The organism is Draconibacterium sp. IB214405 (assembly GCF_033963885.1).
GTDB lineage: Bacteria > Bacteroidota > Bacteroidia > Bacteroidales > Prolixibacteraceae > Draconibacterium.
This window is the reverse complement of sequence record NZ_JAXBMA010000004.1, coordinates 576,713-634,383: the sequence shown is the minus strand read 5'-3', so window position 1 is coordinate 634,383 and position 57,671 is coordinate 576,713. Positions and strand designations below refer to the sequence as shown.

Annotated in this window: 47 protein-coding genes and 2 tRNA genes (1 of these 49 cut by a window edge); 21 read left to right on the top strand and 28 right to left on the bottom strand. The window is 39.9% G+C overall.

The genetic code is table 11. The features are described 5' to 3' along the window. Positions 1-809, top strand: partial view of a glycosyltransferase family 2 protein gene (locus SLH46_RS15145; RefSeq protein WP_320282050.1) — the 3' portion only. Its footprint begins 382 nt before the window's first position; 809 of the gene's 1,191 nt are visible here — the last part of the coding sequence; its start codon lies beyond the left edge, outside the window; the stop codon is at positions 807-809. 250 nt (positions 810-1,059) lie between these two features. Here SLH46_RS15145 and SLH46_RS15140 read toward each other — a convergent pair whose 3' ends face one another. After that, on the bottom strand, positions 1,060-1,740 hold the full coding sequence (locus SLH46_RS15140; RefSeq protein WP_320282049.1) for a TrmH family RNA methyltransferase: 681 nt from the start codon (positions 1,738-1,740) through the stop codon (positions 1,060-1,062). A gap of 81 nt (positions 1,741-1,821) precedes the next feature. Further along, on the bottom strand, positions 1,822-2,094 hold the full coding sequence (locus SLH46_RS15135) for an HU family DNA-binding protein (RefSeq protein ID WP_038554490.1): 273 nt from the start codon (positions 2,092-2,094) through the stop codon (positions 1,822-1,824). 284 nt (positions 2,095-2,378) lie between these two features. Here SLH46_RS15135 and SLH46_RS15130 point away from each other — a divergent pair. The 3 genes from SLH46_RS15130 to SLH46_RS15120 all read left to right on the top strand — a co-directional run bounded on the left by SLH46_RS15130 (position 2,379) and on the right by SLH46_RS15120 (position 3,732). Then, positions 2,379-2,463: transfer RNA gene (locus SLH46_RS15130), tRNA-Ser, on the top strand. 361 nt (positions 2,464-2,824) lie between these two features. Further along, positions 2,825-2,897: transfer RNA gene (locus tag SLH46_RS15125), tRNA-Trp, on the top strand. A gap of 112 nt (positions 2,898-3,009) precedes the next feature. Beyond that, complete coding sequence (locus SLH46_RS15120) at positions 3,010-3,732, top strand: (Fe-S)-binding protein (protein WP_320282048.1); 723 nt, start codon at positions 3,010-3,012, stop codon at positions 3,730-3,732. A 258-nt stretch (positions 3,733-3,990) separates the two neighbouring features. Here SLH46_RS15120 and SLH46_RS15115 read toward each other — a convergent pair whose 3' ends face one another. Together SLH46_RS15115 and purB are read right to left on the bottom strand one after the other, a co-directional pair. Further along, positions 3,991-5,793 carry an ABC transporter ATP-binding protein gene (locus SLH46_RS15115; protein ID WP_320282047.1) on the bottom strand — a complete coding sequence of 601 codons (1,803 nt, stop codon included), beginning with the start codon at positions 5,791-5,793 and terminating at the stop codon, positions 3,991-3,993. A gap of 85 nt (positions 5,794-5,878) precedes the next feature. Further along, complete coding sequence (purB, locus tag SLH46_RS15110; RefSeq protein WP_320282046.1) at positions 5,879-7,231, bottom strand: adenylosuccinate lyase; 1,353 nt, start codon at positions 7,229-7,231, stop codon at positions 5,879-5,881. A 192-nt stretch (positions 7,232-7,423) separates the two neighbouring features. Between purB and SLH46_RS15105 the strand changes: the two genes are divergently transcribed. Then, positions 7,424-8,824 (top strand): NfeD family protein, encoded by a 1,401-nt coding sequence (locus SLH46_RS15105; RefSeq protein WP_320282045.1) that lies wholly within the window; start codon positions 7,424-7,426, stop codon positions 8,822-8,824. A gap of 99 nt (positions 8,825-8,923) precedes the next feature. On the opposite strand, the gene SLH46_RS15100 is transcribed toward SLH46_RS15105, so the two are convergent. Both SLH46_RS15100 and SLH46_RS15095 read right to left on the bottom strand, forming a co-directional pair. Continuing rightward, complete coding sequence (locus SLH46_RS15100) at positions 8,924-9,460, bottom strand: GNAT family N-acetyltransferase (protein WP_320282044.1); 537 nt, start codon at positions 9,458-9,460, stop codon at positions 8,924-8,926. A gap of 60 nt (positions 9,461-9,520) precedes the next feature. After that, positions 9,521-10,408 carry a dienelactone hydrolase family protein gene (locus tag SLH46_RS15095; protein WP_320282043.1) on the bottom strand — a complete coding sequence of 296 codons (888 nt, stop codon included), beginning with the start codon at positions 10,406-10,408 and terminating at the stop codon, positions 9,521-9,523. Between the two features lie 188 nt (positions 10,409-10,596). Between SLH46_RS15095 and purT the strand changes: the two genes are divergently transcribed. After that, entirely contained in the window at positions 10,597-11,787 is a 1,191-nt protein-coding gene (purT, locus tag SLH46_RS15090; RefSeq protein WP_320282042.1) for a formate-dependent phosphoribosylglycinamide formyltransferase, read from the top strand. Between the two features lie 82 nt (positions 11,788-11,869). Here the strand turns inward: purT and SLH46_RS15085 are convergent, their stop codons facing one another. Together SLH46_RS15085 and mltG are read right to left on the bottom strand one after the other, a co-directional pair. Further along, on the bottom strand, positions 11,870-15,190 hold the full coding sequence (locus SLH46_RS15085; RefSeq protein WP_320282041.1) for a glycoside hydrolase family 2 TIM barrel-domain containing protein: 3,321 nt from the start codon (positions 15,188-15,190) through the stop codon (positions 11,870-11,872). 101 nt (positions 15,191-15,291) lie between these two features. Beyond that, complete coding sequence (gene mltG / locus SLH46_RS15080; RefSeq protein WP_320282040.1) at positions 15,292-16,353, bottom strand: endolytic transglycosylase MltG; 1,062 nt, start codon at positions 16,351-16,353, stop codon at positions 15,292-15,294. A gap of 462 nt (positions 16,354-16,815) precedes the next feature. Between mltG and SLH46_RS15075 the strand changes: the two genes are divergently transcribed. Together SLH46_RS15075 and SLH46_RS15070 are read left to right on the top strand one after the other, a co-directional pair. After that, entirely contained in the window at positions 16,816-18,024 is a 1,209-nt protein-coding gene (locus SLH46_RS15075; protein WP_320282039.1) for an FprA family A-type flavoprotein, read from the top strand. 152 nt (positions 18,025-18,176) lie between these two features. Further along, the gene (locus SLH46_RS15070; protein WP_320282038.1) at positions 18,177-18,809 is read left to right on the top strand and encodes a histidine phosphatase family protein; all 633 of its coding nucleotides are present in this window, start codon (positions 18,177-18,179) and stop codon (positions 18,807-18,809) included. Between the two features lie 13 nt (positions 18,810-18,822). On the opposite strand, the gene SLH46_RS15065 is transcribed toward SLH46_RS15070, so the two are convergent. From SLH46_RS15065 to SLH46_RS15020, 10 genes are all read right to left on the bottom strand, one after another. Further along, positions 18,823-19,359, bottom strand: a complete 537-nt coding sequence (locus SLH46_RS15065) for a DUF2284 domain-containing protein (RefSeq protein ID WP_320282037.1) — start codon at positions 19,357-19,359, stop codon at positions 18,823-18,825. Positions 19,360-19,403: 44 nt separating this feature from the next. Next, positions 19,404-19,766, bottom strand: coding sequence for a DUF2200 domain-containing protein (locus SLH46_RS15060; protein ID WP_320282036.1), 363 nt, complete (start codon positions 19,764-19,766; stop codon positions 19,404-19,406). Between the two features lie 37 nt (positions 19,767-19,803). Further along, entirely contained in the window at positions 19,804-20,613 is an 810-nt protein-coding gene (locus tag SLH46_RS15055; RefSeq protein WP_320282035.1) for a ZIP family metal transporter, read from the bottom strand. 89 nt (positions 20,614-20,702) lie between these two features. Further along, on the bottom strand, positions 20,703-21,758 hold the full coding sequence (locus SLH46_RS15050) for an AMP-binding protein (protein WP_320282034.1): 1,056 nt from the start codon (positions 21,756-21,758) through the stop codon (positions 20,703-20,705). Continuing rightward, on the bottom strand, positions 21,758-22,786 hold the full coding sequence (gene menC / locus SLH46_RS15045; RefSeq protein WP_320282033.1) for an o-succinylbenzoate synthase: 1,029 nt from the start codon (positions 22,784-22,786) through the stop codon (positions 21,758-21,760). Before menC ends, SLH46_RS15050 begins: the two co-directional genes overlap by 1 nt. Then, positions 22,783-23,688: a 1,4-dihydroxy-2-naphthoate polyprenyltransferase gene (locus SLH46_RS15040; RefSeq protein ID WP_320282032.1), complete on the bottom strand. Its 906-nt coding sequence runs from the start codon at positions 23,686-23,688 to the stop codon at positions 22,783-22,785. The genes menC and SLH46_RS15040 overlap by 4 nt, the downstream gene beginning before the upstream one ends. A 132-nt stretch (positions 23,689-23,820) precedes the next feature. Beyond that, positions 23,821-24,645, bottom strand: coding sequence for a 1,4-dihydroxy-2-naphthoyl-CoA synthase (gene menB / locus SLH46_RS15035; RefSeq protein WP_320282031.1), 825 nt, complete (start codon positions 24,643-24,645; stop codon positions 23,821-23,823). A gap of 12 nt (positions 24,646-24,657) precedes the next feature. Beyond that, positions 24,658-26,340, bottom strand: a complete 1,683-nt coding sequence (gene menD, locus SLH46_RS15030; RefSeq protein WP_320282030.1) for a 2-succinyl-5-enolpyruvyl-6-hydroxy-3-cyclohexene-1-carboxylic-acid synthase — start codon at positions 26,338-26,340, stop codon at positions 24,658-24,660. Next, positions 26,327-27,451 carry a chorismate-binding protein gene (locus tag SLH46_RS15025; RefSeq protein ID WP_320282029.1) on the bottom strand — a complete coding sequence of 375 codons (1,125 nt, stop codon included), beginning with the start codon at positions 27,449-27,451 and terminating at the stop codon, positions 26,327-26,329. Before SLH46_RS15025 ends, menD begins: the two co-directional genes overlap by 14 nt. Then, on the bottom strand, positions 27,441-27,878 hold the full coding sequence (locus tag SLH46_RS15020) for a PaaI family thioesterase (protein WP_320282028.1): 438 nt from the start codon (positions 27,876-27,878) through the stop codon (positions 27,441-27,443). The genes SLH46_RS15025 and SLH46_RS15020 overlap by 11 nt, the downstream gene beginning before the upstream one ends. A gap of 185 nt (positions 27,879-28,063) precedes the next feature. Between SLH46_RS15020 and SLH46_RS15015 the strand changes: the two genes are divergently transcribed. After that, positions 28,064-28,822, top strand: coding sequence for a GDSL-type esterase/lipase family protein (locus SLH46_RS15015; protein WP_320282027.1), 759 nt, complete (start codon positions 28,064-28,066; stop codon positions 28,820-28,822). A 100-nt stretch (positions 28,823-28,922) separates the two neighbouring features. Here the strand turns inward: SLH46_RS15015 and SLH46_RS15010 are convergent, their stop codons facing one another. Continuing rightward, positions 28,923-30,233 (bottom strand): MATE family efflux transporter, encoded by a 1,311-nt coding sequence (locus SLH46_RS15010; protein WP_320282026.1) that lies wholly within the window; start codon positions 30,231-30,233, stop codon positions 28,923-28,925. A 273-nt stretch (positions 30,234-30,506) separates the two neighbouring features. Between SLH46_RS15010 and SLH46_RS15005 the strand changes: the two genes are divergently transcribed. Further along, positions 30,507-31,106, top strand: a complete 600-nt coding sequence (locus SLH46_RS15005) for a superoxide dismutase (RefSeq protein ID WP_320282025.1) — start codon at positions 30,507-30,509, stop codon at positions 31,104-31,106. Positions 31,107-31,189: 83 nt separating this feature from the next. Here the strand turns inward: SLH46_RS15005 and SLH46_RS15000 are convergent, their stop codons facing one another. Continuing rightward, positions 31,190-34,018, bottom strand: a complete 2,829-nt coding sequence (locus SLH46_RS15000) for a tetratricopeptide repeat protein (protein WP_320282024.1) — start codon at positions 34,016-34,018, stop codon at positions 31,190-31,192. 462 nt (positions 34,019-34,480) lie between these two features. Here SLH46_RS15000 and SLH46_RS14995 point away from each other — a divergent pair, with 462 nt between their 5' ends. The 3 genes from SLH46_RS14995 (at position 34,481) to SLH46_RS14985 (ending at position 36,382) form a co-directional block, all read left to right on the top strand. Further along, positions 34,481-35,425: a glycosyltransferase family 2 protein gene (locus tag SLH46_RS14995; protein WP_320282023.1), complete on the top strand. Its 945-nt coding sequence runs from the start codon at positions 34,481-34,483 to the stop codon at positions 35,423-35,425. A 186-nt stretch (positions 35,426-35,611) separates the two neighbouring features. After that, positions 35,612-36,193, top strand: a complete 582-nt coding sequence (locus SLH46_RS14990; protein WP_320282022.1) for a superoxide dismutase — start codon at positions 35,612-35,614, stop codon at positions 36,191-36,193. Positions 36,194-36,208: 15 nt separating this feature from the next. Next, on the top strand, positions 36,209-36,382 hold the full coding sequence (locus tag SLH46_RS14985) for a hypothetical protein (protein ID WP_320282021.1): 174 nt from the start codon (positions 36,209-36,211) through the stop codon (positions 36,380-36,382). A 100-nt stretch (positions 36,383-36,482) separates the two neighbouring features. On the opposite strand, the gene xylE is transcribed toward SLH46_RS14985, so the two are convergent. The 4 genes from xylE to SLH46_RS14965 all read right to left on the bottom strand — a co-directional run bounded on the left by xylE (position 36,483) and on the right by SLH46_RS14965 (position 42,036). Further along, complete coding sequence (gene xylE, locus SLH46_RS14980; protein ID WP_320282020.1) at positions 36,483-37,859, bottom strand: D-xylose transporter XylE; 1,377 nt, start codon at positions 37,857-37,859, stop codon at positions 36,483-36,485. Between the two features lie 212 nt (positions 37,860-38,071). Then, complete coding sequence (gene xylA, locus SLH46_RS14975; RefSeq protein ID WP_320282019.1) at positions 38,072-39,388, bottom strand: xylose isomerase; 1,317 nt, start codon at positions 39,386-39,388, stop codon at positions 38,072-38,074. Positions 39,389-39,447: 59 nt separating this feature from the next. Next, positions 39,448-40,929: a xylulokinase gene (locus SLH46_RS14970; RefSeq protein WP_320282018.1), complete on the bottom strand. Its 1,482-nt coding sequence runs from the start codon at positions 40,927-40,929 to the stop codon at positions 39,448-39,450. 114 nt (positions 40,930-41,043) lie between these two features. Next, on the bottom strand, positions 41,044-42,036 hold the full coding sequence (locus SLH46_RS14965; protein ID WP_320282017.1) for a GntR family transcriptional regulator: 993 nt from the start codon (positions 42,034-42,036) through the stop codon (positions 41,044-41,046). 282 nt (positions 42,037-42,318) lie between these two features. On the opposite strand from SLH46_RS14965, the gene SLH46_RS14960 reads away from it, so the two are divergent. After that, positions 42,319-42,891, top strand: coding sequence for a nitroreductase family protein (locus SLH46_RS14960; protein WP_320282016.1), 573 nt, complete (start codon positions 42,319-42,321; stop codon positions 42,889-42,891). A gap of 50 nt (positions 42,892-42,941) precedes the next feature. Here SLH46_RS14960 and SLH46_RS14955 read toward each other — a convergent pair whose 3' ends face one another. Further along, entirely contained in the window at positions 42,942-43,817 is an 876-nt protein-coding gene (locus tag SLH46_RS14955) for a proline dehydrogenase family protein (RefSeq protein WP_320282015.1), read from the bottom strand. 318 nt (positions 43,818-44,135) lie between these two features. Here SLH46_RS14955 and SLH46_RS14950 point away from each other — a divergent pair, with 318 nt between their 5' ends. From SLH46_RS14950 to SLH46_RS14940, 3 genes are all read left to right on the top strand, one after another. Next, the gene (locus SLH46_RS14950; protein WP_320282014.1) at positions 44,136-44,735 is read left to right on the top strand and encodes an OmpH family outer membrane protein; all 600 of its coding nucleotides are present in this window, start codon (positions 44,136-44,138) and stop codon (positions 44,733-44,735) included. Positions 44,736-44,808: 73 nt separating this feature from the next. Then, the gene (locus tag SLH46_RS14945) at positions 44,809-45,990 is read left to right on the top strand and encodes a glycosyltransferase (RefSeq protein ID WP_320282013.1); all 1,182 of its coding nucleotides are present in this window, start codon (positions 44,809-44,811) and stop codon (positions 45,988-45,990) included. Between the two features lie 225 nt (positions 45,991-46,215). Next, positions 46,216-46,386, top strand: a complete 171-nt coding sequence (locus SLH46_RS14940; protein ID WP_320282012.1) for a DUF362 domain-containing protein — start codon at positions 46,216-46,218, stop codon at positions 46,384-46,386. A 96-nt stretch (positions 46,387-46,482) separates the two neighbouring features. Here SLH46_RS14940 and SLH46_RS14935 read toward each other — a convergent pair whose 3' ends face one another. Next, on the bottom strand, positions 46,483-48,078 hold the full coding sequence (locus SLH46_RS14935; protein ID WP_320282011.1) for a YfcC family protein: 1,596 nt from the start codon (positions 48,076-48,078) through the stop codon (positions 46,483-46,485). A gap of 280 nt (positions 48,079-48,358) precedes the next feature. Here SLH46_RS14935 and SLH46_RS14930 point away from each other — a divergent pair, with 280 nt between their 5' ends. Then, positions 48,359-49,435, top strand: coding sequence for a BamA/TamA family outer membrane protein (locus tag SLH46_RS14930; RefSeq protein WP_320282010.1), 1,077 nt, complete (start codon positions 48,359-48,361; stop codon positions 49,433-49,435). A gap of 193 nt (positions 49,436-49,628) precedes the next feature. Further along, a complete protein-coding gene (locus tag SLH46_RS14925; protein ID WP_320282009.1) occupies positions 49,629-51,821 on the top strand; it encodes a DUF748 domain-containing protein in 2,193 nt (730 codons plus the stop codon). 95 nt (positions 51,822-51,916) lie between these two features. On the opposite strand, the gene SLH46_RS14920 is transcribed toward SLH46_RS14925, so the two are convergent. Next, a complete protein-coding gene (locus SLH46_RS14920) occupies positions 51,917-52,690 on the bottom strand; it encodes a class I SAM-dependent methyltransferase (RefSeq protein ID WP_320282008.1) in 774 nt (257 codons plus the stop codon). Between the two features lie 330 nt (positions 52,691-53,020). After that, complete coding sequence (locus tag SLH46_RS14915; RefSeq protein WP_320282007.1) at positions 53,021-54,259, bottom strand: alpha/beta hydrolase family protein; 1,239 nt, start codon at positions 54,257-54,259, stop codon at positions 53,021-53,023. A gap of 143 nt (positions 54,260-54,402) precedes the next feature. Between SLH46_RS14915 and SLH46_RS14910 the strand changes: the two genes are divergently transcribed. Then, on the top strand, positions 54,403-55,113 hold the full coding sequence (locus SLH46_RS14910) for a ThuA domain-containing protein (RefSeq protein ID WP_320282006.1): 711 nt from the start codon (positions 54,403-54,405) through the stop codon (positions 55,111-55,113). A 192-nt stretch (positions 55,114-55,305) separates the two neighbouring features. Beyond that, a complete protein-coding gene (gene bglX / locus SLH46_RS14905) occupies positions 55,306-57,591 on the top strand; it encodes a beta-glucosidase BglX (RefSeq protein WP_320282005.1) in 2,286 nt (761 codons plus the stop codon). Positions 57,592-57,671: the final 80 nt, after the last annotated feature.

Here is a 57,671-nt window from a genome sequence, read left to right as displayed (position 1 = left end):
CTCCGATCGTAATTTTCTCCGATTCAAATACTATTCTCGGCAAAAATTCAATTCGCGAAATAGTCGACTGTTTTAAAGATCCCACAGTGGGGTGTGTGGCCGGCGAGAAAAGAATTATTCAACATGATGAGGAAGCAGCTGCAGGTGCCGGAGAAGGTTTGTACTGGAAGTTTGAGTCGTGGGTGAAAAGAAAGGATTGGGAATTAAATTCGGCAGTTGGGGCAGTTGGCGAGTTGTTTGCCGTACGAACAGAACTTTTTGAGGATGTAGAAACCGACACTTTGCTTGATGATTTTATAATATCGTTGCGAATCGCTCAACGCGGCTATAAAATTGCGTACGCTCCAAATGCCTATGCCGAGGAAACTGCTTCGTTGAATGTAAAGGAAGAATTAAAGCGAAAAGTGAGAATTGCTGCCGGAGGAATTCAAACTATTCTTCGCTTAAAAGGATTGCTTAATCCGTTCAAAAACGGAATATTAACCTGGCAGTATTTTTCGCATAAGGTTTTACGCTGGGCATTTGCGCCACCGGCGTTAATCTTTTTATTTATTGTAAACCTTTTAATTGTGCAGACCAATAATAGTTGGGGCGATACTGGTTTCTATACTATAATGTTGTACCTGCAACTAATATGTTACCTGGCAGCTGCTTTTGGCTGGTATTTCGAAAATAGAAAGGTACGGTTGAAAGTATTATTTGTACCGTACTATTTTGTAATGATCAATTACGCTTCTATTTTGGGGATGGTCCGATATGTAAAAGGTCGTCAGTCGGTAAACTGGGAAAAATCAAAAAGGGCAGGGTAGGTTTTAAGTTAAATGTTTACGATTCTACAATCAAAGTCTCGAAATAATTTCAGCAGCATTAGTTTTAATAGATTCTGAATTCAGAATGATGATTAACGAATGCTGAATGAAGAAGTGAATCACAATCTATCTGTGTTTTCCTGGAAATCGTCAATCAACATTAGCTAATCGAAATTCATTATTCTCTGGCGGCTTTTCGTTCGTAAAACGAAGATGATATAAAATCATTGCTAATTCAGAGATTGGAGGTTTATTTCCGTTTATTCTCCTCCCAAAAACGCTTTTCAATCAGCTCGCTTCTTTTAATGGTTTTTCTGATCCACTCGAATTTCAGCTCATCTTTTTCGGTGTCGCTTAATTGCCAGTTTAAATCTTTGCTGTTTCTCATTTTCAGCGTGAGATGATGTAAAATGATAGCTGCCGAAACCGATATGTTAAAACTTTCGGTAAAGCCATACATCGGAATTTTCAGAAATTCATCGGCTTCCTGCATTATTGTATCCGTAATTCCCGGAAGTTCCGATCCAAAAACAAGGGCAGTTTTTCCGGCAGTAATGTCAAAATCCTGCAATTCCTGATCGTTGTTGTGAGGTGTGGTAGCTACAATACGATAACCTTGTTTTTTTAGTGTTTGTATAGCATCAAGGGCGTTATTCTCTTTACTATTGTATTTATGTAACGATAACCACTTCGAGGATCCCATTGCAATTTCGCGATTTACCTGAAATTCGTTGCGGTCTTCAATAATATGTACATCCTGAATACCAAAACAATCGCAGGTACGCAAAACAGCACTTGCATTTTGTTTCTGGAAAATATCCTCCAAAACAACAGTAATGTGCCTGGTGCGGCTATCTATTACTTTATCAAAAAGTTCGAGTCGCTGGGGCGTAAGATAGCCGGAAAGGTATTCAAGAAGTTTTTTGTCCATAATAGTAAAGTTTGATTCGATTAAATGAAAAAGGGAAGCGTTTTGCTTCCCTCTAATCATTTCTTTTACCTACTCGTATAGTTACGATACGGCGTCAGCTAATTCAGCACCAGCTTTAAATTTTACAACTTTTTTAGCTGGAATAGTAATTTCTTTTCCTGTTTGAGGATTTCTACCAGTTCTGGCACCACGTTCAGAAACAGAGAAAGAACCGAATCCAATAAGGGCAACACGGTCTCCAGCTTTAAGAGCATCAGTAGTAGCACCTACAAATGCGTCAAGAGCTTTTTTAGCATCAGCTTTACTAAGGCCTGCTTTTTCGGCCATCGCATCAAGTAATTGAGCTTTGTTCATAAGGCAAAATTTTAAATAATTAATTAAGTGATTGAAAATAAATAACTTAGTTCTAAGTACTTTATATTGAATATTTTGAATTTTTCTATTTTATATAGGGTTTAAAGTCTTCAAACATTCAGTAAAATCAAGCGTTTCAGAGAACTTTTTTAAGTTTTAGCTAAATTCATAAATATGTTTCAAAAAACCAAACCCTAGCAATCTTTTTTTTTAAGTAATTTCTATAATTTTTGTCGAAAAGTGTTTTGTACTTTAAAAAATTAATCTACTTTTGCACCGCATCTGGAGAGATGGCAGAGTGGTCGAATGCGGCGGTCTTGAAAACCGTTGTACCGCGAGGTACCGGGGGTTCGAATCCCTCTCTCTCCGCAAAATCCATCAGAGTTTTCTGATGGATTTTTTTTTGCTCCAATCTGTTGATAACTTTTTGCTCCAAAACGGTTTTAAGTGGCTCTAATTTAGGAGTGTATAGAAAATTTGAAGGCCTTTTTCAAAACATGTCACAAAATTATGTTTCGGAAACCTGTTTTCGCTTAGACGAAACACCATAAAAACATCAGGATTTTACTGCATTTTTATAGTTATGTTTATCCTAATTCGTTAGTAATAAGGAGTGAAAAAATAGGAGCGATTATTCCTTTTTCGATGAATGAATGTATTTGAAATTATTTCTTTCGCGGGCTTAGGTAATTTGAATTGAATTACTATATTTGCACACGCAAAATGAAACACGGGTGTAGCTCAGTTGGTAGAGCACTGGTCTCCAAAACCAGGTGTCGGGAGTTCGAGTCTCTCCTCCCGTGCTAAAGCAGAAAGGTCTTACTTTAGTAAGGCCTTTTTTATTTGAAATAATTTCCTTCTGAAAATTTTATATCTTCAGCTATTTAGTGTTATTTTCACCACAAATTCAAGTCAATGCAAATCGACGTTTTTATTCCTTGTTTTATCGATCAGTTTTATCCTGACACTGCAGGAAGTTTTGTGAGTCTGCTGGAAAAGGTGGGTTGCGATGTAAAATACAATCCGAAACAAACCTGCTGTGGTCAGCCAGCTTTTAACAGCGGGTACTGGAAAGAGGCCAAAACCGTGGCTACAAAATTTCTCGATGATTTTGAGCTGGCAAATATGGTTGTGGCGCCATCAGCTTCCTGTACAGGCTTTATTCGAAACTATTACCATAAATTGTTTGAGGAAGACGAGGAATTGCTGAGAAAGACTAATATGATTCGGAAAAAGGTGTTTGAGTTTACCGACTTTTTGGTGAATCATTTAAAAGTTACCGATGTAGGAGCATCTTTTAATCATAAAGTTACTTTTCACGATTCGTGTGCCGGTTTGCGCGAATATGGCATAAAAGAGGAACCACGAAAATTGCTTAGCGAGGTGCGTGGTCTCGAATTGATTGAAATGGAGGATTTGAATACCTGTTGTGGGTTTGGTGGAACTTTTGCAGCAAAATTCCACAATATTTCAACCGCCATGACCGAACAAAAGGTTGAACACGCACTAAAAACAGGTGCCGAATATATCGTATCAACAGAAGCTTCGTGTCTGATGAATATGGAGGCCTACATTAAAAAGCAGAAACTACCAATTAAAACCATTCATTTGGTTGATGTTCTTGCATCTCGCGGCTAATAACTAGATACTGGTTACCGGATACTCGATGCTGGATTTTTCGTGCATCTCTTTGACTTCTCAGTGAAAGTCTGTGGTTTAATAAATTGCAAAACTGCTAAAATGAAAAATTGTAGCTGGTAGCTAGCGTCAACTTAACTGATACTAAATACTTGTTATTAGCTAATTATATACGCAATCGAATTCAGTAACAAGTAACCGGCATTAACAACCAAAAGCTGGTAGCTCGAGGCTCGTAGCTAGCAACTCGCAGCTACTTTAAAACATCTGCATTCCATGTAATTTCTTGTAACGTCCGTCAAGCTCCATTAACTCCTCGTGGGTGCCTTGCTCCACAATTTTACCTTCGTGTAACACACAGATCAGATTTGCATGTTTAATGGTAGATAAACGGTGCGCAATTACCAGTGATGTACGGTTTTTCATCAGGTTTTCCAAAGCTTCCTGTACCAGTTTTTCCGATTCAGTGTCTAAAGCCGATGTAGCTTCATCCAGAATTAAAATCGGCGGATTCCTCAAAATTGCACGAGCAATCGATAAACGCTGCTTTTGTCCGCCCGATAGTTTATCGCCACGGTCGCCAATAACCGTGTCGTAACCTTTTTCGGTGGCTAAAATAAAATCGTGCGCATTGGCAATTTTAGCCGCTTGTATGATTGCTTCTTCGCTGGCATTTTCAATGCCAAAAGCAATGTTATTTCTGATGGAGTCGTTAAATAAAATTGGTTCCTGGTTTACATTTCCAATCAGGTTTCGTAACGATTTCAGTTTCAGGTCACGAATATCGGTTCCGTCAACTTCAATACTTCCCGAAGTAATGTCCCAGAATCGTGGTAACAGATCAACCATGGTAGTTTTTCCGCTACCCGATGAGCCAACCAATGCAACGGTTGTTCCCTTAGGAATATCGAGGTTTACATTCGAAAGCACTTCTGCTTTTTCGTATGCAAAACTTACATTCTTGTAAACAATATTTTTCTCGAACGATTCGATGTCTTTAGCATCTTTTTTATCCACGATTGTAATCTCCGCGGCAAGTACATGATCGATACGTTGCATCGAAGCCAGCCCTTTTTCAACGCTATATAGGGCTGTAGAGAATGCTTTGGCCGGGTTGATGATTCCATAGAAAAATACCATGTATCCAATAAATTCAGATGCAGTGAGCGATGAATTATTGTCTCCCAGAATAATTCGTCCTCCGTACCATAAAACAATCACAATCACAATTGTTCCCAGAAACTCACTGGCAGGGTGGGCCAAATGACGGCGCCACATCAGGCGGTTCATTATTAAGCGGTAATTCTGGTTTTCGTTTTGAAAACGTCCTATGGCTTTTTCTTCGGCATTAAACGATTTGATGATACGTAATCCCGAAAGATCTTCTTCAATAATCGACAGAATCTCGCCCAGCTTATTTTGCCCTTTTGTTGAAACACGTTTCAGGCTGCGTCCAATTCTGCCGATAATCAAACCGGTAATTGGTAGCATAACAAACACAAACAAGGTAAGGGACCAGCTCATGTAAATCATAACTCCCAAAAACACGATAATCAGAATCGGGTTCTTAATCATCATTCCCAACGAGTTGGCGACGGAGTTTTCCACTTCCTGCACATCGCTGGTTATTCGGGCCATAATATCGCCTTTTCGTTCTTCCGAAAAATAGCCCAAAGGCAAGCCAATTATCTTCTTGTAAATTAGCGAACGGATATCGTACACAACGCCGTTGCGCAAGGCAATAAGTACAAAATCGGCCAGGTAGGTAAAACCAACTTTAAAAAGCGTGGCAATCACCAGAATTAAACCAATAAGCAGTAATGCATCCTGTTCGCCGTGTTGAAGTATAAACGAACTAATGTAGTAGTTTACGTTATTGGTTACAGCGTCAGCGCTTAATGCCCATTCCACTTTTTCAGTTACCAGTTCTTTTGTTTTGAACAAAATATCGAGTGCCGGAATTAGCATGGCAAACGAAAATGTTCCGAAAAGTGCACCTAAAATATTGTAAATAATGTTCATGACGACTTTCCACCGATAGGGTGGAACAAATCGTTTCATGAGTTTTAAGAAGTCTTTCATATGTAGAAGACGGAAGTTTGAAGACGGAAGACCGAAGTTGTCATGCCGTCTTCATTATATTTTATTAAAAAATTCCAGTGTAATTCTGAGGTGTAATCGCTTTTAGCTCCTCTTTTACAGCATCACTAACGTCTAAACCGTCAACAAAATTGTGTATCGCCGCTTTGTTGATCACCTCGTTTTTACGGGTCAGATCTTTTAACGCTTCGTATGGATTTGGGAAAAACTCGCGGCGCAAAATGGTCTGAATTGCTTCGGCAACCACTGCCCAGTTGTCTTCCAAATCTTTCTCAATTGCAGCGGTGTTGATCAATAATTTGTTCAATCCCTTCAACGTCGATTTAATCGCGATAACGGTATGACCAAACGGAACACCAATAAAACGGGTAACAGTTGAGTCGGTAAGGTCGCGCTGCAAACGCGAAACCGGAAGCTTTTGTGCCAACTGCTCAAAACCTGCATTCGCAATTCCGATGTTACCTTCCGAGTTCTCAAAATCGATCGGATTAACTTTATGTGGCATCGTTGAAGAACCTACTTCACCTTTTTTAATTTTCTGCTTGAAGTAATTCATCGAGATGTACGTCCAAATGTCGCGGTCCAAATCCAGAATAATATTGTTGATACGCTTCAATCCATCAAAAATGGCACTGTGGTTATCGTAGTGCGAAATCTGTGTGGTAAACTGCGAGCGGTTCAATTCCAGTTTTTCTTTCAGGAATTTGTTAGCGAATTCTTCCCAGTTAATATCAGGATAAGCTACATAGTGTGCATTGAAATTACCGGTAGCTCCGCCAAATTTAGCGTCGATGGCAATTGATTTTAGCTGAACCAACTGCACCATAATACGTTCGATAAACACCTTAATCTCTTTCCCCACTTTTGTTGGAGAAGCCGGTTGTCCGTGTGTTTTTGCCAACATCGGAATGTCTTTGTATTCGCTGGCCATTGTCAGCAACTTTTCGATCAGTTCCTGCAACAACGGGTAATATTCCTCTTCCAAAGCATCTTGAATCGATTTTGGAATGGCGGTATTATTGGCATCCTGCGAGGTAAGCGCAAAGTGAATAAACTCTTTGTATTTGCCTAAATCCAGTTTGTCAAATTCTTCTTTAATAAAATACTCAACAGCTTTAACGTCGTGGTTTGTAACGCTTTCAATGTCTTTTATTCGTTGTGCATCTTCTAGCGAAAAGTTTTTATGAAGCTCACGAAGTTTGTCCAGTTTTTCTACAGGAATATCTGCAAGTTGTGGCAAAGGAATTTCGCATAGGGCGATAAAATATTCGATCTCGGTAAGTAAGCGGTATTTAATCAGGGCAAATTCACTAAAATATTTTCCCAATCCTTCTACTTTGTTACTGTACCTGCCGTCAACCGGCGAAATTGCTGTTAATGTATTAAGTTCCATTGTCATTACTTAGAATTAAGCTGCAAATTTATAAAATTAAGCGGACTAACTCTTTGGCAGCCGAACGAATTTAGAATTCTTTAACTGCGCGAGGATTTTGCCTGTTTGTGGCGGTGATTCTGATTTAATTGCTTTTCAAAGTAGGGCATAAATTGTAATTTGTTTTTTGTAATTTGGAACTTGAAAAAAATCAATGCCATGAAGCTAAAGAATTTCTGGATTTTGTTATTTGTACTTGCCACTCTTGGTGCTTTTGCTCAGGAGGCGAACAAGAAAAAAGTGTTTCTTCTGAATATCAAATCCGAAATTACCCCGGCCACTCGCCGTCAGGTGAGCCAGGCTTTTGCAGAGGCCGATTCGGTAAAAGCCGATGTATTTCTGATTCACATGAATACGTATGGCGGAACTGTGGTTGATGCGGATTCTATTCGCACCCGTATTCTGCAAAGCAAAATTCCGGTTTATGTGTTTGTCGACAACAATGCGGCTTCGGCAGGAGCGTTGATCTCAATTGCCTGCGACGGAATTTACATGCGTCCGGGAGGCAGTATTGGTGCGGCAACGGTGGTAAATCAAACCGGCGCGGCCATGCCCGATAAATACCAGAGTTATATGCGATCGACCATGCGGGCCACTGCCGAAGCGCATGGAAAAGATACTACAATTACAGCCAGTGGTGATACTATAATTGAATGGTTTCGCGATCCGAAAATTGCAGAAGCTATGGTCGATGAACGCATTTTTGTTGAAGGCGTTTCTGATACCGGACAAGTGCTGACTTTCACGCCTTCGGAGGCGATGGAACATGGTTATTGCGAAGGAACAGCCGAAACTGTAAAAGAGGTACTTCACCAGGTTGGCGTTGACGATTATGAACTATTTGAATATGAGCCAACCGTAATTGAGAAAATCATTGGCTTACTTGTTCATCCAATGGTGTCCGGATTGTTGATTATGGCTATTATCGGGGGTATTTATTTCGAGATGCAATCGCCTGGTATAGGTTTCCCGTTGGGAATTGCAATTTTAGCTGCTTTGCTATATTTCATGCCGCTTTATCTCGAAGGTTTGGCAGAACATTGGGAAATCGCTCTTTTTATTGTCGGGCTGATTCTTATTGCGGTGGAGATATTTGTCATTCCGGGCTTCGGAGTTGCCGGAGCGCTGGGAGTAACTTTTGTCTTTGTGGGTCTGGTGTTGAGTTTGATCGATAATGTACATTTTGATTTTGAAGGTGTTGAAATGCGAGGTGTTGGAACAGCAATTGCCACTGTCGTCATCGGTATTTTCGGTGGATTTATTCTCGCTCTTTATCTTGGGAAACGAATGTTTACGGCTGAGCACGGCATGTTTAAAAACTTTGCCTTGAATACGGTTCAGCATGTTGATGAAGGTTTTGTTAGCGTTGAAACCAAACTTTTCGACTTAAAAGGGAAAAAGGGAATTGCGCAAACCGTTTTACGTCCCGGAGGAAAAATAAACATTGATGGCGAAGTGTACGATGCAGTTGCTGTTACCGGTTTTATCGATAAAGACGAAAAAATAGTGGTTACCAAAGTTGAGGCTACGCAGCTTTATGTAGAATTGGATGAAGAGTAAAAAACAAGGCAAAAGGCAAAAGTTCAAATGCAAAAGTTGCGAGATTGACACTTCTAGCTTTGTGCGTCAATCTTCTATCAATCTTAAAATCAATCTGCATCAATCCTTCAATTGATAAAACATAATTTCTTCAGTTTCGTTTGGCAGTGTTACATGTTTTGTAAAACGCAATCCAAGTCTTTCTAATAATCGCTGCGAACGTAGATTAAATTTCGCGGTTATTGCAGTTATATTCTCAATTTCGAAATCTTCGAGACCAGCTTTTTTTATTCTTTCAGCAGCTTCAAACGCATACCCCAGACCTTCAAACTCCGGAAGAAAAGCAAATCCAATATCGATACCTTCCAGCCCTTCACGATCATAAAGTCCGCAGGTGCCCATCCTTGCATCGTCCGCTTTTCGAATAACCATGTAGTTTCCGTAGCCAAGTTTCTTCAACTGTGGATATATCTTCTCCCGAATGTAAACACGCGCTTCTTCTTCGGAATGTACATCTCGTTCGCCAATATATTTCAGCCAATTTTCGGAGCGGAACAGACGATAGATAAAATTCGCATCCATTTCCTGAACCGGGCGAAGAATTAAACGAGGAGTTTCAAAGGTTTTATAGCTTGCGCCATCAATTGTAACCGACATAATTTGTGTTTTTGTAAAGAAACAAAATTATGTCGGAATCAGTAGGGGGGAGCTAAAATCTTAAACCAGTTTTTCTTTGAAAAAGTCGACGGTACGACTCCATGCTAGTTTGGCCGCAGCTTCGTCATAACGTGGTGTGGTATCATTATGGAAGCCATGATTCACTCCCGGATACATGTGTGTGGTGTATTCTTTGTTGTATTTTTTCAGAGCCGCTTCATAGTCCGGCCATCCTGCGTTTACGCGTGTGTCCAGTTCTGCATAATGCAGCAGAAGTGGTGCTTCAATCTGCTTTGTTTGTTCTTCTGAAGGCTGACCGCCATAAAATGGCACAGCAGCTTTTAAATCAGAAACTTCAACCGCCATCATATTCGATATCCAGCCACCAAAACAAAAACCAACCACACCAATGTTGCCATCGCATTCAGGATGTGATTTCAGCGTTTCGAAAGCAGCAATAAAGTCTTGCAGCATTTCGTCCCGGTCGCGTTCACGTTGCATGGTTCGGCCGTCATCATCATTCCCCGGATAACCTCCCAGCGGGCTCAGCGCATCGGGCGAAATGGAAATAAATCCCGCCAAAGCTGCACGTCGGCCAACATCGGCAATGTGAGGATTTAAACCACGGTTTTCGTGTACCACAACAATTCCGGGTAGTTTTTTTGTATTCCCCGCCGGCCTTGATAATTGGGCACTAATTTTTCCTCCACCTTTGGGCGATTGGTATTCGATTGTTTCTGTTTTCAGCCGTCCATCATCTGCTTTAATCTGAATTTTATCCTGATAGTTGGGCATTATAAAACTCATAAGCGACGAAACGGTTAATCCCCCCACAGCGTAGGCTGAAAGGCGTTCAACGAATTTCCTGCGATCGATTCGGCTATGAGCGTAATCATCGTACAGGTCGAAAACTTCCTGGCTAATTTGTTCTTTTTTTATTGAGTTCATAGTGAGTGATTTATACAGGGATAACTATTGGGGAATTTACTTTGTTCATCCCGCAAAATAAATTCTCGTAAACGGTTTATTGTTCAGTTTCAACAAAATGTTAGCAAAACAGTATCAGGCGCCTGTATTAAAATGTACAGTCGTAAATAAATTTACTTTTGTCGTTTCAAAAAAAAGAAAAAACAGGAATGAGCACAAAGGTAGTTTTGGGAACAAAATTTTCGCCAACGGCAACAAAGGTTATATTGCTGGGATCGGGTGAATTAGGAAAAGAAGTGGTAATCGAATTTCAGCGTTACGGCGTGGAAGTTATAGCGGTTGATAGTTACGAAAATGCGCCGGCCATGCAGGTTGCCGATCGTTATTATGTGGCGTCAATGCTTGACGGCGATCGGTTGGCAGAAATTATCCGGACTGAAAAACCTGATTACATCATCCCGGAAGTGGAAGCCATTGCTACCGATAAATTGCTGGAGTTGGAGAAGGAAGGTTTTCATGTGATTCCAACAGCAAATGCAACGCGATTGACTATGAATCGAGAGGGAATCAGAACTTTAGCGGCCGAAGAATTGGAGCTTTCTACCTCGCCATATAAATTTGCCGGAACAAAAGAAGAGTTTATAGCCGCGATTGAGGAAATTGGATTTCCTTGTGTGGTGAAACCGATCATGAGCTCGTCGGGTAAAGGACAAAGTGTGGTGAAAAGTGCTGGCGATATTGATTACGCCTGGAATTACGCACTGGAAGGTGCCCGTGGAAATAGCGACCGTGTGATTGTAGAAGGTTTTGTTGATTTTGATTATGAAATTACTTTGCTAACGATCAGTCATGTTGGGGGAGTGTCATTCTGCGAACCAATTGGTCATCGTCAGGAAGGTGGCGACTACCAGGAATCGTGGCAACCACAAGCCATGTCGGAAAAGGCTCTAGCAGAAGCACAACACATTGCAAAAACAGTTGTTGAAGCGCTTGGCGGCCGCGGTTTATTCGGAGTTGAATTTTTTGTGAAAAACGATACTGTATATTTTAGCGAGCTTTCGCCTCGCCCGCACGATACCGGAATGGTAACAATGATCTCTCAGGATTTGAGTGAATTTGCTTTGCATGTTAGAGCGATTCTAGGTTTGCCTATTCCAAACATCAAATTTCACGGGCCATCGGCAAGTAGTGTGATTATGGTAAAAGGAGAATCAAAACAAGTGGCTTTCTCTAACCTTACAGAAGTTTTGAGTGATCCGGATACGCAAATGCGTTTATTTGGTAAACCCGAAGTAAAAGGCGAACGACGTATGGGAGTTTGTCTGGCAAGAGCTAACTCGGTGGAAGAAGCCCGGGAAAAAGCAAATAGAGCAAGTCGCTCAGTTGTTGCTGAGTTATAAAACGAACACTGATAAAAAAATAAAAACCGGCTTAGAGGAACAAAGCCGGTTTTTTAATGGTTTAGATTAAAGTCTGCCTTTTCTATTTTGTATAGCGATAAATTTCTTGCAAGTCTTTAGCCTTCGACAGTGGCACCAGCTTAAATTCATAACTGTATTCTTTTTCCAATAGTCGGTATTTTTCTATTGGTCGTGCATTGATCGACCACGTATCGTTACCACCAACACCGGCCATTTTATGGCTGATATTGACCGTTAAAACATCTGCTTTTTCCAGTTCTGTCGGGTGTTGTGCTTCATGAATATTCTCGGCAGTATACGGCCAAACTGAAGTTTGCAGTGGTGTTTCACCAAGCACCATCAGTCCTGAGTTATTATTGGTAAGCGCCAGCCAACGCACACAGGTGTGGTTGCTACTTTCCTGTGGTTTGGTGTAGTCGTAGTAAAAGTCATCAACAATTCCGTTGTAAATAGCTACTTCAGCCCCGCCATTTCTGTCGGAGTAATTTTCAAATGGACCTTTACCATAAAAGCTCATTTGTTGCAGGTCGGTTGAAACGCCCATGCTCATTCCTACACGAATTGGCTCCGGCATTTCTTCCGGAATCTCCAGGTCAAATTTAACGTCTATTGTTCCATCGTTGGTAAATGTATAAACCAGTTTTAAGCTCAGTCCTTCGTAGTTCAGATCTGCTGAAATAATTGATGTGGAGGCATCAGCCTTTAATTTATTTACAGTTAGTTTTTCCGGCAGGTCTTTCCAGAAAGGAATAAGTTGTTGCGCTCTCCATCCACGTTCATCATTATCGGTTAACGGACGCCAGAAATACGGTTTTAATGCTGATGTAATAAGTTGGACATTGCCTTTTTGATAGCTAACAATTAAACCACTTTCTTTATCGATATCAACTTTAAAGCCTTTACCTGTTACTGAGATTAGATAGTCGGTTTCGGTAAAATTAGGATTGGCAAGTTTATTTTCTTTTTTAACTGAGGCAACTGTTTCTACCGGAAGTCTGAATTGTTGTTTGGCCAGTTCATGACCTGCATTAGCCCAGTTTTTATCCTGTTTCAGTTGAACACTGATACGCAACCAATATTCTGCATTTGCTTTTGTTTTTATCTCGTCAAATGGAATTTCAACTACTGCACTTGCTCCTGGATTCAGACTCAGTCCATTCAACGTTCCTGACTGAATTTCTGTAGCATCCTCACTTAAAGTCCAGCTAACCTGGTATTCGTTTAGGTTGACAAAATTAAAACGACTTAATATACGAATCAGTCCGTTTTCCAGATCAACAGCAGTTATTTGAACAGGCTGCATCACATATTTAGCTTCCCAGGTTTGTGGTTTTGGTGTGCGGTCGGATGCGATCACTCCGTTCATACAGAAGTTATTGTCATTGGGCATGTCGCCCAAATCGCCACCGTAAGCAAAAAATTCTTTACCGTTTTCATCGGTTGTCAGCACTCCCTGATCGATCCAGTCCCAAATAAAACCTCCGATCAGGTTCGGGTAGCAGTGCATCAAATCCCAGTATTCCTGGAAATTACCCAAAGAGTTACCCATGGCATGTGCATATTCGCATTCCATAATAGGACGACTGATGTACGGGCTTTTTGCCAGCGCTTCCAAATCCTCGAGGTTGGCATACATACGACTGATCACATCAACCCAAAGCGGATCGGTTGGATTGGCAGTTCTTCCTAATTCTCTGTATTCCGGCGATCCGTAAGCTTTGTAATCTTTGTGTTCCGGTTGCCCCTGTGCTCCTTCGTAATGGATAAAACGTGTAGGATCGAAATCTTTCGCCCAAGCGGCAGCCCCGGCGTGGTTTGGTCCCATTCCCGATTCATTACCGAGCGACCAGCCAATAATCGATGGATGGTTTTTATCGCGCTCCACCATGCGAACTACACGGTCTTGAAATGCCGTGTGCCATTCCGATTGGTTGGTGAGGTAGCCCATTAATCCATGTGTTTCAATATTGGCTTCGTCGAGCACATAAAGGCCGTACTGGTCGCAAAGATCGTAGAAATACGGATCGTTAGGGTAGTGACTTGTACGAACCGCATTAAAATTGAAACGTTTCATCAACAACACGTCGTTCTCCATATCTTCGTGAGTAACCGTTTTACCGTTCAGATGGTCGTGATCATGACGGTTAACACCATATAATTTTATGGACTTTCCGTTTACATAAAGCTGCCCGTTTTTAGTCTCTATTTCGCGGAACCCGATTTTTGCAGAACGTGCTTCAACAATGTTTCCATCTGCATCTTTCAACGAAAGTACTAGAGTGTAAAGTGTTGGTTTTTCTGCCGACCACAGTTCCGGACTAATGATTTTTTCTTCCAGTAATCCGAAATATACATTGTCGCGTTGCGGATATCCTTCGTAAATAATGTCGTCAACATCTTTGGTGATTGGAGCTTGCAAAACCTTGTTGTTTTGCGGGCAGTACAATTCGGCTTCCAGTGTCCAGCCTTTTGTGTCAACATCGGCACCGCGAGTAAGAGTTGGACGTATTTGCAGAAGCGCATCCTGATAATTGGCATCTAAACGAGTGCGGATAAAAAAGTCTTCGATGGCTACTTTTGGTTGTGCCATCACCAGCACTTCTCGGTGAATACCACTCATTCGCCAGTGGTCCTGATCTTCCAGATAACTTCCATCGCACCAACGAAAAACCTGAACTGCGAGTTTATTTTCGCCGGATTTTACAAAATCTGTAATATCAAATTCGGCTGGCAAACGGCTGCCCTGGCTGTAACCCACTTTTTGCTCGTTTACATAAACAAACATGGCTGAACTTACACCGCCAAAATGCAATACAATTTTTTGGTTGTTCCAATCTTCAGGAATCGTAAAAGTACGAGCGTACGATCCAACTGCATTGTCACGTGTAATAAAAGGTGGTTGCGGAACTATTTTTGAACCAACCTCGGCATAAAACCTACGATAAAGTTCTTCCGTTGACAATCCTTCCGGAACATCATAGTTTTTTTTATACCAGGCAATCGGATCTTCCTGTGCTTCGGCAGGCAATTCCGGACGGAAAGGATAGCCGGCACTTACATAAATTGGCGTTCCGTAGCCTTTCATCTCCCAGTTCGACGGAACTTCAATGTCATCCCAGCCGGAAACATCCTGCTTATAAAAATCCAGCGGACGATCTTCTTCCTTTTCCACAAAATTGAATTTCCAGGTTCCGTTCAGCGAAATCATTCTCGAAGTTTCACGATCGCAATTCAGGGCGTCATCAGCAGATTTATAAGAGTAAGAAGTGGCTCTTGCCGGAATTTTGTTTTTGGCAATGTAAGTGGGATCTTCCCAAATTTTATTTTGGGCAAAAAGAGTGGTGGCACACAGGCTAAGCACCAGGATGAGCAGTTTTTTCATTTTAACGTAATTAAATTCGTTATCATTATTCAAGACGAGATAAAACAGGTTTACACCTATATTTTTTGGATGATTCGGGAGTTTACTTCAGGATTTGTAGCTTATTTATAAATGCGTCGTTCGTCGAGCGCATCGCGGTATTTTTTCGCGTTTTTGTTATGCTGACTGAGCGTTTTAGCAAAATTGTGGTAGCCCGAAAAATCTTCGCGAGCACACATATACAGGTAATTGTGATCTTCGAAATTCAGTACGGCATCAATCGAAGTTATTTCCGGAAAACAGATTGGCCCCGGTGGTAAACCTGCATATTTGTAGGTGTTGTATGGCGAATCGATTTCGAGATGTTTATTCAAAACCCGTTTGATGGAGTAGTCACCTACAGCATATTTTACGGTTGGGTCGGCTTGCAATGCAATTCCCTTATTCAAGCGGTTGATGTAGAGTCCGGCTACGGTTTTCAGCTCATCGGGTTTTAAAGTTTCCGACTGAACAATGGAGGCCAGTGTAACCACTTGTTGCGGTGTTAACCCCATTTTAGCTGCCTGTTCAGTGCGCGTATCGTTCCAGAAACGATCGTACTCCGTTTTCATGCGCTGGGCAAACTCTTCGGCGGATGTTGTCCAATACATTTCGTAAGTGTTCGGAATAAACATGGCACGGAAATTTTCGTCTGTAAATCCCCAGTCGGTGATCTGTTGTTCATCTGAAAACAGTTGCAATAACGAGGTAGAATCGGCTTTAATGTACTTACTTACTTTTCCGGCCAGTTCTTCTTTAAAACGAACATTGTTGAAAGTAATGTTTACCGGTGATTGCGCGCCGCTGCGAAGCATATTCACCAATTCGTTGGTGTTCATTCCTTTTTTTAATTGGTAACGGCCCGGTCGCATATATTCGGAATATTTTTTCTTTTTGGCCACCCATTTAAAAGCCTTTACATTGATTAAGACTTCGTCGGATTCGAGTTTTTCGGTAATACTCTTTATATCATCATCATCTGAAACCAGTATCAGATAATCGATTTTTACATTTTCCTGAAAAATATACTGGTAAAGCTGATATCCCCGCGCGCCGACAAGGATAAATGCGGCAGCAAAAAATATTATAATGAATTTTCCAACGCGAGGGAAAGTCATGGCACGGCTTTTCTGATCAATCGACATAGTTCTAATTTGAATTCAGCCCCAAAGATAAAATTCTTTCGGTTGCAGAGAAAGATTGAATTTAAGATTGATAAAATCAACTACTAGCCACAAGCTACCAGTAGTTGGCAGTTGGCAAAACTCTAATTTGCAAGATTGCTTCTCCGCCAGTTGGCGGATCGCAATGACAAGTATTTTATAGGATTGGGCAGCGGACAACCATAAATCTTGCCGAAAGGAAATCTTTCATTGTCCGCTGCCGGGTATGTTCTATAAACAATGTCATTGCGAGGGAGGAACGACTGAAGCAATCTCATTCAATCTAAAATTCAATCTACTTTCAATCTCTTATCAATCTTGTTTACCTAACATTCTCTTAACCCATATTCTAAATAAGGGCAGTACGAAATAATTTTATGGGCTGTCAGCCGAAATTCACTAATTTTGTGCGTGTTTGGAAAAATGATATAAAAACTGAAAATTATGCTACAAGTAAATCTTGCAGAAGATATTTATTATTTGGGATTTAACGACCGCCGTACTCACTTGTTCGAGAACATTTGGCCAATCCCACACGGGGTTTCGTATAACAGCTATTTGATTGTTGATGAAAAGATTGCACTGGTTGACACCGTTGAACGTGCTTTTATTGATGATTACCTTGATGCCATTGAAGAAATTATTGGCGACCGCGAGGTGGATTACCTGATTATTAACCATATGGAACCCGACCACTCGGGAGCTTTAAAAGCAATCGTTCATCGTTACCCGAATATTACGCTTGTAGGTAATAAAAAGACTTTTGGTTTTGTGGAATCATATTACATGAAACCGGAAAATGTGCACATGGTGCACGACGATCATGTACTTGATCTGGGAAAACACAAGTTGCAGTTCCAGATGATTCCGATGGTACACTGGCCTGAAACAATGGTGACTTACGAAGAAACCAACAAAATCCTTTTCTCGGGAGATGCTTTTGGTAGCTATGGAACCATGGACGGTGGTATTTTCGATGACGAGATCAACCTTGATTTTTACGAAGTGGAAGTGATGCGTTATTTCACCAATATCGTTGGTAAATATTGTCCGCATACACAGCGCGCTATTAAAAAACTTGCCGGACTGGATATTAAAATGATTGCGGCAACGCACGGTCCAATTTGGCGCAGCGACCTGAACTGGATATTGAAGCGTTACAACAAATGGAGTTCTTACGATTTGGATCGGGGTGTGGTTATCGTTTACGGATCAATGTACGGAAACACCAAAAAAATGGCGGAAACCATTGCACGTCAGATTTCGGTGCGCGGTATCAAAAACATCCGTGTTTACGATGCTTCAAAAACACACTCTTCGTACATTATCAACGACATTTTTAAATACAAAGGATTTATTGTGGGTAGCGCGGCGTATAACAATGCGATGTTCCCGAATGTGGAAACACTGCTTACAACCATCGAACACATGGCGCCAAAAGATCACTTACTTGGTATTTTTGGTAACTACTCGTGGAACGGTGGCGGCGTGAAAAACCTGAAAACTTTTGCCGAAAAAATTAAGTGGGATATGGTTTACGAACCGATCGAAGAAAAAGGCAATATGAAGGTGCAAACGCAGGAAGAGTTGATTAAGTTGGCTAACGCAATGGCTGATAAACTGCTGGAAATGCCTACTCCGGAAAAGATCTAAGATTACTTTGAAAGATAAATCAAAAGCTGCTCTTCTGGGTGGCTTTTTGTTTTTTATTCGGACTCTCCTAACACAAACTTCATGATAATATCATACTGAATTATCTTTTTTAGAAGAAAAATAGTTCATCTTCGCACAAATTTGAATAAGCAATGGCTACAGAAATTACAATAATACGACACGGAGAAACAATGTGGAATGTGCAGAAACGCATACAAGGGCAGCGTAACAGTAAGCTTTCTGAAAACGGGATTACACAGGCAGAATTGGTAGCAGAGGCACTGGTTAGACGTGAGTTTGATGTACTTGTAAGCAGCGATCTTGAGCGCGCTGTGGAAACTGCCAAAATCATCAATAAACAACTGTCGTTACCGCATAAATATAACCTGAATTTACGTGAACGCTCTTTTGGTATTTTCGAAGGAAAGAACTTTGCGGAGATTGAAGAAATGTACCCCGAAGAATTTCGCCGTTATAAAGAACGAAATCCCGGATTTGTAGTTCCCGGTGGCGAAAGTATTGAGCAGATGTATACTCGTGTAACATCGGAAATTGAAGCTCTTGCCAGTAAGTATAAGGATCAGAAAGTACTGATCGTTTCGCATGGTTTGGTGCTGGAAATGATGATGTATAGAACCTTTAATCTTAAGCTGGATGAGCCACGTTCATTCTCCATAAATAATTCCTCCATCAGCTCGTTTTACATCGACAAGGACAATTGGTTTTTAAAAGAATGGGGTGTAATTGAACACCTGGTTTCGTTGAATGTTTTAACTGAGCTTTAGTACTCTTTTCGAATTATTCGATTAAAAGCAGGGCAATCCGATTCATGTCACCCGGATTATTGGCCACCACATTGATTTCCATTCCCACTTTTTGTACGGTTTGGTACACATCCACCGCAAAACTCTCGGGGCTTGGGCGTGCGTTTCTTTTATCGTGACATTCGAGTCGGTTACCCGAACAATCGTTGCACAAGGTGCAACAGGTTTGGTTTAACAGAAAAACTTTTGGATGACCCATTAGAAAAACAGCCCGTTCCACTCCCAAAAGTTTGTTAGTCATTTCTCGTGACCAATCGGAAGGATAGTCGTTTTTGTCGGCAAATTTATTCAGTTTAATAACCAGTGCACTTTTGTATTCTTTAAAAAAGCGCTCGCACTCGCTTACCGACGGCGTATTGGGCGGGCACGAACCAAGACCGTAATCGCTGCAGCCAAAATAACATTTAACACGTACCCATTGTGCTACAACAATTTCTTTCGGATCGATCCATTTATATTCGGTAAGATCCTGTTCCTGAAGTAACTCTTCTATTTGGTTTTTGTTAGTCATTTTGTTGGTTTGAAATTAAAGGATGGCTTTTTGAATCAAATCTACTATTCTCGCAATATTTTCTCCATCTTTCTGCCTTTCGCCAATTCGTCAATCAGTTTATCTAAGTATCGTACCTGTTTGGTCAGAACGTTATCGATTTCCTCTATCCGGTAACCGCAAATCACTCCCTTAATTAATTCAGCTTTTGGATTTAATTCAGCTTTTTCGAAGAAGGTCTCAAAAGTTACATTTGTATTGATCATTTCTTGAACCTTGCTTTCGTTAAAGCCTGTCAGCCATTCAATTACCTGATGCAATTCTTCTTTTGTCCTTCCTTTTTTCTCCACTTTTGCTACATAGTGCGGGTATACTGCGGCAAATGTCATTTCTGCCACTCGCTTGTTATGCTGTGGTGTTGTCTTCATCTGTTTAATATTTTTTTAATTGAATAAAATTAATGATCTAACCAAGTGCTACATCCAGCAGCATCATGGTGGCAAAACCCAACATGGCACCAATGGTCGATAAATCGGTTTCGTTGCCTCTTTGCGATTCGGGAATCAATTCTTCCACAACCACAAAAATCATTGCTCCGGCTGCAAACGACAGGGCATAAGGCAACAGCGGTTCGATGGTTAAAACCAGGTAAGCTCCCAGTACTCCTGCCATCGGCTCAACAATCCCGGATAGCTGTCCGTAATTAAACGACTTCCATCGCGACAATCCTTCACGGCGCAGCGGAATAGAAACTGCAGCTCCCTCGGGGAAGTTTTGCAGTCCAATTCCCATCGCTAAGGCTACAGCTCCGGTAAGAATCCCCATGTCGGGATTATTGGCCAGCGCACCAAACGCAACGCCTACAGCCAGTCCTTCAGGAATATTATGGAGCGTAATAGCCAGCACCAGGAGTATGCTTCGCTGCCAAGTTGTTGGAATCCCCTCGGCTTTGTCGATGGATAAACCCATATGCAGGTGAGGCAGAATCTTATCGATTAACAAAAGAAAAGCTCCACCCGCTAAAAATCCGATTACAGCAGGCTTCCATGATAGTTCGCCTTGCGCCTCAGCCATTTCAATAGCCGGTTTTAATAAGGACCAGAAACTGGCCGCTATCATTACACCCGCAGCAAAACCAAGCATCGAGTTTAATATCTTCTTATTAATCGATTTGAAGAAGAACACCATTGATGCGCCGGCTGCGGTTAAAAACCAGGTGAAAAGCGTAGCTCCAAGAGCCAGTAATATCGGATTATATTCTAATAATTTATCCATCTTGAGTTTGTTTCAATTTGTCGAATAGGCTAAAACAAAGCTAATAAAATTATTGTTCAGCATCTAAAAAGACAAGCTTTACTGGCAGCTTAATTTTTCAGAATCATTTTCAGTTCTTTCTGGTTTATCTTGCCATTTTCGGTGCGTGGAAGTTTTTCGATAAAACGGATGTCCTTTGGTTGTTCGTATTTCGAAAGTAGATTAGAGCAGTGAGTCTCTATGCTGGTTTTCATATTCTCATCTGCCTTACCTTCAATTATCAGAATTATTTTCGCGCCGAGTTTTTCATCCGGCACCGAACCGATTGCATAGGGAAGGGGCATATCTTTTGCCAATTTCTCCTCGATTTGTTCGGGCAGAAATTTTATTCCTCCTGAAATGATGACGTTGTCAACTCGCCCAAGTACTTTAAAATGATGACTGTCTTTTAATTTCCCCAAATCGTTGGTTTGAATGAATCCGTTTTCAAGTCCCGGCATCAAAATTCTGATACAATCGCGTTCACCCAATTCAACAGAAATATCATCAAGACATTGGTAACATTCAGTTTTGTCGCTACCATTTAATTTGCGTAGGGCGATGTGAGTTGCCGTTTCCGTCATGGCGTAACTCGAATAACATCGTGTTGAAATTTGCTGCAGTTGCTCTTCCAGTGGTTTAGGAATAGCAGAACCTCCAATCAGCAGGTTTTCAATATTTTGCTCTGGCAGTGCCAGGTACTTAGTTACCTGGTTAATAACCATAGCCGCAAATTTTATGGGCTTATCAGTTGGCAAACTTGTAAAGTCTGATGCCGGTTCAACAAGCAGTAAATCGAGTTTGCCTATTAGGGCGCGCACCGTCATCAGTTTCCCTGCAATGTATCGACTGGGCAGACAATGTAAAATGCGGTCACCGTTCTGCAAATTAAAAAAGCGAATGGTGCGAAGTGCACTGGACGCCACAAAATCCTTTTTAAGTGTTATGGTTTTTGGTGTTCCCGTACTTCCCGATGTTTGTACTTCGATATAGTCATTTGGATTGTACCATTCTTTCAAGAATTCCACCCAGCGTTGTTCCCACTCACTGTTAGGTTTCTGTTGCAGCAACTCTTTTATGTTTCCCGATTGCCCATTTATGGTAATATGTGACGGAAACAGTTCCATTACATTTCGAATGATTTTGCGGTATTGAACCACAATTCTTCGCCACGAATTTCAAGTGGCGATTCAATGTTATTGGTAAAAAGCTGGCCGGTTCCCAGGCCCTGATGCATGGTGGTGTTTTTCGTGAAGGCCCATTGTGCAATGACATTTAAACCGATATTCGACTCCAGGTACGATGTGATCCACCAACCAATGGATCGTTCGTTGGCCAAATTAATCCATTCATCGCAACCCGAAATACCACCGTGCAGACTTGGTTTTAAAACCAAAAACTGAGGACGGATTGTATCGAGTAGTTGTATTTTTTCTCTGCGGTCGTTTATGCCAATTAATTCTTCATCGAGAGCGATGGGCAGGGGAGTGGTTTTACACAATTCAGCCATTTCGTTCCACAGTCCTGCAGGTATCGGTTGTTCAATGGAATGAAGCTGTAACTCGGCAAGTCGTTTCAATTTCTCGTCAGCAGAATCTTTATCAAAAGCGCCGTTGGCATCTACACGAAGAACTATCTGATCGCTTGAGAAACGCTCGCGCACAGCTTTTAAAAGTGCCAGTTCCTGCTCAAAATCTTTTGCTCCAATTTTTAGTTTGATACATCGAAAACCGGCTGCCAGTTTTTCTTCTATCTGGCGCTGCATGTTCTCGATCTCGTTCATCCAGATCAGTCCATTAATTGGAATACCTTCCTTTCCATGTGAAAACGCTGACGGAAATGGGTCTCTTTTTCCGCCGTTTTTCAAATCCAGCAAAGCCGATTCTAAAGCAAATTTCAGCGATGAAATATCTTTTAACAAGTCAATATTATTTATGAAAAGCTTAGGGTCAGCGCAGATTTTATCCAACTGCACTTCAACTTGTTCAGGCGTTTCAATACTCAATCCTGGTAGTGGAGCGCATTCGCCAAGTCCTGTTACGCCGTTCTCTTCCAAAAATAAATACCAAACCGTGCGTGTTTTTAACACCCCCCGCGATGTGCCGGCAGCTTGCTTAAAATGCAGCTCATATTTTTGGAAGCGGGCTTTTATCATGTTAATATCAATCCAAGCGAGAATAGTAATGTTAATGCCAAAGTTTGCAGTGCCAACCGTTTTAAAAACGGGTCAAGCTGGCGTCCGTCTTTTATGCGAAATATTTTGATGATGTCGATTATTGAAATTGGCAATATCAAAAGATATAACCACTGCCATGCTGTTTTTTGTTGTTGAACCGTAAAAGCGATCAGTGCAATCCATGCCAGTAAAATAATTATCGTATGGTAGATTCTACTTCTTAATGGACCAAGTTTTACGGCAATCGTTATTTTCCCAGACTGCTTGTCGTTATCAATGTCGCGGGTGTTGTTCAGGTTCAAAACTCCGGTACTAAAGAATCCTATACTGATGGCCGGCAGCCAAACAGCAGTTTCAATAACATTATTGTGCAGGTAAAAAACACCGATCACAGGTAGCAATCCGAAAAAGAGAAATACAAACAAGTCACCCAATCCGATATAACCGTATGATCGTTTGCCTGCAGTGTAGAAATAGGCGGCTAAAAGTGCCAGTATTCCCAGTCCGATAAATACAAAAAATGCAGTTGGGCTGTGATGCCAGGTTCCGGCGAACACCAAAATAATTCCCAACAAAAAGCTTAGTCCGGCAACTACAAACATTCCGGATTTCATTTCTTTGATGGTGATTTCTCCGCCCTGCATTGTTCGTGTTGGCCCCAATCGCTGATGATTGTCGGTGCCCTTTTGGAAATCGCCATAATCGTTGGCGAAGTTCGAGAACACCTGTATCAGCGTTGCGGTGAGCATTGCAAGAATAAAAATCAGCCAGTTAAACCCATGCCAAAATACTGCCAGTGCCGAGCCCATTAAAATACCCGACAATGCCAGTGGCAGTGTTCGTAACCGTGAAGCTTTTACCCAACTTTTTGCTGTTGCCATAATTGATTTTGGATACTAGATTCTAGATAATTGATGCTTGATACTCGATACCTCGACGCTGCGGTCGGGATTTGGCTGTGGCCGATTTTCAATTCGCTTCGCTTAACTCGTAACTCGTGTCTCGCAACTTTATTATGGAAATTTTGGGTATTTCTTAAAGTCTGGTTTGCGCTTTTCAAGGAAAGCATGTTTTCCTTCTTGTGCTTCCTCGGTAAGGTAATATAGCAAGGTTGCGTTTCCGGCGAATTCCTGAATTCCGATCTGACCGTCGAGTTCTGCGTTCAATCCAAGTTTTAGCATACGCAATGCCAGCGGACTGTGTTCCTGCATTTTTTGTGCCCATGCAACTACCTCGTCTTCCAGCTGATCTAGCGGAACAACTTTGTTTACCAATCCCATTTCAAGCGCTTCGGCAGCCGAGTACTGACGACACATAAACCAAATTTCGCGGGCTTTCTTTTGTCCCACAACACTTGCCAGGTACGATGAGCCTAATCCTGCATCGAAGCTACCTACTTTAGGTCCGGTTTGTCCAAAAATGGCATTTTCGCTGGCAATACTAATGTCGCAAACTACATGTAGCACATGACCACCACCAATGGCATATCCATTCACCATGGCAATTACAGGTTTTGGCATGCTGCGAATTTGTTTCTGTACCTCAAGAATGTTCAGTCGTGGAATCCCATTTTCGTCGATGTAACCACCGGTGCCTTTTACATTCTGGTCGCCACCCGCACAAAATGCCTTATCTCCGGCACCTGTTAACACAATTACATTTATGCGCTGGTCCTCGCGACAAATATGTAACGCATCGCTAATATTGTTTACCGTAGTTGGTCGGAAAGCATTCCGCACCTGCTCGCGGTTAATGGTAATCTTGCCAATTCCGTCGTAATAATCGAAAAAAATATCCTCGTATTCTTTAATGGTTTCCCATTGTCTTTTTGTACTCATTGTATGTTGTTTTTATTGTTTTACAAACTTAAAAAGGCCCCGGAAAGTTTTTGTATTCACTTCTGCATCGGTGAAAACTTCCAGGATAGTCGGTTTTTTTCTTGTTGGGGAATATAACTCGGCAAGTGAATTTTTTAATTCTGTTTCATTCTCAGCACTTAAATAATCCAACCCGAAAGTTTGAGCAATGCCTAGTGCTTTGAATTTGTTTTCGGCATAAAAATGCTTATTAAATGCTGGTGATTCACCGGGTCCTTTTATCAGACTAAAAATATTTCCGCCGCCGTTATTGATTACGATGACTCTTAAATTATCGCCAATGTAATTGTTCCAAAGCGCATTTGAATCGTAAAAGAACGATAAGTCGCCAATAAGTACAGTATTTATCTTTTCAGAGACAGAGGCATAACCCACTGCTGTTGACATTGGCCCGTCAATTCCGCTGGTACCACGATTACTTAAAAAAGTGGTGTTGGTTGTCCAATCTGCAATTAATGCATAACGAACAGGTGAACTGTTTCCTAAATGTACAACCGAATTTTCAGGAACATATTGGCCAACTTCAGCAATGACTTTCAAATCAGAAAACCGACTATCTGAAATATATTTATCCCGAAGTTGATTGACTTCATTTTCCTTGGTTGTCCAACGTTGTAGATATGCTGTGTTTTTATCACTTACTTCCGGAATTAATTGTGAGAAAAAAGTCTTAGCATCGGTCTGCACAACTTCTGTCAGCGATTGGTAAGTATCGTAATGATCGTTGGCCGGCGAAAGGTGCCAGTGTTGACCAGCCTTATTTTTTCTCAGGAACTGTTTCAGTGCTTTCGAAACAAAATGTCCGCCAAAAGAGATCAGTATATCCGGTTGAAAATCAGCAGGAACCTCTTCTAAAATAGCCGCCATCATCGTATCAATACTTCCGCAAAAACTTTCATCAGTCAGGTTGGCCAGGTGTTCTTTTAAAACAAGGGCACCGGTTTTTTCAGTAAATGCTGCAAGCAGTTTTTCCAGTTCCAGATCCGGATTTTGTTGCCCGGCAAGGATCAGTATTTTCTTCGATGCATTTAACTCAGCAGCAAACTTATTCAGACTTGCTTTATCAATCTCTAAAACTGATTTTTTAGTATCGATGGCTTTTATTATCGGCAACTCTTCGTCAAGCAAATCATGCAACGGTTCCTCCAGTGGAACATTGATATGCACAGGCGCCGGTTTCCCCGAAACGGCAGCATTCAGGCACTCGTTTATTTCGCGGGCAGCTTGCCACAGTTCAGTTTCCGATTCTTCCAACGGAAGGTTGTATTCTTTTTTTACAAAGTTCGAATAGATCCCTTTTTGGTTGATGCATTGGTTTTCGAGCTGGTTGATCCAGTACTCGGGACGATCGGCAGTGATTACGATTAGCGGAATATTTAAATAAAAAGCTTCGGCAATTGCTGGTGCATAATTCAAGGTCGCTGTACCCGAGCTGCAAACAATAACAACCGGTTTTTTCAGCGCTTGCGCCAAACCCATCGCAAAATAAGCTGCACTACGCTCGTCAACTACATTGCGGCAGTTAAATAAACCACTTCCCACAAAAGTGTTTATCATCGGACCGTTTCGCGATCCGGGAGAAATAATCACGTCGTTGATTCCCTTCTGATGAAGAAGTGCTGCCAGTTGTTGAACGTGTTTTTTAGTTGAGATCATTCTGTCGTATAGCTTCTATTGCCGATAACAAGGTTTTTGCTTTGTTGTTGGTCTCTTCCCATTCTTCTTCGGGAACCGACCGCGAAGTAATTCCGCCACCTGCATAAAGCATGTATTTCTCCGGAATTATTTCCATGCAGCGCAAATTTACAAATAATCTTACTGAATCTTTTAGCTGCCACGGACCAAGAAATCCGCTGTAGTACCGCCTATCATGTTTTTCGATGGTACTAATAAATTTATCGGCTTTCGATTTTGGAAAACCACAAACTGCCGGTGTTGGATGCAACTCGGCAATAAAATCACCAAGACAGTCGTCGAGTTTCTTTTTTGCAAATAGAAAACTGGTAAACAGGTGCGCTACTTTGCCGCTTTCCAATGTTTCCGGTCCGCGAGTGGTGTAGCGGTGAATATCAAACCGATACAACAGATCAACCAGGTAGCGAGAAACAAAGGCTTGCTCTTCAATGTCTTTGGTGCTCCAACCGTATTCCGTTCCTGAAACACGGGGCTGCGTTCCAGCCAGCGAAACGGTTTCCATCGTTTTGCCTTCTGATTTTAACAGGATCTCGGGAGTGGCCCCCATCCACAAACCGGCTTTTGGCAAATTTACCATATACACAAAAGCGTTTGGCGTTTGCTCGAATAGTTGGGAGTACAATTTTCCCAGCGATTCATTTTTTCGTTCAATCGGAATAATACGCGAAACAATAGCCTTTGCCAGTTTCGTATTTTTTATTGTCTTTACCGTTTGCTCAATATCTGACAAATACTCGTCTTTCTCAATTACGTAATGCGATGTGCAGTTTACCACTTCTTTTTGGCACACTTTTACATCATCCATATTCAATTTTAGGATTTCCTCGATGCCTGTTTTATAAATATCCGGTTTTAATAAAATCAGCGGGTTTTCCTCGCTGACGTGATAAGGCGCAAAAACAAATCCTTCCTGTCCGTTTAAACGACTCACCTCATTGGGATAAATCAAAGCTTCCTGACACGAAATCAGAAGCTCAAGCGTTTTATCGCCGGGTACAGACCATAAGGCAAAAGAGCAGTTAAGCGTAACGAGTTCGTCGATCAGATGTATTAATCTTTCGTTATCGGTCATTCCTTTCAGTAATCATATTGGTAACACGTACAGATGAAATCAATCTCCCTTCTTCATTGCAAATATCAACATTCCACACATGCGTTTGTTTGCCCCGATGAACGATTTTTGCAACCGCCAGCGCCTTGCCTTTTTTTAATACGCCTGTGTGATTGCCGTTTACCATAATTCCGAGCACTTCATAAGCGCTCATATCAACCAGTAACATGCTGCCCAAACCGGCCAGTGTTTCGCCCATTGCAAGGTTGGCACCGCCGTGTAAAATGCCTCCCGGGCGCGAATTTTTTGCAGAGAGATCCAACATTCCCTCAACTGTACCTTCTGCAATTTTTGTGATCTCAATTCCGAGGCTCCCTACAAGAGTGTCTTTTGTGGCCTGGTTGATCAACTCAACCGGCGTATTGAATGATAATTGTGTTAAATCCATAGTGCTATCCTAAAACGAGACTAAAATAACGGATAGTTTTCGAAAATTGCCAAAATGGCTTTTGTAATTTATTATTGTATTTCGAGATCAGTGAGATTATGGAAGAATTTAGCTCTGATATAATGTTAAACAGCTGCCATAAATTTTTTACATTTGTTATTCTAAATCAACTTAAATAGATCCAGATGAGTATTTCCAGAAGAAATTTTTTATACAAATCAACCGCGGGAGCAGTTGCTGCTGCAAGTATTTCAAGTATCGTTTCGGCGTGTGTTGCTGAACCGGAACAAAAGAAAGAATCAATTTTTTTGAAAGGGAACACGGTGTTGTTTCAGGGTGATTCAATTACCGATGCCGGGCGCGACAAACAAAATGAAACACCTAACCGTGCATGGTCGTTTGGAAATGGTTATGCGCTTCTCGCAGCGTCACAATTATTAAATACATATCCTGAAGAGCAACTTACTATTTATAACCGTGGTATCAGTGGAAATAAAGTGTTTCAATTGGCGGATCGTTGGGAAAAGGATTGTCTGGAATTGAAACCGGATGTGTTAAGTATATTAATTGGTGTGAACGATTACTGGCACACCCGCGATGGTAATTACGATGGCACCATTGAGATTTACGAGAATGATTACCGCGCTTTGTTGAAACGCACACAGGAAGCTTTTCCGGCTGTGAAATTGGTTTTGTGCGAACCATTTTATGTGTTAAAAACAAGTGCAGTTGACGAAACATGGATTGAGCCAATGCAACAATACCAGGTGGCTGCGAAAAAGATCTCAGACGAGTTTGAAACCATTTGGGTTCCTTTTCAGAAAGTATTTGATGAGGCCATTAAACACGCTCCGGGAACTTACTGGACGCCAGATGGAGTGCATCCTTCAATGGCCGGTGCCGAATTAATGGCTGCAGCTTGGTTGAAAGCTGTTGGTGAATAGAGAGAAAGAAATTATCAATATTAAATCTTCAATATCCAATATCCAATTTTGAGTACTTGATTATTCTAAATTGGGTATTGGATATTTTATGTAATCTGAGTTAAACTTTCCCTGAAATTGGTTTCAAAATCATTTTTTTGTACATAAGCGATAAAATAACTCCTCTCGAAAACATGAAAAGCAACATTCCCATCCAAAGCGCATGATTATTCCATATCGGATTTAAAAAATAATAAACCGGTGCAAAAATCAGAAAAGTTGAAACCAACAAACTATTTCGCATTGCCCGCGATGCTGTTGCCCCGATGTAAATCCCGTCCCAAATAAAAGAACCAACACTGGCGATCGGTATCAGTACTACCCAAATTAGAAACTGTTGGGCTGTTTGAATTACATCTTGTTGCGAGGTGAGCAGTTTTAAAATGAAATTTGTGCCGGTTAAATAGAGTAGGGTAAAAGTAATTGCCAGTCCCAAGCCCCAGTATAATAAAAGTTTTACTACCCTTTTTAAGTTTTCAATTTGTTTGGCACCTATAAATTTCCCAACCAATGCTTCGCCGGCAAAAGCAAAACCATCAATAAAAAAGGAGAAGAACATTAAAAATTGCAGGAGGATTGAATTAACTGCAAGCACAGTATCGTTTATGCTGGCCGATTTTGAAGTGAAAAAGGTAAATACAACGATTATACAGAAAGTACGGATGAAAATATCGGAATTTACTTTAAAGAAACTCGATAGAAATTTTAGATCGATGATACCTGCTTTTGTTACTTTTGGTAACATTTCTCTGTATTTTTTGAGTAACAAAATTACGGCAGTAACCAAACCAACATATTGCGAAATGGCCGTTCCCAACGCCACACCGTCTGATTTCATATCCAGACCAAAAACAAAAAAAGCACTCAGCACGATATTTACAATATTTACCAAAATTGCAATAATCATTGGGTAACGTGCATTTTGCATGCCCAAAAACCAACCGCTGAAAACAAAAAGACTTAATGCTGCAGGTGCGGCCCAAACACGGATTCGGAAATAAGCTTCAGCAAGCTCTTCAACTTCTGGGCTTCCGCCAATTACTTTAAAACTCCCCCAGGCAATAGGGGACTGTAGAAGTAGAATAAATATGCTAATAATAAAAGTTAGTATCAGGGCACGAACCAGGATGGTAATGGCTTCTGCCGGCTTTTTTTCGCCAAAAGCCTGTGCTGTAAATCCCGAGGTACTCATTCGCAAAAAGCCAAATCCCCAGTAAATTATATTGAAAATCACGCTACCAAGTGAAATGGCACCGATGTACACTTCTGAACCAAGATGCCCCATTAAAGCCAAATCGATCAATCCCAGCAACGGAACAGTTATGTTGCTGATAATATTGGGAATGGCAAGTTTTAAAATGTTTTTATTCATCTTTTTTAGTGAGGTGGCAAAGGTAATATTATTGGTAGAGCGGTTATATGAATAAAAGTAATTAAATATTTTATCTTCTCTTTTGTGCTTGTAACCTAGGTTTTTAGCTGGTTTTTATTGTTTAACGGATTAATGTCGACTATTTATTAATTCCGTCTATGAACAATAAAGGATTTCAATGTGTTTTATTATTCGGAGATTTGGATTAATTCTAAATAGCGTATATTTTTGCTAAGGAAATTAATATATTTAAATCTTTTAATAAAAATAAAAATGGCATTTGAATTACCAAAATTAGGATACGATTATACGGCTTTAGAGCCAAATATTGATGCAAGAACAATGGAGATCCATCACGGTAAACACCATGCAGGTTATACAACAAACCTGAATGGAGCAGTTGAAGGAACTGATCTTGCAGGAAAATCGATTGAAGAAATTTTAAGTGGAGTGTCTGCACAATCAGTAGCAGTACGTAATAATGGAGGTGGATTTTTTAACCACAATTTGTACTGGGAAGTTATTGCACCGGGTGGTGCACCAGCTCCCGAAGGCGTTTTATTAGACGCAGTAAATGATTCATTTGGAAGTATAGAAAAATTTCAGGAAGCCTTCACCAAGGCAGCTTTGACTCGTTTTGGGTCGGGTTGGGCATGGTTGGTTCTTCAAAACAATAAACTGGTGGTTTCGTCTACGCCCAATCAGGATAATCCGCTGATGGATGTGGCCGAAGTTCAGGGAACTCCAATTTTGGGGATCGATGTATGGGAACATGCATATTACCTGAACTACCAAAACAGACGTCCGGATTATGTGAATGCATTCTGGAATCTCATCAACTGGGATGAAGTCGCCAGGCGGTTTAAAGGTTAGTTGATTTTTGGTTTTTTCCCCGGAGCAGAGGCTCCGGGGTTTTTATTGCTTATTTTTATTGTTTTATGTTAATAAGTTGTTCGCTATTTCGTCGGAAATTTAATAGGGCTGGTTTTCTTTGGTTTTGGATCTTGAAACATTATTGATTCTTGCGGTTTCGGTTCCTCTTTTTGACTATTGGATGTAACGGTTTGCACAGTTTGAGTAAAAGACTTTTGTAGTGCTTGCGCTTCTCTGTTAATCGGATCAAGTTCAATAGCTTTGTCGAGGTTCTGTTTGGCCAAATCAACTTGTCTTTGTTGCATCAAATATTGCGCCCTAAGGACAAATAACTCAGGATTATTATTAATGTTTCGGGCCATATTTAAATAGCGCCCTGCATTATTCCAATCATTTTGTTGCATGGCCATTCTGCATTTTACTTTAACTACTTCGAAATTTCTTTCAGGTAAGCCGCTAAGTAATTTGTTCGCATTTGCATTGTCATTTAGCAAGTGATAGCATTTTGCACTGTAAACTTTGGCGTATAAATCATCTTTTCTATATTCAAGAACCTTATTATACACTTCCAATGCTTTCTTAAAATTCCTATAATTTATTAGAATGTCAGCCATTTGTATGTGTGCCTGATAATAATCCTTTTTCAGCGCAACAGCTTTTTGGAATGCTTTTAATGCTTCGTTTGGTTTGTCGAGGTTTTTTAATGCAATACCTTTTTGAAATTGGCCTTCAGCAAACTCTTCTTTGAGGTCTAATGTGTTGTTTGCTGCAACTAAGGCTTCATCGAATTTTTTTTGAGAATTGTAAACAGTAGCTTTCAAAAGGTATGCGGCAATCTGGTCAGGATTATAAACCAAAGCACTATCTGCATAAATTAAAGCTGAATCTAATTTTCGCTCCCTCATCATTACGTTTGCATAACCTTCCAGTACCTGTTCACTCTTAGGATTTAGTTTTAAGTAGTTTTTAAAGTGTTGTTTAGCTTCCTTAGTTTTTCCTTTCTTTAATGATTCATATCCGTGGAAGTCTTCTTTGCTTAACCGTTTATAAATTGCTGCAACAGGATAACCATCAACGTCAATAGTGTGGATCGTTCCTGCAGGAGGAAATGTACCCTCTAAAAGTTGTTCTCGCCTAATAAAAACATTTGAGTAAATGGCATAATCCCAATCTTCTCTTGATGATTCATAATATCTTGCATAAGTCATTTTTACGTTTGGATAATCATCAAAATAATCAGTATATGACGCGTTTGTTATAACAATTAGTGAGTCACTAAGATCTTCGTTTTCTTTTAACCAATCAGAACTGGCTTTTACCGAATTGTAATAATAATCAAGGTCATAATTCGCATAGCCGCCTTTCATACCTCCTATAAGTTCGTTGAAATATATATACTGGTTAGGATGGTTGGCCACCATGTGTCTTGCGGGAAGGAAAATAAGTATTACTAAACCGATTATAGGTACTAATTTGTATCTGTTTTTGAAAAATCCGATGAGGTTTATCCATCCTTTAGAAGCTACAACCACATAAAAAATTACAACAAAGGTTAAATGACGCATACCTCCATAAATATTCGATTTTTGATAAATAATATAGGCAATTGGGAAGATGCATCCGAATACGAGTAAGATCATAATTGGATTAGGACGATAATTTTTACCAATTGATACAATATAGGCAACAAATCCAACAATAGTAAAAAGAGGCATTCCAATAAGTAGATAAGTTGGTGCATAACTTACAGGAAGGCTTTTTGACATTTTCTGAATACCATTAAAAAGTGTTGTGAGGGACCAGGGGAATTTTGAAAAAGTTACGATCGAATCATATACAGCTGTTAACGGTTCTTCCAGACCCTTTGGCCAAAGAATAAGACTGGAGAAATAACTGAATACAACAATTATTATAAAAGAACCTGCAAACTTGAAAATTTGATTTTTGAATTTAGCCACCTTGTAAAATTCTTTACCTGAAATGACAAATAGGTAATAAGAGCCTGCAAAAAGAAGGAAATATCCATAAAGTAATACTCCCGGTGCCCTGTTACTGATGGTAAATGCAATCCCGATAATAACACCGATAAAATATCGTAATTTAACTTTTGGCCAGAAATCAAAGAAGCGAATGGTATAATAAGTCGCAATTATATACCCCGTGGCAAAAGGTATGTCAGAGAGGTTATTCATGGAGTTTCCAAAATACCTCGGAGTAAGGAACATAAAAAGCAATGCCAGTAAGCCTCCTGCGCCACCTCCAATACGTAGACCCAACAAACCTGCAAAAAGTAGCCCGATAAAACCAATTATAGTATTGGTGTAGTGGCGAACATTCCACACATTCCATTCAGTAACATGGCTAATTATACCGGCAATTACATTAGCTGAAAAACCGTAGTATTCCATGTTTGTTTCTGTATATTCTGCCCATTTTGCATCGCTGCCATCTGTAAAATAACGGATTACACTTTCGGCATGTCGTTTCCCGATTGGTTCATCACCGGTAACTCCATAGTCCTTCACCACTGCCAGCATAATAAAAAGCATTGCAATACTCAGGAGCATAAACAGACTTCTGAACGAGAGATCTTTTTTCAACTGGTTAACCGGAGAAAACAGATCTTTAAAGAATTCACCTGATAAAAGGTATTTAAATGGGAGGGTAAAAGAATTGTGGATTTTTATTTTTCCAATCTCTCTTATGAATTGTTTTGTTTTCAATTCTTCTGTGGCTTCTGTAATCTCATTATTCAGAGGAAGAAACCTGAAAAAATTTAATTGACAATAATATGCTACTGATTTTAGGAAGTTACTATTGTTAAAGAGGTTCTCAATAAATGGAAGGATCGATTCGGTTTGAGCAATTAAGAAAGGAGTATTATAAATTTCTTTATCAATTTTGGTAAACAATGACTCAAAATTCTTCCCGATAAAATTACCCTTTATGGTTTGGGCATAATAGACCTCTTTTGCATTTAGGATGTTTGTAGACAGCAGATATGACGCAAAAGTACCTGAATCTATCCTCGATTCATCAACAATTGCACAATATTTATATTGTCTGATGTTATCGAACTGTTCTTGTCGAAGAGCCTGGTCGATCACAACAAACGCAGTATTATTATTTTCAGCAATTTTGCTGAAATTATTATTGTTCACAATACAAACGATCATGTTTTTCGAATGAGGTTCATTTTTTGTGATCGAATTCTTTTGTTTGGTTTTAGTGGATTTATTGCGCATTACAATTGTAGTTTCAGTATATTTTCAATGTTTGATACAAAGTTAATCAATGACAATATGTAAAAGAAGCTAAAAATAAAGGATTATTTCAAAAATAAATAACTTAGTTTTGTGCAAAACGGAAACTTTATGAAGCTAGTTAGTATAGTCGTTTCAATGTACAACGAAGAAAGTGGGATTGCTTTTTTTTCAAAAAACCTTGTTGCAGAATTGAAAAAATTGGATGAATACAACTTTGAAATACTTTGGGTTAACGATGGTAGTTTAGATCACACACAGCAAAAGATTGAGAAATCATGTGATTCTAATAATCAGAATGTTAAGCACGTGTTTATACAGTTTTCCAGAAATTTTGGTCATGAAGCAGCAATGCTTGCAGGGGTTGACAATGCAAGAGGAGAAGCTGTGATTTGCCTTGACGCTGATGGGCAACACCCCCCTGCAGAAATACGTGATATGCTAAAAGCTTTTGAAAACGGACACGAAATCGTATTGATGCAACGTGTCGACAGAGAGGATCATGGCTTAATCAAAAGTTCATTATCAAGAATGTTTTATACTTTAATAAATAAATTATCTGTTGTTAAGTTTCAAAAAAACGCATCTGACTTTTTTTTAATTTCAGATAATATTGCACAAATACTAAAGCAAGGATTTAGGGATAACAACCGATTTTTAAGAGGATTTATTCAGGAACTCGGATTTAATGTTAGTGTGCTGGAATATAATGCGCCGAAAAGAGAATTCGGAGAAAGTAACTATTCATTTTACAAACTATTAAAATTAGCATTTAATGTAATTTTCGCATTTTCGAATAAACCTTTGCGAATTGTGATTCTTATTTCAATACTGTTTTTTCTATTTACAATTGCCTTTGGGGGGTATTCGCTTGTTCAGTATTTTGTTGCAGATTCGATTCCTTCTGGTTATACCTCGATTATATTTTTCATTTCTCTGTCCTTCTCATTAATGTTTCTTGTACTTACAATACTTTCGATATATTTTGAAAAAACCATAAAGGAGATAAAGAGAAGGCCCATTTATATTGTTCGGGAAATAAAAAGACTCGATTAATATCGTTTACTGGATAGTTCATTGATTTCACATATAAATACCCTTTTTCTATATTAAGAGTTGCTTAACATTCTATTTATTTAAACTCCATCCAAATTAACAAATCAACTAATCCTTTTTGCCCCTAAAACGTTGTACCTTTAGAAAACAAAAAATCAAATTAATAATCTTTAAACAAGAAGTATTATGGCATTTAGTTTACCAAAACTTCCATATGCAAATAATGCATTGGAACCAGTAATAAGTGAAAAAACAATCGAGTTCCACTATGGAAAACACCATCAGGCATACGTGAATAACGTTAACAACCTGATTGCAGGAACTGAGTTTGAAAATGCAAGCCTGGAAGACATTATTAAAAAGGCCGAAGGTGGTATTTTTAATAACGGGGCTCAGGTGTGGAACCACACATTTTATTTTATGCAATTCAGTCCTGATGGATGTAAAGAGCCAAAAGACGAATTGAAAGCTGCTATTGATGCTAAATTTGGTTCGTTCGATGCTTTTAAGGAAGCTTTCTCGAAAGCGGCAGCAACTTTGTTTGGCTCGGGTTGGGCATGGTTGGTTGTTGATGAAAAAGGAGAGTTGGAAATCGTTCAAACCAGTAATGCCGGAAATCCGTTACGCGATGGAAAAAAACCTTTGCTGACTTGTGATGTTTGGGAGCACGCATATTACCTTGATAAACAAAACGCACGTCCTGCGTACGTTGCCGATTTCTGGAACATTGTTGATTGGAAAGTAATTTCAGAACGTTTTGCAGAATAAAAAAATCAGTAGAATATGAGTACCGAAAAAGTATTGGCGGCTATGCAGGCTGCCGGAAAGCCAATGAAGGCCGGAGAGATTGCCGAAGCTGCCGGATTAGATAAAAAAGATGTGGATAAGGCAATGAAAGTGCTGAAGGCCGAAGAAAAAATTGTTTCACCAAAACGTTGCTTTTGGGAACCAAAATAGAGTTAAGCAGTAGGAAGCACGAAGCAAGAAGACCGAAGAAAAATTAATCTCATCTGATTTTATTCTTCGGTCTTCCAACTTCCAGCTTCGAGCTTTCTTACTATTTTTTCCAGAGACTTTCCATCTCTTCTAAAGTTTTTCCTTTTGTTTCGGGTACCATCTTCCAAACAAAGAAGAAAGACAGTAAACTCATTAATCCATAGAATCCATAAGTTACAGCGCCGCTAAATTCCATCATGGCCGGATAGGTTGATGAAATAAAGTAGTTAGCTGCCCACTGCGCCACAACGGCAATTGCAACTGCACGTCCACGAATTTTATTCGGGAAGATTTCAGAAATAAGAACCCAGCAAATTGGTCCCCACGACATCATAAATGATGCAGTATAAATAATAATGAACACCAATGTGCTGGTGCCAATAATTTCAAAAAGAGCTAAACCCGCAATGGCAAACATACCGACTGCCATACCAATTGAACCAACCATCAATAATGGTTTGCGTCCCCATTTGTCAACCGTTAATATGGCTACAACGGTGAAAATAACGTTCACCAAGCCCATTACAATGGTTTGTAACATCGACGCGTCTTTAGCTGCTCCCATACTTTCGAATATACGTGGTGCATAATACAATGCCACATTTATTCCTACAAACTGCTGAAATACAGAAAGCAGAATACCGATAATAATCACCAGTTTTCCGTACGACCATAATTTGCCTGAATGGCTTTCAACCGTAGCTTTAATATCGTTAAGGATTTCTTTAGCCCTGTCTTTACCATTAATTTTTTCAAGAATCACAAGAGCTTCATCATCTTTTTGTTTCAAGGTTAAGTAGCGAGGAGTTTCAGGAACGAAGAACAGCAGAATTCCAAATAACCCGGCCGGGATCGACTCGGATAAGAACATTCTTCTCCAGCCAACTTCATTGATCCAATCCAGTGTTTGACCGTTGGCGATTCCCCAGTTCACAAAGTAAACAACCAACATTCCGAAGATGATGGCAAACTGGTTTATAGAAACCAAACGTCCGCGAATATTCTCAGGAGCAATTTCGCCAATGTACATCGGAACAATTGCTGACGCCATACCTACGCCGATTCCACCAATTATACGATAAACGTTAAACATGTATAACAAACCCATGGTGGCCTGGCCTCTTTCAAAAAACAGAAACTCAGGAAACCCTGATCCGAGTGCTGAGATAAAGAAAAGTAAAGCCGCGATCATCAGCGATTTTCTACGGCCGATTTTTAATGCAAAAATTCCTGATATTCCGCCACCGATAATACAACCAATCAAGGCACTTGAAATGGTTAAGCCATGAATTAATGTGCTTAATCCCTGGCTGTCGATAAGAAATGCCTGCACTGATTTTTCGGCACCCGAAATCACAGCAGTATCGTAACCAAAGAGTAATCCTCCGAGTGTGGCAACAATGGTAATCGAAAAAATATAAAAACTATTGTTCTTCATAGTATTGGTAATGTTAGTGTGGTATGAAGAAGCCCAGTTCAACCTAATTTTTGAACCGGGCTTTCTTTAAATATTTTAAGATAAGTCTTGATCTATCAAATTCAGATATGTGTAATATATATGCATTAAATGAGTATTCAAATCATTCATATTTAGTATATATTCTTCTCACAATAAATCTAATAAAAGATTCAAAACAATCCGGTTTTATTCTAGATGTACATGTTTACAATTGCCTCGTACAACTCTTGCTTACCACTAATTTGTTTTGGTTCGCCGTTTGTTTTAGCATACGCGTAAACATCTTCGAACGAAAGTTTACCTTCTTCAAATTCTTTACCTTTACCTGCGTCAAAAGAAGCATAACGATCGGCAAGCATTTGCTCGTAAGGAGAATCTTCCAAAATAGCAGCTGCAGTTTCCAATGCACGCGCCATAACATCCATTCCACTGATGTGTGCAATAAATAAATCGTCTAAATCAGTTGAGTTACGACGGATTTTTGCATCGAAGTTAGTACCTCCACCTTGAATGCCACCACCTTTAAGAATAACGATCATTGCCTGAGTTAATTCATACAGGTCAATTGGGAACTGGTCGGTGTCCCAACCGTTTTGAACATCGCCACGGTTAGCGTCAATTGCTCCAAGCATACCGGCATCAACAGCACATTGTAATTCGTGTTCGAAAGTGTGACCTGCTAGAGTTGCGTGGTTTACTTCAATATTAATTTTGAAATCGTTTTCCAAACCATATTCTTTCAGGAAGCCCATAACAGTTTCAGTATCTACATCATACTGATGTTTCATTGGCTCCATTGGTTTTGGCTCAATTAAGAAAGTTCCGGTAAAACCTTTTGAACGACCGTAGTCACGCGCCATTTGCAACATAGTTCCAAGGTGTTGTTTTTCACGTTTCATGTTTGTGTTTAACAACGACATGTAACCTTCGCGTCCTCCCCAGAATACATAAGCTTTACCGCCTAATTCAATTGTAGCATCAATCGAATTCTTAATTTGAAGCATTGCACGTGCAGCCGTATCAAAATCAGGGTTTGTGCTGGCACCGTTCATGTAACGTGCATGAGAAAATACGTTAGCAGTTCCCCACATCAATTTAATACCTGTTTCAGCTTGTTTTTCTTTTGCATACTCAACAATTGCTTTCAGATTCGCTTCATATTCTTCAATGCTGTTACCTTCGTCTACCAAGTCAACATCGTGGAAACAGTAGTATTCGATACCCATTTTTGACATGAATTCGAAACCGGCATCCATTTTATTTTTTGCTGCTTCCAAAGCATCAGCTGCACCTACCCATGGATGATCTTGTGTAGGACCACCAAATGGATCGTCACCATCGGCGCACAGGCTGTGCCACCATGCCATTGAGAATTTAAACCACTCGGCCATCGTTTTTCCATAAACTACTTTTTCAGGATTGTAGTAACGGAAAGCCAATGGATTTTTACTGTCTTTTCCTTCGAATTTGATTTTTTCCACTGACGGGAAATAAACTGTTGTACTCATATTGCTTATTTTAAATTATTGTTGTTGAATTGATTTGTTTGAAACTTCGGCGGAATGATTTAGATAAATTTCTCCAATAAATTCTTCCAGTTGCCGTAAGCTTCTTCGTATGCTGCTTTTTTCTTTAAATCTGGTTCAATTGTCTCCAGCTTCGTCAGGCTGCCAAATGCTTCGTTAAACGATTTGTAATAACCTGATCCAACACCGGCTCCGCGTGCTGCACCAACCGATCCATCGGTATTATACAATTCAATGGTAGCTCCTGAAATACCGGCAAGTGTTTCTCTGAAAATAGGGCTGAGGAACATATTCGCTTTTCCTGCACGAATTACCGACGGATTAATTCCGATGTTTTTCATAATTTCCATTCCGTAATTAAACGAGAAAACGATTCCTTCCTGAGCTGCACGTAATAAGTGCCCTTTCTGGTGAATATTAAAGTTGATTCCACTTAGTTGCGAACCGATATTTTTATTGTTTAAAACACGTTCCGCACCGTTTCCGAAGGGTAGGATAGCGACACCATCCGAACCAATGGCAACATTCGAAGCCAGTTCGTTCATCGCTTCATAAGAAAGTTCTTCGGCAACCATTCTTTTCATCCAGGCATTTAAAATACCGGTTCCGTTAATGCACAGCAGAACACCAAGTCGGGGATCTTCCTGCGTATGATTAACGTGTGCAAATGTGTTTACGCGCGATTGCGGATCATATTTAATTTCGTTGCTAACACCATAAACTACACCCGAAGTTCCGGCAGTAGTTGCAATCTCTCCCGGATTCAGTACATTCAGCGACAGCGCATTGTTTGGCTGGTCGCCGGCACGGTAACTCACTGTCGTTTTTGTTGATAGTCCGAGTTCTGTAACAGCTTGCGCACTTACTTTTCCAGATGGTGCAAATGTTGGAACAATTTCAGGAATGATATCGGCCGAAAAACCATAGTTGTCGAACAACAGGGTGGCCAAATCATTTTCTTTGAAATTCCACAAGATTCCCTCAGAAAGTCCGCTGATTGTTGTTTGTGCTTCGCCGGTTAATTTCATGGCAATGTAATCGCCCGGAAGCATAATTTTATGAACCTTAGCAAAAGTCTCCGGCTCATTTTCTTTTACCCATTTTAGTTTCGATGCGGTAAAGTTGCCCGGCGAGTTTAACAGGTTGGTTAAACAACGCTGGCCTCCAATTTCGTTGAAAGCTTTATCGCCATAAACTGCAGCACGGCTGTCGCACCATATAATTGAAGGGCGAAGTACTTGCAAATTCTTGTCAACCATAACCAATCCATGCATTTGATAGGAGATACCTATCGACCCGATACTTTCTTTGTCGACATTCGACGTTGAAAGAACTTCTGCAAGTGCTAATTTCAGGTTTGTCCACCAAAGCTCCGGTTCCTGTTCCGCCCATCCTGCTTTATGTGCAGTAATTTTCATTTCCTGTTTGGGGTAAAACGATGAAGCCACAACATTACCGCTGTTTGCTTCTACCAAAGAAACCTTTACTGAAGAGCTTCCGATGTCGAATCCTAATAAGTGCATGATTACAGTTGTTTTATTCTATTTAGTTTATAATCTGTTCTGTTCTGATATGCTTGCAAAATTAGATGTATTTTAGCTGATCTCAAACTATCAGAAAAGTGTTTTATAACATATTTATAGTGAAGACCTGAGTTTTAATGTGGTTGGTACTTCAAAATTTACGGCTTTACCTTTCAGCACGAATTCGGCTGCTTTTTGACCCATTAGTTCAAAATTGGTTGAAATTACCGTGATTCCTTCCTTTACATATTTTTTCATTGGCGTTTCGTTGTACGAAATCACACCAACATCTTTACCCGGCTCAAACCCTTTTTCGGAACATTGGTCGAGAAAACGTGCCAGGGTTCGGTCGCTTACAAGAAAATACAGATCACCTTTTTGCAGATTAAACTCATCGAAGGTGGAAATTACCTTGTGCTTAATCGTGTGATCGGTACAGAATTGTTCGAAACTGTCGACAACCTCGCGCGGGTGATACGTAAAAGTAGGGTAGAACAACACAAAGTTCTTGTATTTATCTATTGCATTTTTATTTTCCTCGAGGCATTTATACACCGAATCACCAAAATTCTGATAAACGCATGATTTTCCTTCGCCATTAATTTTCCAGTCGATAATTAGTAGTTGTTCCTGCGGCAATTTGTCAATGATGCTCTTAACCTTTTTATGGTTAAAATTCATAACAATATACTTGGTGTATCGGCCAACACTTTCGGTAATGATCTTCTCAAAAAGATCGATGTTGTAATGATGAAAATGCAAATCGACACTAATATTTTTAGGCAGATGATTTAAAATGGAATGATAAAGTACTTCTTTATAAGCCTTAAAAGTATCGATAAACAGAAATATCTTGGTAATTTTTTGGGTTACGAAATAGCCACGATTGGGAACCGATTCAACTACACCACGTTTTTTTAGTTCGGCATAAGCTTTAAAAACGGTGTCTCTCGATAGCTTGCATTCTTTCATAATCTGGTTTACCGAAGGAAGCATTTCGCCCTCTTTCAGCTCGTTTCGGCTGATAGAATCGAGAATGGCGTCTACTAATTGTTGGAATTTTAAAACGTTCGAATTTTTTTCGATCGTGAATTTTAGGTTGCTCATGGTGTTAGTCTAAATTCAGAATTTCTATTCTGTTCTGTTCCACAAAACTATAATAAATATTGAAAAAGAGAACATTGTGTTTATAAGTTATTTGATGTTGACCAACGAATTAACATTTATTAAACGAACTCTGTACAATAGATACAAATGAATCTCGTTTTGTTGAAAAGGGTAGAGTGAGGTTATTTTTTCTAGTGGTTAAGTTTGGTCAGCAATTCTTTTTTAGCCTCACTTTTATCCTTTTTTTCTTTTATTTTTGATTCTTAACTTCAAATAAAAACCATGATTAAAGAGCTAATTACCCGTAACCGAAGTTACCGGCGGTTCGACGAATCTGTAAAAATTTCGACCGAACAATTATTAAAATGGATTGAATTAGCAAGTTTGTCGGCCAGCGGACGTAATGCACAACCCTTAAAATATGCCGTTATTACAAACGAAAATTTATGTTCAAAAATATTTCCTTTTCTGGGGTGGGCTGGTTATTTAAGCAATTGGAAAGGTCCTGCCGAAGGAGAGCGGCCAGTGGCATACATTGCTGTAATTAAAGATCGTAGTATCTCTGAAAATCATTACTGCGACGATGGAATTGCCATGCAAAGTATCTTGCTGGGTGCGGTTGAGGATGGTTTTGGTGGTTGTATGATCGGTTCGGTAAACAAATCGAAAGTGGCGCGATTACTGAAACTTGAAGAGCAACACGAGTTGTTGTGGATAATCGCTCTCGGAAAACCGGCAGAGGAAGTTGTGTTGGAACAGGTGCGAAACAACGATATTAAATACTGGCGCGATGAAGCAGGCGTGCATCATGTACCCAAAAGATCGGTTACAGAGCTTGTTTTGAAAACTGAATAAAAACAAAAAAGGATGGCAATGCCATCCTTTCTAGCGTTTAACTCCTAAAATTAACCCCTTATAAAAAGTGCCTTAATTATATGTTGAGCCATTTTTGGATTCTCTTTTAATCTCCTGGTCGAGTAGTTAAACCATTGTTGCCCAAAAGGAACGTAAACACGCATTTTGTGTCCTCCGTCAACAATTGACTGGCGCAATTCGGGTGTTACTCCGTAAAGCATCTGGAACTCGTACATGTTTTTAGGAATGTTCATTTCCTCAATCAATTTTAATGCTTCCTCTACCAGGTATTTATCGTGGGTGGCAATTCCCGCGTACATTTTGTTCTCAAACATGTATTTCAAATCGGTAAGGTAATGCTCGCGAACTTCGTCGTAACCTTTAAAAGCAAGGTGTTCCGGTTCAACATATATTCCTTTACACAACCTGAAACTGATTGGGTAGTTTTTATTATTTATATCATTTAATGCAATAATATCGCTTTCGGTACGACGTAAATAAGCCTGAAGAACCAATCCAACGTGTTTTGGAAATTCAGTTCGTAAACGACGGAAGATATCAATTTCCATATCTACACATTGCGAATCTTCCATATCGATGCGGATAAAAGAATCTTTCTCGGCAGCAAACTTAACTACCTCGCGCAAATGCGTGTAACATACTTCCTTGTCGATAAGCAATCCGAACATGGTTGGTTTTATAGAGAAATTACCTTTTACATTATCAGCAGTAAAACGTTCGATAACTTCGAGGTATTCATCGCGGTTTTTTTCAGCTTCGGCAAGTGTCGTTATAAATTCACCTAAAATATCGACAGTAACCTCAATCCCTTTTTCATTCAACAGCTTAGAAGCAAGCAGTCCTTCTTCCATTGTTTCGCCGGCAATATATCTTTTCGAGAAAACCCAAACGAGTTTCTTCGGCATAAACGGAAGCATATTTGCAATCAACTTATTCAACATTTTATAATTTAGGTAAATACTATTTTGTGCAGCGTAAAAATAGTATGGGCACCAACTCGATTGCAATGATGTTTATCAGTGAGTGAGTATGATTTTATGCAGGTTTTTTTTAGAACTTATTGATTATTAATTACATCAAAAAAAAGTTAATAAGAGTAGTGCATTTCCGCTAAAAAAGTATCTTTGTCGGGATTTAAAAATTGAACCGAAATGTTTAATAGGAATATGGGTGATAAGATTTACCTGTATTTTAAAAACTGATGAAATTAAAATTTTAAGAAGATGAAAGGAACATCGTTAGTAGTAAGTGTAGTACTTTTTGTTGCAGTAATAGTTTTATATGTTTTACACTTTACAAGTGGCTCAACCGGCAGCACTTCCCAAATTAAAGCTGCAATCGGAGTTTCAGGTGACGGATTAAAAATTGCTTATATCAAAGCTGATTCGGTAATTTTAAACTACAATTTGTCGGCAGATCTACACGATGAATTCGCCAAAAAACAGGAAGCTTATACAACAGAATATGGCACAAAACGTCAGTCGTTTGAAAAAGAAGCAGCTGCTTTCCAGGAGAAATTGCAGCGTGGCGGATTTTTAACTGAACAACGTGCAGTGCAAGAACGCGATCGTTTGTTAGGAAAAGAACAGGAAATTCAGAAACTGGACCAGGAGTTATCGACAAAGTTGGCTGAAATTCAGCAAACGAATAACAATAAAATTCTGGATAATTTGATGGATTACCTGAATGAGTATAACGAAATAGCAGGATACGATTTTATTCTGAACGGATCGAATGTATTGATCGGGCCTGATGCCAATAATATTACTGGAGAAGTTTTAAAGGCACTTAATGAGCAATACGAAAAAGCTAAAGCTGAGTAAACAATAATTACAGATATATTGAAATCCGGGTTAAGGCCCGGATTTTTTTTGCTTTTTATTTTAGCTTTGTTTTATGTTTGCCGATAAATATTTGCAGAAAAACGGGCACCAAATCCTTATAAATAAACTACCGGAACAAAAGCCGGGATTAATAGTTGTTATTCCTTGTTTCAGGGAGCCGGATCTTGTTGCAACTTTAGAATCTTTAAATAAATGCGATTTGCCCGAAGTTGCTGTCGAAGTTATCGTGCTCATTAATCATTCTGAAAAAGCAGAAGAAGCTACGATCCGGGAAAATGAGCAAACCAAAACAGATGCCGATGCCTGGATCGCTAAAAACAAAAAAGAAGGAATTCACTTTTTTGTTGTTGGTCCGGTTCAGCTTAAAAGGAAATGGGCTGGAGCCGGACTGGCTCGAAAACGGGGAATGGATGAAGCAATCAGGCGATTTAATCTTAACGATAGTAAAGATGGAATATTGGTTTCGCTTGATGCCGATACCTTGGTTGCAAAAAACTACTTGGTTGCAATCGAAAAACATTTCCGCGATTTTCCGAAACATGTTGGAGCGACAGTGGCTTTCGAGCATCAAAAGCAACAATTAAGCGGAAAACACCTTGAGGGCATTGAGCTTTACGAACTTTACCTTAATTATTATAAAAGAGCTTTACACTATTCCGGTTATCCGTATTCGATGTTTACCATTGGCTCGGCATTTGCGGTAACGGCCGAAGCATATGTAAAACGCGGAGGAATGAATCGTCGGCAAGCGGGCGAAGATTTCTATTTCCTGCAAAACCTGGTGCAGTTGGGAACGGTTGGCGAAATAACAACAACCAAAGTTCATCCTTCGGCACGCTTATCAAACAGGGTGCCTTTTGGTACAGGCCCGATTTTACAAAAATGGATGAAGGGAGAGGAAGATTTGCAGCTCACTTATAATTTTAAAGCCTTTAAAGATTTAGAGCAGTTTTTTGCAAAAAAGGATCAGCTTTTTAAAACTCAGCCAAACGAATATTCCGAGTTTGTAAATACTTTAAATGAGCCGATAAAACAATTCCTTCTATTGGATAATTTCAGTGTCGATCTTGATGATTTAAATAATAATTGCTCGCGTTTAGAAAGTTTCCGGCTACGTTTTTTTCAGAAATTCAATGCTTTCCGAATTCTTAAATTTCTGAATTTTGCCCACGAAAATTATTACCAAAAAGCTGACTTACGAAAACAGGTAGAACTGTTAGATCAGGAACAATAAACCATACGCCAGAACTACCATTCCAATTGATTTGACCCTAGTAAAATTCGTAAAAAGAAGATTAATTGAATATTAACATAGGATATGTGGTTAAGTGTCTGTTCTGTAGTTAAATATAGGTGTTGTTTGTAAAACATAGGAATTATATCCGCTTTGAACTTTGATTTTTTGACAAACTTTGTACATTTGCTGAAACGTTAATGTTTAACTAAAAAATTCATTGTTATGGCATACAAAATTTCAGATGAATGTATTGCATGCGGTACTTGTATCGATGAGTGCCCTGTTGACGCTATCACAGAAGGTGATATTTACACCATCGACGCAGAGCTTTGCACTGACTGTGGTTCATGCGCAGAAGTTTGTCCGGTTGAAGCAATTTCTATTGAAGAATAGTTCGCTCAGCATAAAGACATTGAAGCTCGCGCATGCGGGCTTTTTTTATGTCTTTTTCCCATGATTATGATAACTGTGGATTTGTGTCGGAGATGGCTAGAATCCGTTAAGCTCTAGAAATACAGTCGGTAAAATCAGTAAGAATCCAATAACGATTAGCATCAAGATAAACGAAGCCGCCCATTTAAACCATTTTTCGTAGGGAATGCGTGCCACTCCTAAAACACCAATTAGCACGCCGCTTGTTGGGGTAATCATATTGGTAAATCCATCGCCAAGCTGAAATATAACAACCGTAGTTTGGCGCGAAATGCCGATCAGATCAGATATTTGCGACATAATCGGAATTGTAAGAGCCGCCTGTCCCGAACCGGATGGTATAAACACATTTAGCATTGTTTGTATCAAGTACATGATTCCAACCGTTCCCACTTCACCAAAATTCTGCATCGAGTCGGAAACATAAAATAAAATGGTATCGATAATTTTCCCGTCTTCGAGAATTACAACAATGCCACGGGCCAAACCAACAATAAGTGCCGCCGGAAGGATATCTTTTGCGCCGTCGAGAAAAAGTTTAGTAATTGCGTTGGGCGATTTGTTGGCTGCAACGCCTGCAAAAATCCCCATGGCAAGGAATATGGTGGAAATTTCTTTAATGTACCAGCCATGGCCCATTACTCCTATAACCAAAAATACGATGGTAAATGTGAGCAGGCTTAAAATAAAATACTGCACCGAATGACGAAGCGTGATAATCCCCATCACAATAAATAACATCGTGGCAACTGGGATTGCAGGAATATTGAACACCTTGTTGCCAATGGCGATTGAACTCTCCGGAGTTACGAAAGAAAACAGAATAAGTGCAACTGAAATTATAAGCATCGCAATCCAAGCTACAGTAGGTTTTATTTTTTCCGTTTTTACGTCTGTGCTACCACTTCTCGATCGCCAGTATGCATCATCCTCGTACACGACAGATATAGATGGGTCTTTTTTTATTTTGGCGGCATAACGAAGAATAAATGCGAATCCAAAAAAGTTAATTATAACCCACATTAAAATACGGTATTCCAAACCTGAAAACAGGGGAATATGCGAAAGTCCCTGGGCAACGCCAACGGTAAAAGGATTTAAAAAGGCTCCGGCAAATCCCATCGCGGCAGCAACAAAACACAGCGAAACGCCAACAATTGAATCGTATCCCATTGAAATAGCAAGCGGAACAAAAATTATGGTAAAAGCAATGGTTTCTTCGCTCATTCCAAAGATGGCTCCAAACAAACTAAAAACGGTCATTATACCGACCAGTACAATATTTTGCACGCCAATAGTTGCCAGAATTTTCGATTTCTCGAGCCGCCTGATGCTTTTCAGAAACGAAAATATTCCAATATCAATTGATTTGCTGTCGTTTAAAATCCAGAACGAACCACCAATCAGTAAAATCAGTGCTATAATATCTGAGGTGCGCAAAAAACCATCGAAAAAGGACGAAAAAATCTGCCAGGTTTGTAGTTGGCTTTCAGTTTCGTGAAACGATCCGCTTTTTATAACACTGCGTTCAACACCATTTACAATTACACTTTCGCGCTCAAACTCACCACCGGGAATAAGCCATGTTAGCAAAGCGCAGATGACAATGAGAAAAAATATGATTACATAGGTATGTGGAACTTTTTTTAACATGCCTGAATGTTTTTTGAAATGGTAAGATAAGAATTTCTTGTTTAGCAGTGTGGCCCGTCAATATTAAAAATCAGGGTTACTGGCTTGTTTTCAGTACTTTAATTCTGTGGTGCGAAATGTTTTTACGCTGTTACTCACTTTGAAACGAAAAAAGGAACAGGGCGAATTCTTCAAAATGCAACAATTGGTAATTTATTTAATCGCACAAAAAATTTCATTTATATGAGTGATTTTTCATAAATTACTAGGAATTATACTTAAATAATCAACCTCTTATAATATGAGAAAATATTTGATCCTCGCCTTTGTATTGTTAAGCGCATTCAGTAGTTATGCTCAATCTGTTGCTAACGACAGTATTTCAGCCAAGCAGGAAAAAGAAGAAAAGAATTTCAATTTTAACCTGATGCCATATATGAGCTATAATAGAAATCTCGATTTTATGTATGGTATTTTACCGCTGGCAATGTACCGGCTAAATCCGAACGATACGATCTCTCCAAAATCGTTATCCGGTTTAACAGGCGTTTTTACCACCAACGGCTCAAAATTTATTGGATTTTTTAACCGCTGGCATCTGGCCGAAGACAAATGGCGAATTCAATTTTACGGGGCAACCGGAAATCATATTTCACAGTTTTACTACGATTATGATGTATCTCCGGGATTTTACGATTACAAGACAAAAACTACCATGGTAAGCATTGGCGTTCAGCGAAGAATTCTTTCTGAACTTTATTTTGGTTTGAACTATACATTTGCCCATCATTTTACCGAATACGAAGATGAGGTTCAACCCGACGCCACAACAGAAACTCACTCACTGCAGTATATCTTGTTGTACGATAGTCGCGATGAGGTTTATTATCCGTTTAGCGGAAAACAAATCAGGTTAAAATGGAACTCTTTTCCTCAGTGGATGGGTAACGATATAGAAGCCAATAAAATTATTACCGAATACAATACCTATTTCCCTGCACGCGACAATAAAGATGTTATTGCAGCGCGTTTTTCAGGAACATTTGGTATTGGAGACATTGCTTTTGAACAACAGGTTGTTATTGGCGGAAACGATATCAGAGGCTACTCTGAGGCAAAATACCGGGGCGATGGTTTAATGGCTGTACAAGGGGAGTACCGTTATAACTTTGCCAATCGTATGGGGCTGGTAGGTTTTGCCGGACTTGCCACCATTTATGGTTCACCAACCGAAGACTTTGATTGGGATCTTTACCCCGGATTTGGTGTTGGTTACCGTTACCAGGCGTTTAAAAAGGCGAAGTTTAACATTGGTCTTGATGCGGCACTGGGTAAAGACGATTGGGGCGTGTATTTCCGCATAGGTGAAGCTTTCTAATGTATGTGATTTCCTGAAACGACATAATTTACCAACTTATTTTGAGTTTTTAGAGTAGTAAGACATCTTCGAAAGGGTGTTCTTACCCAAATTTTCTCAGAAAATTAAACCAGAAAAATTGATTGTTGTTATGTGTAAAATACCATAACTTTAATCTCAAAAATTACAAGTTCAGCAATAACAGTCTGCCAATATGGGAGCAAAAGAAGGAAAACAAAAAACAGGAAAATGGAAACGTATCGCTCTTATCGTACTTGCTGTGGTGAGTGTGATTGTGATAGTTATTCTTGCCATTGCACCGGGAGTAATCAAAAATTACATCAATAAAAACGGTGTTGAACTTACAGGGCGAAACATCAGTATCGAAAAAATAAAGTACAACTATTTTACCTCTACTTTGCAGGTGTTTAATGTTGCCATGTACGAGCAAAACAATACCGATGTTTTTGTTGGCTTCGATTCGCTATTGCTGAACATGAAACCACTACGTGTATTCAAACACGAAATTAACGTACAGCAATTCAAACTGGTGAATCCTTATTCGCAAGTTATTCAAACTGATACAATTTTTAATTTTACCGACCTGATTGAGTTTTTCGATACAGAAGAGCAGGAAGTTGCAGTAGACACAACTGAAACCGATCCGTATCGTTTAAACCTGAATTTACTGGAGATAAAAAACGGCGCGCTTCGTTACACTGATACCCAGCTGGATCATACAATCGGGATGCAGAATATTAGTTTCCTGATCCCCCAAATTTATTGGGGTGGAGCGGAAAGTTCTGCTGACCTGGCTTTTAATATTGGAGATGGTGGCAGCATTAACACAACCTTCGATTTTAATTCGCAAACGGGTGACTTTTCTGGTAAAGCAGAACTGCATAAGTTGGCGCTTAATATCTTCTTGCCATACATTCAGGAATACATGAATTTTAAAGATATGAGAGGCACAATGGATGCTGTGGTGCAACTCAACGGTAATCAGGAGGATTTGATGCATTTGTCGTTGTCCGGAAGTGCAAGTGTTGATAGTTTGATGTTTACAGATCCGTCTGATAAAGAAGTTCTGGGAGCAGCGAAAACCCGGTTAGAGCTTACCCGGTCGAAGCCACTAATGTATGAAGCCGAAATTGGTAAGATTGAAATTATCGGGCCATACACCTATTTTGCCCTGATCGATTCGCTCTCGAATTTTGAGGAAATGATGGTTATGGGAGAAGATGAGGAAGATTCAGGATCGGCAGAAAGTGAGGCAGCTGAAACATACGATATTCTTATCGATAAATTTGTAATTGATAGTGGGCTTATTGATTTTAGCGATCAGAGAATGAAGGAGATATTTAATTACGAACTTTCGCAGGTGCATGTTGATATGGATTCTCTATCGTTAAACAGCAACTGGCTGGAAATTACTTCGAGTATGAAGCTTAATAAACGTGGTAATCTGGAAGCTGAATTGGGCTGGAATCCATACGATCCTTTTCAACATATTGAGCTGAATTATGTGTTATCCGATTTTCAGTTGCCCGATATAAATATATACTCGAAACACTATGCCGGCTTGCCAATTTTGTTTGGTGACATGTATTACAGAAATAAAACTACCATTCTGAATAAACAGTTGAACAGCGAAAATGAGCTGGTGATCCGTAATGTTGAGATGGGGCGCAAAACTGGAGGATTATACGATGTTCCTATTAAGCTGGCTTTGTTTATTCTTAAAGATAAGAATGGTGATGTGAATCTGGATATTCCGGTAACGGGCGATCTGTCGGATCCAAAAACTGATGTTGGTAAAATTGTGTGGAATACTTTCAAAGGATTTATGGGGAAAATAGTGTCCTCACCATTTAGAGCTCTTGGTAACTTGCTGGGTGCCGATCCTAAAGAACTGGAAGAAATAACAATGATTTACAGCGACACAACTTTAACGGGCAAACAACGCCGATCGTTAGACTTGTTGCTTGATTTGGAGCAGCAAAAACCGGAATTACTGGTTGAAATGCAATACATGAACGACCGAAAACTTGAGCGAATTGACGCAGCAACTGAGCTTGTTCAGAATGACTACAAAGCCAAAACGAATAAGAATCCTGCTATGCACCGGAATGACTACCTCGACTACTTAAAAAACGAAACGAAACTAGATTCGTTGGTAATTCAGGATTACGAGCGTTTATTAGCTCCGGCGGATAAAGTTGACAGCATTATTTTATACCGCGAAAATAAACGCCTGCAGATGGTGCAGGATTATTTAACGCAGCAAAATGATTCAACTACAATTCGACTACTGAAATACAACGAGGGTGAAGTTTTAAATATAGGCAGCCGGCCACGGTTCGCTATTTCCTATAAGCTGGCTGAAGACGAGAATCCTGATGAATAAAATACCATACAAAAACACTGCTTGCATCAGGTAGTAATAAAAGGCAAAAACAAGGATCGCTTTCAAAAAAAGAAGCGATCCTTACTATTCAACTGCTATAGTTTCCTTCCGATGTAAAATACATACCCATAAAAATTCTTGTACCTGTAGTACAACTTTTCTTCGTGCCTTTGGTTGGCAATAAAACCTTCAGCAGCATTGTTTCCTGCATGTTTCTGCAAGAAAATATTTTGAGCCTCGGTCTGTAAAGCATAAAAATGCTCAATCCAACAGTTAACCGGCAAATTAAATGATGCCACCGGGACATAACCGGCACGTTGCATTTGTGCTATTTTATTCGGAATGGTATCGATTCCGGGATAAGCGTCCAGCCAGAATTCTTCAATCTCGTGCGGGCGCTCTTCGGTAAACCACGATGCTTCACTTACTGCTACATAGCCACCCGGTTTCAGAAACTCTTTCCATTCTTTTAATCCGCGCTCAAAACCAATGTTGTAAATGGCTCCTTCTGACCAGATTAAATCAAACTCTTCAGGTTGAAATGGCAGTTTGTCCATGGAGCCAACGATGCCTCTTACGCGCTCTTGCAGGTGGTGCTTTTGTACATTGTTGTTAAAGAGATCGATAAAAGTGGGGAAGAGGTCGAGCCCCTGTATGTGACCTGGAGCATGCTGTGCCAAAACCATTGTTTGTCCTCCGGTTCCACAGCCAATATCTGCAATTCTGGAGGTCTCGGAAAGGCCTTCGATAAAACTCAGTGCCTTAATTGTTACTTCTGGACTGCCAGGTCCCTGGCGCTCAAGCTGAGAAAAATATTCGCAAATTAAATTTAAATCGAATTCGTGTATAGATGTATTTTCCTTACTCATTTGTAAATGTTATTTGCCCAAAACACGATGCTACTTTTGCAATTTAAGGTTTCAGGCGATTTGTAAAAATAATATGAAAATAACTCAGACAAGAAGCTGGCTGAGAACTACAAGGGGATAACCAAAAGCCAACTGCTTAAGGTTATTTACTTTACGGAATCCAAATTAAATCTTAACATGCATTAATTTTACGCGTACAAACTTAAACTATTCTGTTAACCTGAACAAGTGTCCAACATTTTATCGATCAAATTTTCGGATGGGAGTATTTAACCGAATTACAAAAACTGTATTTTAAAATGCAACATGCTGTCCTTTACTAAACAATGTTTACATGGTAACATTTTCCAATGCAATAAACCAAAGAATAGATGCGAGTCCGGCAGGCAGAATTCCACCGGTGTGGTCCAGTCCTTCAAGAGGAACTTTCTGAACTAAGCTTGTTGAGGCTCCGGCAGCTATAAATTCATCATACTTTTCTTCGCTCACAATTGGCGGCACATAAGTATCGGCTGTTCCGTAAAACAGCTTGGTTGGCACAGTGGGAAGAAATGCCGGAACACTGTTGTCATCCAACATGTCGAGTACATCCATATACGCTGTTTCTGTATTCCATCCGGCAAGATATTCCGGAGTGAATAAGTCCGTAATTGTGGTTGTCAGCTCTGCGTTTAAATCCGATCCCGAAGTAATTCCATCAAACATTGTTGGAATTTTAGCTGCATAAGGCTCATTAAAAACCGTTTCGATTGACGTTGTTAATCCAAGTTGCAGGTAGCTGTTAAAAATATACGCCAGAAAATAGGGTTGGGGATATTCCTCCAAACCTACCACATATTCATTAAGTGTCACCAGGTTGTATGGCCCCGCACTGCACGCGCTTGCCTGTAAATCGTATTCAAAACCGGCGTCGGCTTCAATGGCTTGCTGAACCTGCATGGTCGCCCAACCACCCTGCGAATACCCGGCAAGGTAGAGGTCGTTATTTAGTGAAATCTCATCTTCATCATCAATGAACTCGCGAACTGCTTTTAGCATATCAGTAACCGTTTGTACAGTCGACTCGCGGTGTAAATAAGGATGAAACATATCGTCAGCCTCTCCAAAACCGAGGTAATCTGGCAGTGAAATAATAAATCCTGTTGATCCCATCATTTCCAGAATTTGGAAAAGCTGGTTATCCGAATCAACACTCGGCGCTTTACTGTGTTCCGTATTTGTGCCGTTCTGATAACTTAAAACCGGATATTCGCCGGCAACATCGGGGAGGGCAACCATGCCCGAGGCAATCACAGAGTTGTCGTTAAAAGTAGTTTTATAAGTAATTTTATACACGTCCACTCCTGATTGTATCAGATCGCTGATTTCCGACAGTTCCGGGTATTCAATACTTGCTGCGGCAATAGTAAAATCAATAATTGTTTTGGGAATCGAAAACTGCAACTCGGCCTCAACCAGGTATTCATTACCGGTAACCGGTGTTTCCACGTCGTCCATTTCGTCGCACGAAACAAAAACAACGGCAAATAACGAGATGTAGAATAGAAATTGAATAAGTTTTTTATTCATGGCTATGTGTTTTTTAAGAATTGTTTCAATCAAAAATAGGCTAATTTTTGCTGACAATAAAGTTTTATACTTCTGAATTCAATGAATTTCTTATTTTAGGTATCAGAAGATTTAAAACAGTTTCTACACTAAAACCACGCAACATGAAGAAACTTCTACTTTTCTTTTTATTCAGTACAATTATTTCTCTTACCCATGCTCAACCCATAAAAGTAATGTTGGTTACAGGCGGACACAGCTACGATACCGTTGAGTTTTTTAACCTTTTCGACCAGATGAGTGAAATTGAATACGAACATTTTGCACAGCCGGAAGCCAACAACAAAATTGCAAGTGGTCTTGGCAGTGAGTTTGACGTGCTGGTATTTTACGACATGTGGGACGATATTTCGTCCGATGAAAAGGCTGCTTACCTGAGACTGACAAAACAAGGGAAGCCCTTTTTGTTTTTACATCATGCGTTGGCTTCGTATCAGAAATGGCCGGCTTTTGAGCAATTAATTGGCGGTCGTTATGTAGAGGAGAACGATAATATTCCGGAGGATGAATGGTCGGAGTACGAACATGATGTGTGGGTGTACTGCTCCATCGAAAATTATACGCCTGTTACAGCAGGTTTTCGCGAATTACGTTTTTTCGACGAAGTTTACGACAACATCCGGATTTCGGATGAAGTAAAGCCCTTGTTGCGAACACGGCATCCAAAAAGTGCGGAATACGTGGCCTGGGAAAACCATTACAACGCCTCAACAATTGTTTACATTCAGCCGGGCCACGACAAACGTACTTACGAAAATGAAGATTACAGAAAGCTGCTGTTGCAGGCTATTCAGTATTTAAATACTTCCAATTAATTCTTCGGCTTTTCTTCAGCCAGCTTTTAATCTAATCATAAGTCCATAAACGTAACCTCCTTATTTTGAAACGGTAAAAATCAGCCTTATAATTCTATTATTTGCTTAAAACAGTAGGAATTAAGTAGCATTTTATATTATATTTGTCCAAACTGTAAAAAATACAATAAGTAAAAACATTTATTTCGTCTAATGCATAAACTAATTATTTCTTTACTTGTAATGAGTATTATCGCTGTGTCTTGTCAAACAGACAACAAAACTAAAACTTCAGAAGCTGATTCGGCCATTGATGTAAAAGTTGAGGCTTTATTGGCAAAAATGACCCTAATTGAAAAGATTGGTCAGTTAAACCAGTACTCTTCACGCTGGGAAATGACCGGTCCTGCTCCGGAAAGTGTTGATTCAATGGCCTTTTATACTATGGTAAAAGAGGGAAAAATCGGATCGATGCTGAACGTTACCGGCGCTAAAGCTACCCGCAACATCCAAAGTTGGGCGGTAGATAGCAGTCGCCTGGGAATTCCTCTTATTTTGGCTTACGATGTAATTCATGGATACGAAACGATGTTTCCGATTCCGTTGGCAGAAGCTGCCAGCTGGGAACCGGAACTGGCAAAAAAATCATCGCGAATAGCAGCTGTTGAAGCATCGGCAGTTGGTTTACACTGGACTTTTGCACCGATGGTAGATATAGCCCGCGATGCCCGCTGGGGACGTTTTATGGAAGGTTCGGGCGAAGATCCGTACCTGGGAGCTAAAATGGCATATGCCCGTGTAAAAGGTTTCCAAGGCGATGACCTTTCGGATGAAACAACTATTGCAGCGTGTGCAAAACACTTTGCAGCCTATGGTTTTATCGAATCGGGCCGCGACTATAATGTGGTACAAATCGGCGATCCAACTTTGCATAACATTGTTTTCCCTCCGTTTAAAGCATGTGTTGACGCAGGAGTGGCGACATTTATGAACGCTTTTAATACCATTAACGAAACACCGGCCACTGCCAGTTCATACTTACAACGCGATATCTTGAAAGGCGAGTGGGGGTTTGATGGTTTTGTAGTTTCCGACTGGAACTCGATAGGTGAACTTTTGCCACACGGAGTTGCTGCCGATAAAAAGGAAGCTGCTCTGAAGGCCATTACTGCCGGTTCGGATATGGATATGGAAGGTAACGCCTATATTAATAACCTGGAAGAATTAGTGAACGAAGGTGAAGTTGATGTGGCTTTAATTGACGACGCAGTTCGCAGAATTTTAACAATCAAGTTCAAACTTGGCTTGTTCGACGATCCATACAAATACTGTAATCCTGAGCGCGAAAAAACTGTTATGCGCTGCGACGAGCACCTTGCAGCGGCAAAAGAAGCGGCCAAAAGAAGTATTGTATTGTTGAAAAATGAAAACAATTTGCTACCTCTGAAAAAGGATGGTTTAAGTATTGCTGTTATTGGCGAATTGGCCGAAAGCAAAGATGTGCCGTTAGGAAGTTGGCGAGCAAAAGCAATTACCAATTCTGCTGTTTCTTTAGTTGAAGGAATAAAAAATACTACCGGAACCTCGAAAATCAGTTTTGCCAAGGGACCGGATTATACTGTTGGTTATCGCTCATTTGTTACAGAATTGAAAATCAATACCAGCAACAGAAGCGGAATGGCAGCTGCAAAATCGTTGGCATCAAAATCGGATGTTGTGGTAATTGCTTTGGGTGAAGATTGCTGGCAAACCGGTGAAGGCCGTAGCCAGACTGATATTTCGATGAAAGGACTACAACAAGAGTTGTTGGAAGAAGTTTGTAAAGTGAATAAAAATGTTGTGGTTGTTTTGATGAACGGTCGCCCGATTGAGATTAACTGGATGGCTGAAAACGTTCCTGCAATAGTTGAATGCTGGCACCTGGGATCAGAAGCCGGAAATGGAATTGCCGAAGTGTTATTTGGTGATTACAATCCTGCCGGAAAACTGCCGGTATCGTTCCCAAAATCGGTGGGGCAGCAGCCATTGTATTACAACCATTTTAATACAGGTCGCCCAACAAATGGTGAAGGAAATGTATTCTGGTCGCACTATACCGACGAGAGCAAAGAACCGCTTTATCCGTTTGGTTATGGTTTAAGTTATACAACTTTTAGTTATTCCGGTTTGGAACTGTCAAGCACTGAGCTAACAGCGGATAGTAAAATTGTAGTTAAAGCAACTGTAACAAATACCGGAGAGGTAGCCGGCGAAGAAATTGCTCAGCTATACATTCGCGATCTGGTTGGTAGTATTTCTCGCCCGGTAAAAGAGTTAAAAGGCTTTGAGAAAATTACCCTGGAACCAAAAGAATCGAAAGTGGTAAGTTTTGAAATAACAACAAAAGATTTGGAGTACTACGGTGCTTCCGGTGAATGGAATGTTGAGCCCGGTGATTTTAACCTGTGGGTTGGACCAAATTCTGCAGAAGGTCTTGAATCTTCATTTAGCTTAAAATAAAAGTTCTAATATAGCATACAGAAAGAGGCGGTTCCGAATTATCGGGACCGCCTTTTTGTTACAATTTCAGCCGGGTTTTA

Coding starts and splice junctions, on each gene's coding strand:
- SLH46_RS15140 (WP_320282049.1), bottom strand. CDS start 1,740: ATGGACAAAAAACTTCTTGAATACCTTTCCGGCTATCTTACGCCCCAG.
- SLH46_RS15135 (WP_038554490.1), bottom strand. CDS start 2,094: ATGAACAAAGCTCAATTACTTGATGCGATGGCCGAAAAAGCAGGCCTT.
- SLH46_RS15120 (WP_320282048.1), top strand. CDS start 3,010: ATGCAAATCGACGTTTTTATTCCTTGTTTTATCGATCAGTTTTATCCT.
- SLH46_RS15115 (WP_320282047.1), bottom strand. CDS start 5,793: ATGAAACGATTTGTTCCACCCTATCGGTGGAAAGTCGTCATGAACATT.
- purB (WP_320282046.1), bottom strand. CDS start 7,231: ATGACAATGGAACTTAATACATTAACAGCAATTTCGCCGGTTGACGGC.
- SLH46_RS15105 (WP_320282045.1), top strand. CDS start 7,424: ATGAAGCTAAAGAATTTCTGGATTTTGTTATTTGTACTTGCCACTCTT.
- SLH46_RS15100 (WP_320282044.1), bottom strand. CDS start 9,460: ATGTCGGTTACAATTGATGGCGCAAGCTATAAAACCTTTGAAACTCCT.
- SLH46_RS15095 (WP_320282043.1), bottom strand. CDS start 10,408: ATGAACTCAATAAAAAAAGAACAAATTAGCCAGGAAGTTTTCGACCTG.
- purT (WP_320282042.1), top strand. CDS start 10,597: ATGAGCACAAAGGTAGTTTTGGGAACAAAATTTTCGCCAACGGCAACA.
- SLH46_RS15085 (WP_320282041.1), bottom strand. CDS start 15,190: ATGAAAAAACTGCTCATCCTGGTGCTTAGCCTGTGTGCCACCACTCTT.
- mltG (WP_320282040.1), bottom strand. CDS start 16,353: ATGTCGATTGATCAGAAAAGCCGTGCCATGACTTTCCCTCGCGTTGGA.
- SLH46_RS15075 (WP_320282039.1), top strand. CDS start 16,816: ATGCTACAAGTAAATCTTGCAGAAGATATTTATTATTTGGGATTTAAC.
- SLH46_RS15070 (WP_320282038.1), top strand. CDS start 18,177: ATGGCTACAGAAATTACAATAATACGACACGGAGAAACAATGTGGAAT.
- SLH46_RS15065 (WP_320282037.1), bottom strand. CDS start 19,359: ATGACTAACAAAAACCAAATAGAAGAGTTACTTCAGGAACAGGATCTT.
- SLH46_RS15060 (WP_320282036.1), bottom strand. CDS start 19,766: ATGAAGACAACACCACAGCATAACAAGCGAGTGGCAGAAATGACATTT.
- SLH46_RS15055 (WP_320282035.1), bottom strand. CDS start 20,613: ATGGATAAATTATTAGAATATAATCCGATATTACTGGCTCTTGGAGCT.
- SLH46_RS15050 (WP_320282034.1), bottom strand. CDS start 21,758: ATGGAACTGTTTCCGTCACATATTACCATAAATGGGCAATCGGGAAAC.
- menC (WP_320282033.1), bottom strand. CDS start 22,786: ATGATAAAAGCCCGCTTCCAAAAATATGAGCTGCATTTTAAGCAAGCT.
- SLH46_RS15040 (WP_320282032.1), bottom strand. CDS start 23,688: ATGGCAACAGCAAAAAGTTGGGTAAAAGCTTCACGGTTACGAACACTG.
- menB (WP_320282031.1), bottom strand. CDS start 24,645: ATGAGTACAAAAAGACAATGGGAAACCATTAAAGAATACGAGGATATT.
- menD (WP_320282030.1), bottom strand. CDS start 26,340: ATGATCTCAACTAAAAAACACGTTCAACAACTGGCAGCACTTCTTCAT.
- SLH46_RS15025 (WP_320282029.1), bottom strand. CDS start 27,451: ATGACCGATAACGAAAGATTAATACATCTGATCGACGAACTCGTTACG.
- SLH46_RS15020 (WP_320282028.1), bottom strand. CDS start 27,878: ATGGATTTAACACAATTATCATTCAATACGCCGGTTGAGTTGATCAAC.
- SLH46_RS15015 (WP_320282027.1), top strand. CDS start 28,064: ATGAGTATTTCCAGAAGAAATTTTTTATACAAATCAACCGCGGGAGCA.
- SLH46_RS15010 (WP_320282026.1), bottom strand. CDS start 30,233: ATGAATAAAAACATTTTAAAACTTGCCATTCCCAATATTATCAGCAAC.
- SLH46_RS15005 (WP_320282025.1), top strand. CDS start 30,507: ATGGCATTTGAATTACCAAAATTAGGATACGATTATACGGCTTTAGAG.
- SLH46_RS14995 (WP_320282023.1), top strand. CDS start 34,481: ATGAAGCTAGTTAGTATAGTCGTTTCAATGTACAACGAAGAAAGTGGG.
- SLH46_RS14990 (WP_320282022.1), top strand. CDS start 35,612: ATGGCATTTAGTTTACCAAAACTTCCATATGCAAATAATGCATTGGAA.
- SLH46_RS14985 (WP_320282021.1), top strand. CDS start 36,209: ATGAGTACCGAAAAAGTATTGGCGGCTATGCAGGCTGCCGGAAAGCCA.
- xylE (WP_320282020.1), bottom strand. CDS start 37,859: ATGAAGAACAATAGTTTTTATATTTTTTCGATTACCATTGTTGCCACA.
- xylA (WP_320282019.1), bottom strand. CDS start 39,388: ATGAGTACAACAGTTTATTTCCCGTCAGTGGAAAAAATCAAATTCGAA.
- SLH46_RS14970 (WP_320282018.1), bottom strand. CDS start 40,929: ATGCACTTATTAGGATTCGACATCGGAAGCTCTTCAGTAAAGGTTTCT.
- SLH46_RS14965 (WP_320282017.1), bottom strand. CDS start 42,036: ATGAGCAACCTAAAATTCACGATCGAAAAAAATTCGAACGTTTTAAAA.
- SLH46_RS14960 (WP_320282016.1), top strand. CDS start 42,319: ATGATTAAAGAGCTAATTACCCGTAACCGAAGTTACCGGCGGTTCGAC.
- SLH46_RS14955 (WP_320282015.1), bottom strand. CDS start 43,817: ATGCCGAAGAAACTCGTTTGGGTTTTCTCGAAAAGATATATTGCCGGC.
- SLH46_RS14950 (WP_320282014.1), top strand. CDS start 44,136: ATGAAAGGAACATCGTTAGTAGTAAGTGTAGTACTTTTTGTTGCAGTA.
- SLH46_RS14945 (WP_320282013.1), top strand. CDS start 44,809: ATGTTTGCCGATAAATATTTGCAGAAAAACGGGCACCAAATCCTTATA.
- SLH46_RS14940 (WP_320282012.1), top strand. CDS start 46,216: ATGGCATACAAAATTTCAGATGAATGTATTGCATGCGGTACTTGTATC.
- SLH46_RS14935 (WP_320282011.1), bottom strand. CDS start 48,078: ATGTTAAAAAAAGTTCCACATACCTATGTAATCATATTTTTTCTCATT.
- SLH46_RS14930 (WP_320282010.1), top strand. CDS start 48,359: ATGAGAAAATATTTGATCCTCGCCTTTGTATTGTTAAGCGCATTCAGT.
- SLH46_RS14925 (WP_320282009.1), top strand. CDS start 49,629: ATGGGAGCAAAAGAAGGAAAACAAAAAACAGGAAAATGGAAACGTATC.
- SLH46_RS14920 (WP_320282008.1), bottom strand. CDS start 52,690: ATGAGTAAGGAAAATACATCTATACACGAATTCGATTTAAATTTAATT.
- SLH46_RS14915 (WP_320282007.1), bottom strand. CDS start 54,259: ATGAATAAAAAACTTATTCAATTTCTATTCTACATCTCGTTATTTGCC.
- SLH46_RS14910 (WP_320282006.1), top strand. CDS start 54,403: ATGAAGAAACTTCTACTTTTCTTTTTATTCAGTACAATTATTTCTCTT.
- bglX (WP_320282005.1), top strand. CDS start 55,306: ATGCATAAACTAATTATTTCTTTACTTGTAATGAGTATTATCGCTGTG.